This window comes from Pseudomonas sp. GW823-FHT02C02 (assembly GCF_058797635.1).
The window spans coordinates 401058-457522 of the sequence record NZ_JBXAJV010000002.1; the positions used below are offsets into that span (position 1 = coordinate 401058).

The window sequence follows — 56465 nt, forward strand, 5'->3', positions numbered from 1 at the left end:
CGCGGTTGGCTATGCCCACCATCAAGCGGGCGCGGCGATTGTTTCGACCGATAACGCCTACGCCCGAGTGGCCAAGGCATCGATCAATGCGCGGATTTCCGGGCAAGTGGTCGAGATCGCCGTCGAGGACAATCAGCGCGTACACAAAGGCCAGGTGCTGTTCCGCATCGATCCGAAACCGTTGCAGATTGCCGTCAACCGTGCAGAAGCACAGATCAGCGTGGCGCGCCTGCGGATCGATGGACTCAAGGCCAACTACCGGCAGCAGCAGGCTGAGCTGCAATCGGCGAAAGAGTCCGCCGATTTCGATCAACGTGAATTTGCCCGGAAAAAGGCGCTGGTCGCGACCGAGTTCGTCTCGCGCGCCATTTACGAGCGCGCCGACACGGACCTTAAAGTCGCCCGCCAACGGGTCACGTCAATCGAGCAACAGATCGCCAGCACCGTCGTGGCCTTGAACGGCAATCCAGACATCGACGTTAATGCCCACCCGACGGTTCGCGAAGCCAAGGCTCAGCTCGACGAAGCGCAGCTCTACCTGTCGTACGCGACGGTGTATGCGCCGGATGACGGCATCGTCGCCAAGGTCGACGATCTGCAGGTCGGCAACTTCGTCAACAACGGCGCGCCAGCCTTTGCCCTGCTGTCCGAACGCGATATCTGGGTGGAAGCCAACTTCCGCGAAACCGATGTCACTCACATGCGTCCTGGCCAGGAAGCGACGGTCAGTATCGACACCTACCCCGATCACGTATTCAAGGCCCACGTGACCAGCATGAGCCCGGGCGCCGGCTCAGACTTCGCCTTGCTGCCGCCGGAAAATGCCACCGGCAACTGGGTCAAGGTCGTGCAGCGTGTACCGGTGCGGCTCGAACTCGATCAGACCGACCCCACATTGCCGCTGTTCTCGGGCACCAGCGCCACGGTCAAGATCGATACCGGCTACCGCACGCCGTGGTGGCATCCGCTCAAGGCTTTGCTGACCGCAGGTAACTTCTGATGAACGCTCATCTTGCCGGACCTCAAGGTGCGGGAACGTTAAGGTTCGCTGCGTTGCTTGCAACGTATATGCAGTCGGCGAACCTGCCACTTCCCAATGCCGTGCTCAGGTTGATTCAGGGCAGCCTGTCGATGACCGACGATCAGGCGGGCTGGATCTTCACCTCGTACCTCGCCGCGAGCGCCATCACCCTGCCGATCGCGCAGTGGCTCGCCGGGCGATTTGGCCTGAAGCGGGTGTACCAAGCCGCGCTGGCGTTTTTCGTCCTCGGCTTGCTGCTTGCCACCCAGGCCACGACGCCCTTGGAGTTCGTCGGTGCCCGCATTATTCAGGGCCTGGCGAGTGGGGTGCTGGCACCGCTGTCAATGGCGATTTCGCTGGAGACATTGCCCCTTGAGAAGCGCGCGAAGTTTGGCGCGACCTGGACGGCCATCGTGCTGTTCGGCATCGTCAGTGGCCCGAGCATCGGTGGCTGGATCGGTGAACATTTCGGCTGGCGGCCGATGTTTTATCTCAGCCTCCCGTTGTCGGCGTTTATCGGCCTGGTGATGACGTTGTTGCTGGCTGAAAAGAAAGCCGAGAAACGGCCGACGTTCGATTTCTTTGGTTTTGGCAGCTTCACGCTGGGGTTGATCAGCCTGCAAATGCTCCTCGATCGCGGTGAACGCCTCGACTGGTTTGCCTCGACCGAGATCTGGCTGGAAGCAATCGGCTGTGCATTGGGGTTCTACCTGTTTGCGGTGCATGTGCTGACCACGAAGGTGCATTTCCTCAATAAGCGTTTGTTCAACGACCGCAACTTCGTGCTGTCGACGATCATCTTTTTCGCCGTCGGTTTCGTGCTGTTGTCGACCATGGCGCTGACCTCGCCAATGCTCGACGAGATTCTCGGCTACCCGCCGGACACCACCGGTTCCTTGACCATCCCCCGGGGTATCGGGCTGGTCGGTGCGTTCCTGCTGATGGGGCGTGTGCCTGAGCGTTTCGACCGTCGGCTGTTCGTGGCGGCAGGGGTTGGCGTGGTGATCTATGCCAACTGGCTGATGCTCGGTTATTCGCCGTTGATGGACTGGTCGCCCGTGGCGGTGGCCGGTGCGATCCAGGGGATTGGCATCGGCATCTTGATGCCGTCGCTGACCAACGTTGCGTTCAGCACGCTCGATCCGACGCTACGTCCTGAAGGCACCGGTCTGTTCAATCTGTCCCGTGTGTACGGCAGCACTTTGGGCGTGGCGATTGTGCAGTTGTATTTCTTCAACAACACACAAGCGATGCACCTGGCGCTGGCGAGCAACCTGACCCCGTACCGCGTCGGCCCGATGTCCCTGCAAGCCTTGGCTGGCCTCAACGAAATGATCACCGGCCAAGCGGCGTTTATCGCGGTGGTCGACCAATTCAAGATTTTGATGGTGGCGATGCTGGTGGTGAGCCCACTGGTTGTCTTTCTTCGCAAGCCCGTTCCGACCAACTAGTTTTCGTGGAGTTTGCCCAATGAAATCCTCTGCACGCTTCATCAACAGACAACTGCTCAAGACCACCTTCGGTGCGGCATCGGCGCTGGCATTCCTGACCGCTTGCACCGTCGGCCCTGACTATCAAATGCAGCCGCCGAGTCTGTCGCAGCATTACGATCAACAGGCCGAGCAGCGTCTCGGCAAGGGCGGCGATACGCCTGGCGAACAGCGCATCGACCTCGGCAAAAAGCTCAACGGTGACTGGTGGACGGCGTTCCGTTCGCCAAAGCTCGACAACGTGGTACGCCGCGCCATCGCCGGCAATCTTGAGCTGGTGGTCGCAGACGCAACCCTCCGGCAAGCGTCGTCTTCCGTGGCTGCGGCTCAAGGTGCGCTGTATCCGCAAGTCGATTTTGGCGCCCAGGCGGGCCGTCAGCGGGTGCACAACGCGAAGGAGCCTGCCACCTCCAATTTCTACGCGATCGGTCCCCGGGTCGGCTTTGACCTTGACGTGTTCGGCGGCAACAAACGCCTGGTTGAACAGCAGGAAGCGTTTGCCGATCTGCAGAAGCATCGCTACGAAGCCGCCTATTTGACCCTGACGGGCCATGTCGCGAGCCAGGCGTTGCTGGTCGCGTCGGCCAATGCGCAGATGGCTGCCGTCGAGAAGCTGCTGGCCAATGACGCCAAAAACCTCGACCTGGTGCGCAAGGCACACCTCAATGGCGCCACCACGCAGATCGACGTTTCACTGGCCGAGACCCGACTCGCCCAAGACCGCACGTTGTTGCCGCCGCTTGCTCAACAGCGGGATGCGGCACGTCACGCGCTGTCGATTCTCACGGGTAAAGGCCCGGGCGACTGGATTGCCCCGGACTTCGATTTTGCCGAGTTCGTGTTACCGACAAACGTCCCCGTCAACGTGCCCTCGGAAATGGCTCACGGCAGGCCGGACGTATTGCAAGCCGAGGCCGAGCTGCACATGGCCAGCGCGGCGGTAGGCGTCGCGACCGCCAATCTTTATCCCCACGTCACGCTGTCGGCGTCGCTGGTACAGGCCGCGTCAGGCAATGGCGGCGCGGCGCTCTGGGGCTTCGCGGCGGGAATTGCCGGCCCGATCTTCGATGGCGGAACGCTCAAGGCGGAACGCCAGGCGGCGGTCGACGGCTACAAGGCGACGCTCGCCGGCTACCAGCAGACCGTCATTCAGTCGTTTGGTCAGGTCGCGGACGCGCTGCAAGCCATCAACCATGACGCCGAGCAGAACCTGGCGCAGGAGGACGCGTTACGCGCCGCCGAAACCAGTTTTCGCTTGAACCAGCAAGCCTATGCGCAAGGCGAGAACAGCATCCTCCAGGTGCTGGAAGCCGAACGTGCGTATGAGCAGGCGTTGCTGGGGCAAATCAGGGTGAAGACCGCGCAATACCTCGACACGGTGCAGTTGTATATCGCGCTGGGCGGGAATTCCGTGGGTGCGTTTGAGCAACGCGTTGCCAGCCGCGAAGCACCGAAACCTTCGTATCAATAGCCCGGGACTTTGGAGAAAAGAGATGTACGAATCATTTTACGATGGACTTCGCGACACAAAATTCCTGCTCAATCACGGTTCCGGCAAGATGCCGGCGGTGGGGTTCGGCACCCTGTTTCGCGATCTCAGCGTCACCACTCAAGCGGTCAAGGACGCGCTGGAAGCCGGCTTTCGTCATTTCGATTGCGCCGAGCGTTATCGAAATGAAGAGCAGGTCGGCATTGCGTTCAAGCAAGTGCTGGACGCCGGAAAGATCCGCCGCGAAGACCTGTTCGTCACCACCAAACTGTGGAACACCAACCACCGTCCCGAGCGCGTCAAACCGGCATTCGAGGCCAGTTGCCGTCGGCTTCAGGTGGACTACATCGACTGCTACCTGATTCACACGCCTTTTGCCTTTCAACCCGGCGACAACCAGGACCCGAGGGATGCACAGGGGCAGGTCATCTACGACGATGGCGTTACGCTGATCGAGACCTGGCGCGCACTGGAAAGTCTTGTCGATGAAGGCCGCTGCAAGGCCATCGGCTTGTCGGATATCACGCTTGAAAAGCTCCAGGAAGTTGTCGCCGTGGCGCGGATCAAACCCGCTGTCGTGCAGGTTGAATCCCACCCCTATCTGCCGGAATGGGAGCTGTTGGCGTTTTGCAAGCAACACGGGATTATCGTCCTGGCGTTTGCGCCGCTGGGCCACGGCATGGAGCCCAATGTATTGGAAGAACCGGTGATTACCCAGATCGCCCAACGTGTGCAGAAAACCCCGGCGCAAGTGGCGCTGGCCTGGTCGGTGCAGCGGGGCGTGGCGTTCCTGACCACGTCGGCGACACCGAGTCACATTCGGGAAAACTTCGATATTTCGACCTTGCCGCAACGGGCCATGGTTGAAATTCAGGAGGACATCACGACCCGGATTCGATTCAACTCGGTGGTCGAAACCGGCGTCCCAGGATTTATTCCACGCAAGAAGTAACCCATGATGAAGAGGCGGTCTTGCAAGGCCGCCTCTTTTTTCCATCCCCCGAGGTGAAAACGATGGACGTGTTCCAGACCCTGCGGTTTTTCGTGGCGGTGGCCCAGAGCGGCAGCTTTACGGCGGCGGCGCAGGTATTGGACACCAACACCACCAACGTCTCCAAAGCGATCTCCAGTCTGGAAGCCAGGCTGCAAACCCGACTGATCAACCGCACGACCCGCCGTCTGGCGCTGACCGAAGCCGGCCTGCGTTACCTGGAACGCTGCGAGAGGATTCTTGACGAGGTGCGGGAGGCCGACGAGGAAGCAGTCACCGCGAACACCCAGCCTGTGGGGCGGCTGAAAATCCATGCGATGTCCGCCGTTGGCAATCATTACGTGATCGACGCCATTGCCAGATACAGAGAGCTGCACCCTACGGTCATGTTTGATTTGACCCTGACTAATCGACTGCCGGATTTGCTGGAGGAGGGCTACGACATGTCGATCGTGCTGGCCCGGGACTTGCCCGATTCAGGCTTCGTGGCGCAGCGGCTCGGCGTCACGTACAGCATTCTCTGCGCGTCGCCGGCGTACTTGAAAAAACGCGGACATCCGGATTCCCCGGCCGCGCTCGCTGCACATGACTGTCTGAAAATCGTGAACACTGTCATGCCGGTTGAAAACTGGGTATTGGACGGGCCTGAAGGCGTGGAAACCGTCAACGTGGCGTTATCACCGTTTCATATCAACACCGCCGATGGCATGACCGTCGCAATCACCAATGGGATGGGGATTGGTATCCAGCCCATTGCATCGGCGGTCAATGGCTTGCGGGCCGGCACGTTGGTGCGTGTATTGCCCGGCCATCACCTTGAAGCGCTGAATCTGTATGCGATCTATCCGTCACGAAAGTTCGTCGATGCAAAAATAAAGACCTGGGTAGCGTTTCTCAAACACTCCATTCCGGTCGTGTTGGCCGCGGATGAAAACATCGTCGGCTCAGCGAAAAAAAGTTGATTCACACAGGCTGCAGGCATGGAGTGTCGACCCTCCATCATCCTGGCAGCGTTCAACCATTTGAACATCCGGTGCCCATCACCTGGTACTGAAGGACATGGCGTTGACCGTTCGAATCTTCATAGGTCATTTGCGCCGGGACGGGGCCGCACTCGTTCGCAATGTCGGTCACGGCAATGACTTTCTTGATGTCCAGTTGGGTGCTGTAGGTGTAGCGTTCAACCGGCGTCTTACCGGCTTCGGCCGTTGACTGGCTGTCGTTTGCAAAGGACTGTGCGGCGATACCGCCCAGCGCCAGGAAAAGCGCCACTTTCAGGATTTTCATTTTATTCACCGTCTCGTCTGGGTTGCTCCGGTGTCGCCATTGGCTTACCGGGTACAGACGATGCTAGGGCGTTACCCCTCCCTCAAACAGCGGCCCGCTGGACAAACACTGTTGCTGGATTACGCATGAATGGCCGGCGTCGAAAAGCCTGCGACGCATGCTGGCACGTCGCGCTGGCGGTGTTGCCTGCCAGCGTACAGAGGCCTGAATCAACGACTTACAAAGTGAATGCGCCGGTCACCGGCAGGTCTTGAGTCGTCTCCTATACTGATCCGCGTTGATCGGTTCAACACAGATCCCGAATGCCGTTGGAACAGCGACTGGCGTTGCGACGGCCTCCCTACGAACTCACAGTCAGGAGAACGATATGACCATCCGCATTGGCGACGAAGCACCGGACTTTACCGTCGAAAGCACCGAGGGCACGCTGCATTTCCATGAGTGGATTGGCGACAAGTGGGCGATCCTGTTCTCGCATCCCAAGGACTTCACCCCGGTGTGCACCACTGAGCTCGGTTACATGGCAGGGCTCAAGCCAGAGTTCGATAAACGCAACACCAAGATCGTCGGGCTCAGCGTCGACCCCGTCAGCAATCATGCGAGCTGGGCCAAGGACATCGAAGAAACCCAGGGGCATGCGGTCAACTACCCCATGATCGGCGACGAAAACCTGGTGGTGGCCAAGCTCTACGACATGATCCATCCGAATGCCAGCGGCGGCGCACGCACCGCAGTGGACAACGCCACGGTGCGTTCCGTGTTCATCATCGGGCCGGACAAGAAGGTCAAGGCGATGCTCATCTACCCGATGAGCGCCGGGCGCAACTTTGATGAGGTATTGCGTCTGCTCGATGCACTGCAACTGAACGCCAAGCACACCGTTGCCACGCCGGTGAACTGGCGTCCGGGTGAGGATGTGATCATTCCGACTTCCGTCTCTGACGAGGACGCGAAGAAGAAATACCCGGATGGTTTCAAAACGGTGAAACCTTATTTGCGCACGGTGGCGCAACCCAAGTAACCCCTAGGGAGACCCCAGGCATGGCCGTCCAAGTCTTGCGCGTCGAGGCAACGCACATCGACAAAATCGCCCCCCTCTTCGACGCTTATCGAGGCTTCTACGGCCAGCCCTCGAACCTGCCGCAATCCCGGGACTTCATCGCCGAACGCATTGACCGGGATGAGTCCGTGATCTTTTTCGCATCGGACCTTTGCGGTGATGCGCTGGGGTTCGTCCAACTGTACCCGACGTTTTCCTCCATCGACGCCCACCGCACCTGGTTGCTCAGCGACCTGTTCACCAAACCCGAATCCAGGGGGCAGGGCGTGGGCAGGTTACTGATGAACGCTGCCCGAGCCTTTGCGCTGTCGACCGGCGCCAAGGGCATGGTGCTGGAAACGGCCACGGATAATGTGGGGGCGCAACGGTTGTATGAATCGTTGGGTTACGTGCGCGACACGGGGTATTACACCTACTGCCTTGATTTGAAGCAGGGCTGACCAAGGCAGCCGCTACAGGGCTCCGTGATTAGCCGGCCGGAACCTGTTATCCAGCACTCGATTCACCTCTTCCATCAACGCCGAGGCAATTTCCATCGCTCGCGCAATTGCTCATATTCCCCCTCAGGCATCTGCACCAACACCGGAGACTCACGGGGATTCAGCCACTCGAACAACCGCGAAATATCCCCCTGATCCATTGCCGTACACCCCAACGTAGGCGAGGCAGGTCCCCGCCAGATATGGAAAAAGATGCACGAACCTGCACCCGGTGACGCTGGCGTGTTGTGCTCGATAAAGATCCCTTTGCGATACCCAGCCTCTTCGCGCATCTGCTCGGAACTGTTCCAGTCCTTGGCTATCGCCGCGCCGTCGACCAATTCGTTGTAACGTTCGGATTTTCTGTCATCCACGCACTCTGTGGTCGAGGTCAGCGCAAGATAAGGCAGCTTTGTCTCGGCCGTCGCGTCATAACCAAACGCAGTCCCGAGTCTGAAGATCCCGGCAGGTGCTTTCCCGTCACCTTCACGTTTGACCGGTCCTTCACCAGGCTCAACGTTGCCCAACCCTTTACCCCACGCCATCCCGTTCTTGCCGACCACCACCGCAAAGCCGTCGCCGACTTTTCGAAAGCTGGCCCCGTCTCGTTCATAGCGCTGGGCGATGCCCTGAATGTCGTCCCAGTTTTTTGTGGTGACCACAATCAATTGGTGACTGCTGTCCAGTACCTCGCTGGTACTCAGCGGCGTGATGGGAAAATCCATCACGTTCTTCGGCGCTCCGTCTCCACCGAAAGTGAAGTGCCACCATTCTTTCGAGTAACCGGCGAAACCCTCTTTCTCCATGGCGCTGCTGAGCCGCTGACGGTTTTCCTTCGCCGTCGCATTGATCGTCGGGTTGGCGGTGTGCGCACGCTCATCGAAGCAATCGTACCCGGTGCCCATGTCGAGTGCGCCGTCGCGCCAGCGCTGGGCATAGGGCGCGGTGCAATCGACTTGTGCGGCCTTGGGTATCCAGGTGTCGGCGGGCAGAGCCTTGGGGCCGATGAGCGTCAGGTCCACGGTTGAGCCTCTGGAGTGATTCGACACCCGCGCCACATACCCCAGCCGCCAGAAGTCCTGCTTGTCGACGCGCGGATAGAACTCGGCTTTGCGCGGGTTCCCCGGCTCAGTCGCGAAGCGGCCCATATCGGCCACCGCACGGCTGGGTCGATAGCAGTCGAACACCTTCAAGCCGTAGCCTTGCTTTTGAAGTGCCTGTTGCACCCGGGCGAGGGCCTGGGCGGTGTCCAGCGACAGCAGGCACTCGGCGGCATCGTATCCGTCGAGCGAGTGTCCAGTGAAGTTGTGGGCGCTGGCGTAGCGGATATCTTGCTCGATGGTGGGGTCAATCGTGCGCAGATAAACCATGTTGTCGGGTCTGGGCCCGGCATTGGCGATGCCTGGCAGGATGGCGCTCAGCAACAGCAGTGACTGCAGCCACGTGCGGGCGGGCTGGCGGGGGCATTGAACCGGTAAGGGTAGCGAGGAGGGCATACGAACCTTCAGGTTTAAGCGCATGAAGTGGTTGTCGAGTCCGGAGGACGCTTCAAACGATCTTAAACCATGACCACCAGTGTCTGGCTGATTCATATCTGGGTGCAGGCATTACGATGGAAAACGCAAAGGCGCCCGCGATGCTGTCGCGGACGCCACGTTCAGGCGGGTCTTCAGGCCACCGGAATCATCGGGTCGGCCGCTGCCAGAGCGGTGGCACGATCAGCGGCTGGCGGGTAGATCCACTGAGTGTTGATCTGCGTCTTGAGCTCCTTGGCCTCGTCCTTGACCAGTTTGAGCTGGCGATCCCAGCCTTCGGTGAACACTGCGCCCCAGGCACCCAGGTCGAGGCAGGTCACGTACTTCGGTTGACGGTAAGGGGTCGGCGCAACACCCAGCAGATCCGCGGCGACGTTGTTCCCGGCATGACGGCCCAAGGCGATCGCGTGCTGGCACGACATGGCGGCGAAGTTGCCGAGGTCGTCGGTCGCGGCATAGGCGACGTCGCCGGCAGCATAGACATGCGTCTGGCCCAATACCTTCAGGTTCTCATCGACGTGCAAGCGCCCTTGTGGGTCGCGATCGCTGGTCAGGTGTTCGGTCAGCGGGCTGGCGCGGAACCCGACGGTCCAGATCACCGTCTGGGCTTCGATGTGGCGGCCATCGGCGAGGGTCACGCCGTTGGCGTCCACTGCCGCGACACTGGCGTTGACCACCCACTCGACGCCCAGGTGTTCAGACGCCTCGATGATGGAGGGACGAATGCCATCACCCATCGTCGCGCCGATCTGCGGCGCACGGTCGACAATGATCACGCGCACATCCTGATCGTCGCCGAGCACAGCCCGCAGGCGTGCCGGCATCTCGGTGCCGGTCTCGATGCCGGTGAAACCACCACCGGCGACCACCACCGTATTGCGGGCAACGCTGTACGGCTGGTCCTTGAGGGATTTGATGTGGTTTTCCAGGCGCACGGCGGCTTCGATCTGATCCACGTCGAAGGCGTGCTCGGCGAGACCCGGTACTTTCGGGCGCGCCAACTGGCTGCCGGAAGCCAGCACCAGGCGGTCGTAGCTCAACGCCCCCTCGCGACCCGCTTCATCGCGGTAGCCGACAGTCCTTGTCTGCTCGTCGATGCGCTCGGCCATGCCTTTGACGAAACGCACACCCACCGAGTCGAACAGCGCGTCGAGGGGCGCGAACATCTTGTGCACGTCGGTTTCGTAGAAGCGCGGCCGTATACGCAATTCCGCCTGAGGCGCCAGCAGGGTGATGTCCACATCGTTACGGTCGTGCATGTCCAGCAGACGGGCGGCGCTCAATGCACTCCAGACACCACCGAACCCCGCACCGATAACCAGAATTTGCTGTTTCATGATTTGTTCCTGAAAAGAAGTGGTCAATAGTCTTGAAGTTGTTCTTCAAGTTGGCGGGACGGCAGTCGTCCGCTGTGAGTGCATGGTATTGACGGATGCTGCTGAGCGCACTTCTACATCGGTTCAGCAAAGTCATACTTGAGTGGGCGAAAGATATACCAAAGTATTACCGGGAGACGGCGGGCAACTTCGCAGATTGCTTTCACTGGCGAGGGAGGAGTGCGGTTTCGATGCAGTTCAACAGTTTATCGGGGTCGCAGGGTTTAGGCAGGACGGCAACCAGCGTATTGGCGCCAAGGTGTGCCGCGGCTCCCGGATAACCGGTGATGAATATCGTGGGGATGTGGAAGCCCAACGCGATGAGACGCTCGTTCAGCTCTATTCCGCTCATTCCCGGCATTTGAATGTCGGAAACCAGGCAGTGTATTTCTGCGCTGGCCTTCGCATTGAGAAACTCCAGGGCGCTGCCATAGGTTCGAACTTTATAACCGCTGGAGCGCAGTAAAGTTTTCAGGGCAGACCGAAAGGCGTCGTCGTCATCGACAATTGCAATAATTGTCGAGTTACGCAGCTGAGCGTCTTGAATCATGTGCAATGCTCCGTAACAGAGCCTGTTGTCATTACAAGATACGCGGACCGCCAAGGTGGAATAGTTATACCAACGTATACCTCGCTAAGACCTAAGTGTTGAATTCGCGCCAACAAAAGTATGTCCTTTGACAGGGCATACCCACGTACAAGGGGACGCAACCAAGGGATGTATCGGCTGTACCCACGTACAAGTGACGTCTGGAGTGTGGCCCGCCTAAGCTGGAGCTGTCTCGTTGGACCCCGGCGACACGGGATGCCCAGCGAGCTGAAGTTCGATATCCACTTACCCGGGCGGCGAACATGAACATGATGAACAGAAATGACCTGCGACATGCCGACATCAATCTGCTGGTTGTCTTCGAAACCATGATGCGTGAACGCAACGTGACCCGGGCCGGAGAGCGGCTGTTCCTGGGCCAGACCACCATCAGTTGCGCCCTCGGGCGCTTGCGTTCGATGTTCAATGATCCGCTGTTCATCCGCGCGGGCCGGACCATGGAACCCACGGCGCGAGCCGAGGAGATCCATGCGCGGCTGGCACCGGCCCTGGACGGTATCGCCGTGGCCTTGAGCTGCACCCACGCGTTCGATCCGCTGACCAGCGAAGGGACCTTCCATGTCGGGCTTTCTGATGATGTCGAATACGCGCTGCTGCCACGCATGATGAAGCACCTGCGGGAAGAGGCACCGAACATCACCCTGGTGGTGCGCCGGGTTGACCAACGGCAATTGCCCCAATTGCTGGCCTCCGGTGAGATTTCCGTCGGTATCAGCCTGGCGCAGGAGTTGCCGGCCAGTGCCCATTGCAAGTGCCTGCGCCCGATGCAACCGATACTCCTGCGCGCCGATTCGGCCCCCGGCCCCCTGACACTGGATGACTTCTGCAGACGGCCGCACGTGGTGGTGTCTTCGATGGGAAATGTCATCGACGACGCCGACCATGCGCTGGGGCTGGTCGGTCGGCAGCGCAGAGTGGTGCTGGCGGTCCCGCAGTTCAGTGCCTTGCCGGCTTTGCTCGCCGGCAGCGACATGGTGGCGATCGTGCCCGACTACGTTGCCCAGGCTATGGTGCGGCTGGAAGGGATGCGCGCCGAGTGTGCGCCGGTGCAATTGCCGACGCCGGAGCTTTCGATGGCCTGGCGCGGCGCGATGCACAACGATCCGCGTGAAAGCTGGTTGCGCGCTTGCTTTTGTCGTTATCTGGGCCAGCAACAGGTGCATTCCGAGGTCATGGCCGAGGCCTGAGGAGGGGGCGTCTTATCAAGAAAAGGCCAGGGCGAATCGCCGATGACCTTCGGGCCGGAACCTCAATGAGGTGACTGTGAAGGGCTCCGAAGTGGAGCTAATCTGTAAGGTGGTTACACTGGACGACAGCCTGATGGCACGTGCGGCCTATAAAAAACCAACGTGTGTTCCCACTCAGATGAACAAAAGCATGCAGTTATCCTGGGACGACGGTGAGCGTATTTTCTGTCGGGAGCTACGCGCGAACGCCGGCAGCGACAGCCCTGTGCTCATCGCGCGGCCTGCGGCGGAACAACCTCTCCCGGCCTGCCTTGGCCGACTCGCGCATGAGTTTGGCCTGAAGGATGAACTGGAGGGCACGTGGGCGGTGCAGCCGCTTGAGATGGTGCGCGAAGGCGGGCAGATGCAGCTGGTGCTTGAGGACCCCGGCGGCGCGCCGCTGCTGCATCTGCTGGTGGCGCCCCTTGAAATCGCCACTTTTTTGCGTCTGGCGATCAGCATCGCGGTGGTGTTGGGCAAGTTGCACCAGCGCGGATTCGTGCATAAGGACATCAAGCCCAGCCATATTCTGGTGGACTGCGCCGACGGCCAGGCCCGGCTCACGGGGTTCGGCCTCGCCTCACGATTGCCGCGCGAGCGACAGGCACCGGAGACCATCGCCGGCACGCTCGCTTACATGGCGCCTGAACAGACCGGCAGGATGAATCGCTCAATCGATTCGCGCAGCGACCTCTATTCCTTCGGCGTCACGCTGTACGAGATGTTGACTGGCTCGCTGCCGTTCAAGGCCTCGGACCCAATCGAATGGGTGCATTGCCATATCGCCAAACAACCGCAGTCACCTGGCGAGCGGGTCGAAACCATCCCCGAAACACTCTCCGAAATCGTCATGAAATTGCTCGCCAAGACCGCCGAAGATCGTTACCAGACGGCCGCGGCGGTAGAACATGATTTGCGCCGGTGCCTGGCAGACTGGCAGGAACTGCGCCGCATCAACGCCTTCGCGCTCGGCGAGCACGGGACCTGCGACCGGCTGCTGATTCCCGAGAAACTCTACGGGCGCGAGCGTGAGGTCGACACCCTGGTCGCCGCGTTCGATCGGATCATCCGCAGCAGCACGCCGGAATTGGTGCTGGTCACCGGCTATTCCGGCATTGGCAAATCTTCCGTGGTCAATGAGCTGCACAAAGTGCTGGTGCCGCCGCGAGGCCTCTTCGCGTCCGGCAAGTTCGATCAATACCGGCGCGACATCCCCTATTCGACGCTGGTGCAGGCCTTTCAGAGCCTGGTGCGGACGTTGCTGGGCAAGTCCGACACGGAACTGGCGCACTGGCGTGACGCGTTGCAGGAAGCGCTGGACATCAATGGGCGGCTCATGACCGACCTGATTCCCGAACTGAAGCTGATCATCGGCGAGCCACCGCCGGTACCGCCCCTTGAACCGCAACAGGCGCAACACCGGTTCCTTCTGGTGTTCCGGCGCTTTATCGGTGTGTTTGCCAGGGAGGAGCATCCGCTGGCGCTGTTCCTCGACGATCTGCAATGGCTCGACGCGGCCACACTCGACTTGCTTGAAGACCTGCTGACCAGTTCGGATGTGCACCACCTGATGCTGGTCGGGGCCTATCGCAGCAACGAGGTGGATGACACACACCCGCTCACGGGAAAACTCCACGCCATTCGCAACGCCGGGGGCCGAATCGACGAGATCACCCTGGCGCCGCTCGCCAAGGCGCACATTGAGCAGTTGATCGCCGAGGCGCTGCATGACGAGCATGCGCGCATCGAGCCCCTGGCGCAGTTGGTACTGGACAAGACCGCGGGCAATCCTTTTTTCGTGATCCAGTTTCTGCATGCCCTCGCCGATGAGCAACTGCTGAGCTTCGATCATGACGAGCGGCAGTGGTCCTGGGAGCCGGACCGCATCCATGCCAAGGGTTACACCGACAACATCGTCGACCTGATGGTGGGCAAACTGGCGCGCCTGCCGATTGAAACGCAACAGGCGCTGCAGCAGCTTGCCTGTCTGGGGAACGTCGCCGGGGTCACGTCGCTTTCAACCGTTCTGGGCCTGCCGAAAGCGCAGATCCGCGCGGTCCTGTGGGACGCGATTCGCCTGGAATTGGTCGAGCGGCTGGAGGGCGCTTATCGGTTTGTTCACGACCGGATTCATGAAGCCGCTTACTCGCTGATACCCATGGCGTCTCGCGCCGAAGCCCATCTGCGAATCGGCCGGCTGCTCGCCGCGCAGACACCCCCGGACACGCTGGAAGAAGCGATATTTGAAATCGTCGGCCAGCTCAATCGCGGCGCCGCGTTGCTGACCGAGCGGGGCGAGCGCGAGCAACTGGCAGCGTTCAACCTGATGGCCGGCCAGCGTGCCAAGGCGTCGACGGCTTATGCCTCGGCGCTCAACTACCTCACCACCGGCGCCCAGCTGCTGGACGACAACTGCTGGGCGCGCCGGCATGAGCTGATCTTCGCGCTGGAGTTGAACTGCGCCGAATGCGAGCTTCTGACCGGCCAGTTATCGGTCGCGGACGAGCGCCTGGCAGCGCTGTCGAATCGCGCCACCACCACGATCGAACGCGCCAATGTCGTGTGCCTGCAAATGGATGTCTACCTGCTGCTGGATCGCAGCGACAGTGCAGTCGCTGTCTGCCTCGCCTACCTGCGGCACGTGGGCATCGAGTGGTCTGCCCATCCGAGCGACGATGAAGTGCGCCACGGGTACGACCAAGTCTGGTCTGCACTCGGGAATCGGGAAATCGAGGACCTCATCGATTTGCCACTGATGGAGGACGCGGCGTCCCTGATGACGGTCAGCGCGCTGAGCAAACTGTTCCCGCCGGCCTTGCAGACGGATGCGAACCTGTCGTGCCTGTCGATCTGCAAGGCGGTCAGCCTCAGCCTCGAACGGGGCAATTGCGATGCGTCCTGCGTGCACTACGCCAATACCTTCAGGGTCGCCGGACGGCGGTTCGGTGACTACCAGGCCGGATTCCGCTTCGGCCAGCTCGGCTGTGACCTCATTGACCGGCGTGGCCTGAATCGATTCGAAGCCAGCACCTTTCTGTGTTTCTCCAATTTTGCCGTGCGCTGGATGAAACCCGTGGGGCACTGCCGTGACCTGCTGCGCCGCTCTTTTGTCGCGGCCAACCGGATCGGCGACTTGCCCTATGGCGCTTATGCGGGCAACAGCCTCGTCTCAGATTCTCTGTTCGCTGGCGAGCCGTTGTCCGAGGTACAAGAGGAAGCGGAGCGTGGCCTGGTTTACGCCAGGAAAGTGCGCTTCGGGCTGGTCGGCGACTTCATCGGCACGCAACTCGCGTCAATCCGCATGCTCCGAGGCTTCACGCCGACCTTCGGTTGCTTTGACGACGGACAATTTATCGAACGTGACTTTGAAGCCCACCTGGCCGCCAACCCGGACCTGGCATTGGCCGAGTGTTGGTACTGGGTGCGCAAAATACAGGCTTGCTACCTGGCCGGCGACCCAGGGGCGGCCATGCAAGCCGCGGCCAGGGCACAGCAGCTGCTGTGGACGTCCTACCTGTTTTATGAGGAAGCGGAATATTGCTTTTATGACGCGCTGGCCCGGGCCGCGTGGTGTGATGGTGTCCCGGTGGACGAGCACGGGCAGCACGTGATCGCGATGACGGCGGACCACCGGCAGTTGCAGACCTGGGCGCAACAATGTCCGGAGAATTTCGCCAGCCGGGCCGCACTGGTCGGTGCCGAAATCGCCCGCGTCGAAGGTCGCGTGATCGACGCCGAGCTGCTTTACGAACAGGCCATTCATACAGCGCAGGAAAGCGGTTTTGTCCATATCGAAGCGCTGGCCAACGAACTCGCATCGCGTTTCTATGCGGCGCGCGGCCTCGCCAAGATTGCCCGCGTCTATTTGCAGGACGCCCGCTACGGCTACCTGCGCTGGGGCGCCGATGGCAAGGTGCGCCAGCTTGAAACGCAGTATCCGTCGCTGAGGACCGAAGCGCACTTGCTCGGCCCGACGACGATGGTCGCACCGGTTGAACACCTTGATCTGGCCACCGTGCTCAGGGTATCCCAGGCCCTTTCAGGCGAAATCGTCCTGGAAAAGCTGATTGACAGGGTGATGCGCACGGCGATCGAACAGGCCGGTGCCGAGCGTGGCCTGTTGATTCTGTCGGACGGCGGTGAGCAGCGGATTGCAGCGCAGGTGACCACCGGCCGCCACTCGATGCAGTTGCGTGATGTGCCAGTGAGTGCAGCGCTATTACCGGAGTCCGTTCTGTACCAGGTCCTGCGCACCCGCGAGAGCGTCGTTCTGGATGATGCCGTGGCCGAGGCTTCGTTTGGCGCCGACCCTTACATCCGCCAGCACCGAGCCCGCTCGATTCTCTGCTTGCCGTTGATGAACCAGGCCAAGCTCGTCGGCGCGCTCTACCTGGAAAACAATCTGACCGCCCGGGTGTTCAGCCCGGCGCGGATTGCCGTGTTGAGACTGGTGGCCTCACAGGCGGCGATCTCCCTGGAAAATGCGCGTTTGTACCGCGAGGTCGCAGAGCGAGAATCGAAGATCCGGCGCCTCGTCGACGCCAACATCATCGGCATTCTGTTCTGGAACGCCGACGGTGACATTCTTGAGGCCAACGATGCCTTTTTGCACATGGTCGGATACACCCGAGAAGACCTTGCCACCCGCCGCCTGCGCTGGCGGGACCTGACGCCGCCGGAGTTTCTGGCCCTCAGCGAGCGCTCTTTGGCGCAGGCGGTGCAGACCGGGTACGCCCGACCCTACGAGAAGGAATATTTCAAGAAGGATGGCAGCCGCCTGCCCATCATCGTCGGTCTGGCCATGTTCGAAGCCAGCAGCAAGGAAGGGGTCGCGTTCGTGGTGGACCTGACCGAGCGCAAGCAGGCAGAAGAAAAAATCCGCGAAAGCGAACGCCGCTATCGCGAGGTGCAAACGGAGTTGGCCCACGCGAACCGCGTCGCGACCATGGGCCAGTTGGTGGCTTCTATCGCCCATGAGGTCAACCAGCCGATTGCTGCAGCCATCCTCAACGCCAATGCCGCGCTGCGCTGGCTGAACGCCCAGCCGCCGGAGATCGACGAGGTCCGTCAGGTCCTCGGCTGCCTCATCACCGATGCCAATCGGGCGGCGGACGTGCTGGGCCGGATCCGCCAGCATATCCGCAAGGCGCCGCCGCAGAAGGGACCGGTGGACATCAACGCAGCGATCCGCGAAATGATCGGGTTCAGCCGAGGCCAGATCACCAAGAGCGGTGCTTCGATAGAGACGCAGCTTGCGGACGGACTGCCATTGATCGAAGGCGACCGCGTGGAACTGCAACAGGTGCTGCTCAACCTGATCATGAACGCGCTGGAGGCCATGAGCGCGGTGAGCGAAGGCGAGCGGCACTTGCGGATCAGCGCGGTGTTGGGTGAGGCGGACTGCGTGTTGGTGACAGTGAGCGATTCGGGGCCGGGGTTCGCCTCGGAAAGCACCGACCTGGTGTTCGCCTCTTTCTACACCACCAAGGCCACCGGGCTGGGCATGGGGTTATCGATCTGTCGCTCGATCATCCAGGCCCATGGCGGCCGTTTATGGGCCGACGCCAACTCGCCACGTGGTGCCTCGGTGCAATTCACGCTGCCCCGGCATCAGGATTAATACTTAGGTTTAGGGGAGGTATATTCATAGGTCGTTCAGACTAATCGTATGTACAAATGAAACTCCGCAACCCTGGCGATAGAGTGAATGCAAGGGTTACGGAGGATGTTGTCATGAGTGGTTTTACCGCCAGGGTCGTCGAAAGCTTTTCATCGCTTCGTTCAACCGTACTTGTTGGCTTGACTATCATGACAACGAATATTTCCAGTCAGTTGAGTGCCCTGTTGCCTGGAAATCACCCCTTCGCCGACACCCACCATACGTCCGGCGTTTCATTGAGCCTGATCAATGTCCAGATGGCCGTGGACAGTTTGCCTGTCGGCGCGCATCTGGTGGGGCCGCGCACGTTCTATATGCATCACGGCATATATTTGGGCGGCGGGAAGGTGGCTCACTATTCCGGGTTTAGCAGTTCATTCAAACCCGGTCCCGTCGAAGTGATTGATCTTGAAAGTTTCGCTCACGGCAAGCCGGTCTGGATGTATCAGGAACAGTGTGAATTTGCCAGCCATGAAATCGCCCATCGTGCGCGCTCCAGAATCGGTGAAAATCAATACAGGATCTTTTCCAATAACTGCGAGCACTTTTGCAGTTGGTGCATCAGCGGAAAAAGTTACAGCGCCCAAGTCAATGCCTACTGGCATTGCCCACGCTCTCTGTTCTCTTTTATATCGGCGCTGGAGCACAACTTTGTTGCCTAGTTCCAGTAGAGGAAATTGTCCAGATGCGACCTGCTACAAAATCGTCATCGCCGCGGAAATCGGCCTTGGGTGCTGCTACACTTTTTGCCTACCAATTCCCGTTGAGGAGCGCCCATGAGCGGCAATCCTTCTTCCAATGAGCCAGGCAATCAAGGCTCGATGGTGTACGTGGTGGATGACGATGCGTCCATTCGCGACGCCTTGGGTAATCTGTTGCGCTCTGCCGGGATCCAGGTCGAGACCTTCGCCTCCACGGCGGACTACCTTCGGCAACCGAAGACAGGGGGCGCCAGCTGTCTGGTCCTCGATGTACGACTGCAAGGGAGTAGCGGCCTGGACTTCCAGCGCCAGTTGGTTGAATCAAACGCGAATATCCCGATCATTTTCATCACTGGCCATGGCGACATTGAAATGTCGGTCAAGGCGATGAAAGCCGGTGCCGTGGATTTTCTGGCAAAACCATTCCGCGAACAGGATTTGTTGGACGCGGTGTCAGGCGCACTTCAGGCCGATGTCCGGCGTCGGGAAATCGAGCAGCAGCGTTCGGACCTGCACAGCAACTACCAATCGCTTACGGCGCGGGAAAAAGAGGTGATGGCCCTTGCCGCCACAGGCCTGATGAACAAGCAGATTGCCGGGCAGATGAACCTGAGCGAGATCACTGTGAAAATCCACCGCGCCCATGCCATGAAGAAAATGCATGCCAAGTCCTTTGCTGACCTGGTGCGCATGGCCGAGTCGTTGGGGATCGGGCACGATCGCTGATTCAAAAAGAGGCATTTTGCTGGCCCCGAAGCGTTCAGGTTATCGCCAAAATCCACTTCATTTTCAGGTGGTTAGGCGGAATGCAATTGCGAAGTGTATTTGTCACGATGATCTCGTTTGCCCTGGCCAGCGTTGCAGCCTCTGCCCAAGCCAAGGAACTGGCGTCCAATGACCGGTATATGTGCAGCTGGGGGGCGGGCACGGCGGCGAGGGCTCAGGAACTCAAGCTGGCCGGGGTCTCCCTGTATGCCGCCCGGCAGAAGCTACAGGCCTACAAATTCAGCAAGGCGTGGATGCGCATGATGGCGATGGGCATCACCGAACAGACTTACGACAGCAAGTCGCGGTTCAAGCCAGCGGATGTCCGGCAGAATTTTTATGAAGAGTGCGTGCGCTACAAACTGGCGCGCAAGTAAAACTGAGGTGTAGGACCCACCGCAATTCCCTGTGGGAGCGAGCCTGCTCGCGAAAGCGGTGTGTCAATCAACATTGATATCAGCTGATCCACCGCATTCGCGAGCAGGCTCGCTCCCACAGGGTTATGCGGTGTTGATCGGGTTTTCAGTTCAGTTCAGGCACTGCGCCCCGGCCTTGGCCACTTGTGCATCCTGCTCGGCCTTGACGCCGGACACGCCGACCGCGCCGATCACCTGGCCATCGACGATGATTGGTACGCCACCTTCCAGGGACGTCAGCAACGGCGCGGACAAAAACGCGTAGCGTCCACCGTTGACCATCTCTTCATAGCCTTTCGATTCCCGTCGGCCAAGGGCTGAGGTGCGGGCCTTTTCGGTCGCGATGTAGGCGCCGATCGGGGCGCAACCGTCGAGGCGCTCCAGGGCCAAAGGATGGCCTCCGTCGTCGACAATCACGATGGTCACGGCCCATTGATTATTCTGTGCTTCGTTACGTGCGGCGTTGAGAATCCGGCTGACTTCGGTCTGGCTGAGGACGGCTTTGCTTTTCATGGGGAGACTCCGGGGTTCGATGAGGGCAGCGCGGCTTCGACCAGTTCGATCCAGTGGCGCACAGGGGTTCGGCCCGCGCCGTCAAGGTGGGACTGACAGCCGATATTGGCCGTGACAATGACTTCGGGATGACCGCTTTCCAGCGCATTGAGCTTGTTGTCGCGCAGTTGCCGGGACAGCTCCGGTTGGGTCAGCGAATAGGTGCCCGCCGAGCCGCAACACAGGTGACCGTCGGGAACGAACGTGAGGTTGAAACCCAGGCGCGTCAGCAGCGCCTCAACCGCACCGCCGAGTTTCTGTGCGTGCTGCAAGGTGCAGGGGCAATGGAAGGCCAGGCGCTGGTCGCTGTGGATGCCGAGCTGGTCCAGCGGCTCCTCGCGCAACACTTCAACCAGATCCTTGGCCAGTGCGCTGACCTTTCTGGCCTTCTCGGCATACGCCGCATCGGTGCTGAGCAGGTGGCCGTAGTCTTTGATGAAGGCACCGCAACCGCTGGCGGTTTGCACGATGGCCTCGGCGCCTTGTTCAATGCTCGGCCACCACGCGTCGATATTGCGGCGCGCGCGATCAAGGCCGGCCGCCTGGGCGTCCAGGTGATAATCGACCGCGCCGCAGCAACCGGCCTCGCGCGCCGGTGTCACGCTGATCCCCAGTCGATCCAGGACACGCGCGGTGGCTGCGTTGGTGTTCGGCGACAGACTCGGCTGCACGCACCCTTCCAGCATCAGCACCTGTCGGGTGTGGCGGGCGGTCGGACGTTGTTTGGCCGGATACACACGGCGCGGCAGCTTGGCTCGCAGCGTGTTGGGCAGCAGCGCACGGAACACCTGACCGCTGCTGAGCAGTGCTTTGAACAACCCCGGGTTGGGTACGACGCTGCGCAAGCCTTCGCGCAACAAGCGTTGGTCGAGCGAACGCGGCACAGCCGCATCGACCACCGCGCGGCCGATGTCGAGCAAGTTGTGATAGTCGACGCCCGAGGGGCAGGTGGTTTCGCAGTTACGGCAAGACAGGCAGCGATCCAGATGCTGTTGGGTCTTCTGGGTGACCTCGTTGCCTTCCAGCACCTGTTTGATCAGGTAGATGCGCCCACGCGGCCCGTCCAGTTCATCGCCGAGCAGTTGATAGGTCGGGCAGGTGGCGTTGCAGAAACCGCAGTGCACACACGTGCGCAGGATGCTTTCGGCTTCTTCGGCGCGGGGCAGTTGGCGGGCCTGTTCGCTCAAGGTGGTCTGCATGGGTCAAAGCTCCGCGTACAGGCGACCGGGGTTGAAGATGCCCCGTGGATCGAGTTGGTCCTTCAAGTTGCGGTGATAGCGCATCAGCGCGTCCGGCAACGGTTGGAAGGGGCTGTCGATCAGGCCGTGGCTGTAGCAGGTCACGTGCCCGCCGACTTCAGCGACGACCTTGCGGATGAACGCCGCTTCGGCATCGGATTTGAGCCAGCGCTGGGCGCCGCCCCAGTCGATCATTTGCAGGCCGGGCAGGGACAGTCGAGGCGTGTTGTGCGGGACCGACAGGCGCCACAGCGGCTGGTCTTCATCAAAGAAGCTCAGTCGATGTTCGTTGAGATCCGCCCAATACGAAGCGTCCAGCACTTCGCCACCCAAGCGGTCATGCGCCGCTGCCACCGAACCTTCGCCACCTTCAAGCCGCAAGTGCAGGCGCTGACCGTCGTGGCACGCGGCGCTGATCGGCAGCGGTTGCTGGCCCCATTCGGCGAGGCGCAGCAAGGCACGATCGCTGTCCATTTCCAGGCTGATGCTTAACGCTTGCCGAGGTTTCGGCAGCACTTTCAGCGAGACTTCAGTGATCACACCCAGTGCCCCATAACTGCCGGCCATCAAGCGCGACAAATCGTAGCCGGCGACGTTTTTCATGACTTCGCCGCCGAAGCGCAAATGCTTGCCGTGGCCGGTGATGACCCGTGTCCCGAGCACAAAGTCCCTGACCGAGCCTGACCACGGGCGCCGCGGCCCGGACAGTCCACTGGCAATCATCCCGCCCACGGTGGCGCCGTCTCCGAAGGAGGGTGGTTCGCACGGCAGCATCTGCTGCGCCGCATCCAGCACATCGGCCAGTTCTGCCAACGGCGTGCCGCAGCGTGCGGTGATCACCAATTCGGTCGGGTCGTAGCTGACGATGCCTCGGTGGCTGCGGGTGTCGAGCACTTCGCCCGCCGCGATACGGCCCAGAAACGCTTTGCTGTTGGCGCCCTGGATCCGCAGGGGCGTGGCGTTTTGCAGGGCCTGATTAACCTGGTCCAGTAGCGCGCCGCTGTCATCGATGTCGTGTTTGCTGCGCATCAGAATCGCTCCAGATCAGGGAAGGGCATCTGACCCAGGTGAACGTGCATCGCGCCGAATTCGGCGCAGCGATGCAGCGTCGGGATGTTCTTGCCAGGGTTGAGCAGGCCGCCCGGATCGAACGCGGCTTTGACGGCATGAAACAGGGTCAGCTCATCGCTGTTGAACTGCGCGCACATCTGATTGATTTTCTCGCGGCCGACCCCGTGTTCACCGGTGATGCTGCCGCCGACTTTCACGCACAATTCGAGGATCTTGCCGCCCAGGGCTTCGGCGCGGTCGAGTTCGCCGGGTTGGTTGGCGTCGAACAGAATCAGCGGGTGCATGTTGCCGTCACCGGCATGGAAAACGTTGGCCACCCGCAGGTCGTATTCAGCCGACAGCGCGGCAATCGCCTGCAGCACGCCGGGCAGCTCGCGGCGCGGGATCGTCCCGTCCATGCAGTAATAATCCGGCGAGAGGCGGCCCACTGCCGGGAACGCATTCTTGCGCCCGGCCCAGAAGCGCACGCGTTCCGCCTCATCCCTGGCCTGGCGGACTTCGGTGGCGCCGGCCTGTTCCAGCACCTGGCGCACACGGTCGCAGTCATCGTGGACGTCGGCTTCGACGCCATCGAGCTCGCACAGCAGAATGGCTTCGGCGTCGACCGGATAACCGGCGTGAATAAAATCTTCTGCAGCGCGAATGGCCAGGTTGTCCATCATTTCCAGACCGCCCGGAATGATGCCGGCGGCAATAATGTCGCCGACTGCACGACCCGCCTTTTCGACGGAATCGAACGCTGCCAGCAGCACCTTGGCGGTTTGCGGTTTGGGCAGCAGTTTGACCGTGACTTCGGTGATCACCCCCAGCATGCCTTCGGAACCGGTAAACAATGCCAGCAGGTCAAACCCGGGCGAGTCGAGGGCTTCGGAACCCAGGCTCAGGTGTTCGCCATCGACGGTGAGGATGTCGACTTTGAGCAGGTTGTGCACGGTCAGGCCGTATTTCAGGCAATGCACGCCACCGGCGTTTTCGGCCACGTTGCCGCCGATTGAACAGGCGATCTGCGAGGAGGGGTCCGGCGCGTAATACAGGCCGAACGGTGCGGCGGCCTGGGAAATCGCCAGGTTGCGCACACCCGGTTGAACCCGCGCCGTGCGTGCGGCGGGGTCGATGTGCAGGATGTTGTTGAAACGCGCCATCACCAGCAGTACGCCTTTTTCGAGCGGTAGAGCACCGCCGGACAAACCGGTGCCGGCGCCGCGAGCAACCACCGGGACGTGAAACTCATGGCAGAGCTTAAGCACACCCTGGACTTCGTCGATATGGCGCGGCAGCACCACCAGCATCGGCGTAGTGCGGTAAGCGGATAGTCCGTCGCATTCATACGGCTTGAGTTCTTCGCGCTGATGCAGGACTTCCAGGTCCGGCAGGCGAGCGCTCAGTGCCTGGAGCAGGGCGGCTCTGTCGACATCAGGCAGAACGCCGTCGACGCGTTCATCGTAGAGGATGTTCATAGGCGGTTCGCGACCCTCCGTTTGTTTTTATTAGAGGTCTGTTTGCGGTGAAAGCTCACTTGCATCATTGGCCTGACGCGACCTACTGTCCATGTGTTGTTTGAGTGGTCGAACCAGTTCTTCAGGGGTTGCTTCCCCGTTTTTGAGAAAAATAACTGCCTATACATAAACTTAGGGTTGTATTCGAACGTGACGGGTTTTGCCGGTGAGGCTGGTCATACCAGTGGGAGGTTCGATGGAGAGTGCGAAAGTGACCCGTAATCCTCAAGTCGCAGACGTGGTCTGTGAGCGCATAGAACGCCTGATCGTCGACGGGGTCCTCAAGACCGGGCAATTGTTGCCTTCGGAACGGCGCCTGACCGAAAAACTCGGCGTCTCGCGCACGGCGCTGCGCGAGGGCCTGAAGTTGTTGCGCGCCCGGGGGATTATCAAGACGGAGCAGGGCAAGGGCTCCTTTGTCGCTGATCTGTCGGGCCACGGCGCCGCATCGCCGCTGATGCATTTGTTCAGCTCACAACCGCGCACACTTTACGATTTGTTCGAGGTGCGCAGCCTGCTTGAGGGGGAGTCCGCTCGCCTGGCCGCCTTGCGCGGGACCGAGGCGGATTTTGTCCTCATCACCCGCAGCTATGAAGCGCTGCTCGATGCCCGCACGCGGTCGATGGAAGCGAGCGAACACGCCCGGCTCGATCATGCCTTTCACCTGGCGATCTGCGAGGCCTCGCACAACCCGGTGCTGGTGCAAACCTTGCGCTCGCTGACGGACTTGCTGCTCAACACCGTGTTTGCCTCGGTCAACAACCTCTACCACCGCGCACCGCAAAAACGCCAGATCGACCGTCAGCACGCCCGGCTCTACAACGCCGTGACCGGCCGCATGCCGGAGCAGGCGCGCAAGGCGGCCATCGCGCACATCCAGAGCATCTGCGAGAACCTCAGGGAAATCGAAAGCGAGGAGCAGCGTCTGGTCCGGGCCACGCTGCGCCTGGAAGGGTGGGCGTGAGGCCTGCCGTTTTTGAGTGATGGCCTTTTACTATTGCTGGCAACGCTCTAGAATTCGCGGCCGCCCTCTGGTGTGGAGGCGCAATGCCATCATTTAAAGGAGTTGTCATGCAATTTGGGAAAATTCTAGGGTTGGCCTTGGTGCTCGGGCTAAGTGGTTGCGCCAGCTTTACCAAAGACGAAGTCGCTCCGGTCAATTTGCCGTCGATGGCCAGTTATTCGAACAAACCGAATGTCTACGTAGACTTCGATTTCTATCAAGGCGAGCCGAAAAGCGCTTCAGCCGTTGAAATGCCACAAGCACGCGACATGCTAAAGCCGGAGCTGCAAAAAGTGCTGACCGATTCCGGTCTGTTCGGTCGCGTCACACTGGACGAGTTCCAGAAGCAGCCGGGTGATTACAACCTGCGCTTGAAGGTTTACAACCATCCACCGGGCGGTGGTCAGATGGTCATGGCCTTTATCAGTGGCCTGACGTTTACCGTCATCCCGACACTGGCGACCGACCAATACACCATGAGCCTGGAGACGCTGGATTCCCAAGGGCAGACGCTGACCAACGCGAGCAACCATGACGGAATCAATACCTGGATGGGCATCTGGTTTGTGCCGTTGATGGCCAACACCCCGAAAGAGGCAATCAGCGATACCTTCAGCCGCCAGGTCAATGCTCTGCTCAAGCAAGTCGTCGAGAGCAAAAGCCTGAAATACTCGGCACTCGATGCACAGGTGCCGCGGGCCTGAAAAAAAAAGAGCCGCACAAGCGGCTCTTTTTTTGCCCTTACTTGAGGGCTTGAATGAACTGCGGGTCGCTGTACAACGTCTTCAGCAAATCACGAACCATCGGGTTGTAGGCATTGGCCGCATTGGGGATCGCAATGGCGCCGAAAAAGCTGCTGTCCCACTGGCGGCTGACATCCTTGGTCGCGTCGTAAACCACCTCGTTGCCCTTGAGCAATGTAAAGCGCGCAGCAAGCTGGCCCGTGCCAGTGCCCATGCCTGCGGTCAGTTCATTCTTGACGACCAGCACATCCAGATGTCGCTGAGCTTGCGGGTTCAGCAGGCCCGCCCGACCCAGTTCTTCGGTAATCGCATCCTGTATATGTTGCGTGATACTGCCGCTCGGCGAGCTGATCGGGTTGGCCCGGACTGTCAGTGAGCCCTGACCGGCATCCGCCTTGACCTGAGCATTGCTGATCGATTGCAGGGGTGGGGTTTGCTTGAGCTGTTGGACGTTTTCAAAGCTCGGTTCATAACGGGTCATGGTCACGCCACAACCTTGCAGCAGCAGGGCGAACAGAGGGACCAACAATAGAAGTTTTTTCACGGCGTTTCCTTACGTGAGTGTTACCGGGGGCAGGATTATCGACTGATGGCAGATGGCTAGCAACTCGCTTTTAAACGTCGCTCAGAGAAGCGTTGTGCATTTGCCCGGCAGGGCAAAAAAAGGGCGCCTTCTTCAAAGCGCCCGTTTTATGCGGTATGTGATTTGATTTCGCGAACCCTCAAGCTTCGTTCCTGGACAAATCCTCGGTTCTGTTCATGACGATGATGGCGTCGCCTCCACCCAAAGAGCTTGCCTTGCGCGGCCAGCGCGCTTTGAGAAATCGATCTTTGCCTACCCAAGTCAGGCACACCTTGTCCGTTTGATTGCCGCCCAGAATCCGGTACGCGTTGCTATCCTCGCCGGTATAGAACCCGACATGACCCTTGCCACTGTTTTTTGATTCACGCCAGAAGACCATCACCGCGCCGAGTCGTGGCACGGTGGATTCGCCAAATTTTTCCCATTGCCGCGCACCCAGGGGATTCGAAGGAAGCACTTCTTCGGGCATCGTAGAACCCACGCAATGCGCAACAAACAGACCGCACCAAGGCACCTCGTCGCCGGGGTAGTGAAGGTCGAGATCGTCGGCCCAATCCAGAATGGTGGGATTGTTCTTGTCGCCAAGGACTTCCCTGGTACCGATCAAGTTTTCCGCTTCCGCCAGCCACGGTAGAAGCGGGCCCGCAGGGACATGGTCAACATCAGAAAACAAGGCGGCGGAGGTCTTGGGACCGACGATGCCATCGGCCTCCAGTCCAACGCTGTCCTGAAAGGCTTTCACTGCGGCGATGGTTCTTCTCCCCCAGATCCCGTCGACTTCGCCGGGAAAAAAGCCGTCGGCAATCAATGCCTGTTGAATACTTCTTACCGTTTCACTGCTCATATCAATCTCCAGACGATGGCGACTCAGGGAACGACTTTGCCGAGCAAATCCTTCGGCCCGACGATCGCCGGCTTCTGGTCATAACCCAGCTCGGCCAGGAGCTTGCCAGTGGCTCGAACCAGGGCATTGAACGTCGGTCTCTGCTTGGATTTGCGCAGCGTTTGGGCTAGCGCGTAGGTGAACGCACCGTATGAAATAACGCCGTGGCGGTATTCGTAAGACAGCTGGGATTCGCCGCAGGCGTACATGAGGATCGGCAGAAAGGGCCCTTCGTGTTTATAAGCGGCGCGTCGTTTGTCGTAGAGCTTATCGTCGTAACCGCGCACCGCGATGGCCTGGCCGACCCTCCGGATGCCGTCGCGATTGCTCACGGTATTGGCCGATTCGGCCTTCTGCGCACTTTTGCGGGCCCGTTTCACCCAGTCACGTTCCACCCACATTTGCAGCCCGGGCTCCCAGCGCAACGCGCGATGGCGGATGTCATCCGGCGGCGTAAGTCCGCGAGCACGCCGAGCGCCGTCGCGCGTCATGCCGCCCGAATGGCAGCAATCGAAGATCGTTATGAACTGCGTGTCATACGGAAGCTGGATGTAGAGGTCGCGAAAGTCGTTGTCGACGATGGCGTGTGCCGGCGTCCAGTCGAAGTCCCACGGGCACAGGCATTCGTCGATGCGGTCGGCTTCACCCGTGGCATTGGCGTTGGGAATCTGCGCACCGTGCCCAGAATAAAAGAGCACCCGGCGGTCACCGGCCTGGGCGTCGTCGAGCAGCCAATGCAGGCGATCGCGAATGCCAGCAGCGGTAGCGCGGTCATCGAGTACGACGCGGATATCGTCCGGCGAAAACTTCGACTCTTGCAGCAAAGAACTCATCAGGAAAACGTCATTGACGCAACCTTCGAGTCGATCGGACGGATTGGGGTAATTGTTGATGCCGATCAGCAACGCCTTGTCCCGCGAGCGCCGCACCGTGCGCGCCTTGGGGACAGCAATGCCCAGTGACTTGTCGACGGCGGCGAGCCGTTTGTCGAAGCCTTTCGCTTTGCCGGCCTGCAACAGGGGGCCCCAGACATTGGTCACGGTCTCGGCATGGCCGAGGTAGTAAGTCGCGTCATGATTGAGGACGTCGTCGGGCTTATCGAACGGTGTCATGACCTGGGTGAAGTTGGTATCGCGCAGATACAGCGGCGCGGTAAAAACCTGATCGTGTTCGTTGTAGAGGTGGTACCACTTGCGCGCATCGTCGATGCCTTCGATGCGCCCACCAAATGTCTCGCGCACTGCCGGGTTGGCAATCTGTGAGCCGAACGTGATCAGCGCCCGGTTGTTCATCAGGGAGGGATCCCGACGGAACGTGTCGTAGGCGACCAGCGTACCCAGACTGTGCGCACAGACGATGTCCGGTTGCGAATCGCTGATAACGCTGGCGAGGTCCTTACGCAGAGTGGTCCGTAACGCTTCGTCCGCAGACCATTGGGCGACCATGCCGGCCGTCCAGCGCAGGCGATCGGAAAACTGCCCGATGCCGCGATTGCGCCTGAACACGTCACCCACTGAATGGATGACCGCGCTGGTCAGAAGGCGCAGCGTGGCCTCGGCGATGTCGGCTGCCCCCAGTCCACTGGAGGAAAAGCGCTCGTCGTATTGAAGATAATCCAGCTCGACGTCGGTATTTGGCGCCACGCGCGCCACTGCCGTGGTAATCGCCCGGTGCCAGGACTCCTGAAAACTCTCATCTGCCTCTTCGTGGCCTATGCCATGTATACATAGAATTTTGATTTTCATGTTCATTCCCTTGCGCTGACAGCAAACTTGCCGGCGACGTAGAAAAAGGATGTTTCTGCGTAGTGGACTGTTAACACTCCAATGGTGGAAATAAGTATTCATTCCTGGTGTTGCGGGAAGCGTTGTTTAAATGTGCTTCTCAGAGGTTTCGAGTTGAGCATATTAGAGGAGTTAAAATCGTTCGAATTTTTTTTATGATCAAATGGAATGAAGAAGCTTGTTTTCAGTTAAGTCAGTGATTGAGGGTGGCTCCTGTTATGTAATTTGTTGATTTTAAATAAATAATTAATATACGAAGGAGTGTTTGTATTGTCCGTTTAAGTAGCTATTTGAGTTCGAATATACAATTGTTTTTAGGGGGCTATTACGTTCTGAAGTTTCTGGTTTTCTACTGTCTTACTTGCGTTACAGTCAAGTGTGCCAACGTTGAAACAATAGACTCATTTCTGAAACAGATAATGCCGGATTCAGGTGTTGAAAAAATAAGCAGTGGATAAAAAGGCGCGGATTTCTTTTTGGCCATCGGCTACCCAGTCTTCATGTTTTGAAAAATGTCAGATTGTTTATTGCTGCTGTGGCCAACTTCGAACGAACGACCAGACCCTGCGCTCACGACAAGATCTCCGGACCTGGAAACGGCACGACTGTCGTAAAAACGACCTGTTTACGCTGAACGCGAACCCTGTTCACTTTTCTGTTGAACGAGTGTTCAGCTTCGACTATGTTCGTTCCACCTCCCCGGCTGGTTGCGCGGGCTTGCGTTTCTTCTTTTCGAACGAGGCACTGGCATGCGGTTTTCACCCTTTGTTGAGCGGATTTCTGGCGACGGTGTAGCGGCCTGGGATATTCACAATGCGGCATTTGAAGCCCAGCGCCGTGGTGAGGATGTGATTATTCTCAGTGTCGGCGACCCGGATTTCCCCACCCCCGACTTCATCACCGATGCCGCGATTCATGCGCTGCGTGAGGGTGACACCCATTACACCGAGATCGCCGGTCGCCAGGCTTTGCGGGAAGCCATCGCCGCTCGGTACAGCGTGCTGTTTGACCGTGAGGTGACGGCGCCAAACGTCATCATTTCGGCGGGGGCACAGAACGCGCTGTTCATCACCTCGATGTGCCTGCTCAATACCGGCGACGAAGTGATTGCCCTGGACCCGATGTACGTGACCTATGAGGCAACGCTCAAGGCGTCCGGCGCCACGTTGGTGCGCGTGCCGTGCTCGGCGGATTCAGGTTTCCGGTTCGATGCCGCCGTACTGGCCAAGGCCATCACCCCGCGCACCCGGGCGCTGTTCTTCTCCAATCCGAATAATCCGACCGGTGTGGTGCTCAACCGCGAAGAGCTGCAAGCCATCGCTGATCTCGCCATCGAGTACGACCTGTGGGTCGTGGTGGACGAGGTCTATGAAAGCCTGACCTTCGAACGCGAGCACCTCAGCCTGGCCGCGTTGCCGGGCATGGCCGAGCGTTGCGTGGTGATCGGCAGCCTGTCCAAATCCCACGCGATGACCGGCTGGCGTACCGGTTGGATCGTTGCCGATGAAGCCCTCGTGGCTCACGCCGAAACCCTGGTGTTGAGCATGCTTTACGGTTTACCGGGCTTTGTCATGGAGGCTGCGCTCAAGGCAGTTCAAGCCCATGAAGAGGTGACCCACGACATGCGCGACATCTATCGCCGTCGTCGCGATCTGGTGGTGACCAGCCTGTCGGATTGCCCGGGAATTTCCGTGCTTACTCCCGATGCCGGCATGTTCGTGCTGGTGGACGTGCGTGACACCGGCCTGACCTCTCTGGAGTTCGCCTGGCGGCTGTTGCGCGAGGCGCGTGTCTCGGTGCTGGATGCGGCGGCGTTCGGCGAGCCGGCCCAAGGCTTTGTGCGGCTCTCGTTCACTCTGGGTGAAGAACGACTGGCCCAGGCTTGCCAGCGCATTCGCGACTTTGTGCGGGTGTTGAAAGGCGAAGCGCCGCGGCCGGTGATCAGCCGTGTGATCTGCGAAGCGGCGGTTGAGCCGGTCAAGCCCAAAACCATGATCGAAGTCGATGGCCTGCACAAACGCTTTGGCAATATCGAGGTCCTCAAAGGCGTTTCCCTTACTGCTCGCGAAGGTGATGTGATCTCACTGATCGGTGCCAGCGGCTCGGGCAAAAGCACCTTGCTGCGCTGCATCAATATGCTCGAAGTGCCGGACCAGGGGCGCATTCTGGTGGACGGCGAAAGCATTCACCTGAACTTCGATCGTCCCGGCACGCCGCTGGTGAAAGACGCCAGGCAACTGGTGCGTATCCGTTCGAGCCTGGGCATGGTGTTCCAGAACTTCAACCTCTGGCCCCATCGCACGGTGCTGGAAAACCTCATCGAGGCGCCGACCCAGGTCCTGCGTGAAAGCCGTGCGGAGGCCACTGAACGGGCCGAAGCCTTGCTCGAACGCGTGGGGCTGGCGGCCAAGCGCAACGAGTACCCGGCGTTTCTCTCCGGGGGACAGCAGCAGCGGGTGGCCATCGCCCGGGCCCTGGCCATGCGGCCCAAGGTCATGCTGTTCGATGAACCCACCTCGGCACTCGACCCGGAACTGGTCGGCGAAGTGCTGCGGGTGATCCGCTCCCTCGCGGAAGAAGGCCGGACCATGATCCTGGTGACCCATGAAATGGCTTTCGCCCGCGATGTCTCTTCCCAAGTCGCCTACCTGCACCAAGGGCTGATCGAGGAAACCGGTTCGCCGGACGACGTGTTTGTACACCCACGCAGCGAGCGTTGCCGACAATTCGTCAACGCTCATCAGACTCGCTGAAAACATCATAAAAAGACGGGGAAAAATCATGGGAAATCGACGTTTGGCAAACTGGATGACGGGCGTGGCCTGCGTATTGCTGGCCGGGATGAGCGCGGCACAAGCACAACCTATACGGTTCGCAGTCGCAGCCGAACCCTATCCGCCGTACACCGAGAAGCAGGCCAACGGTGAATGGAAAGGCTTTGAAGTCGACCTGATCCACAAGCTGTGCAGCGAAATGAAAGCCGAGTGCGAGATCAAGGAAGTGGCGTGGGATGGGATCATTCCATCGTTGCTGGCGAAGAAGATCGACGTGATTTTCTCGTCGATGTCGGTGACTGAGGAGCGCGAAAAACAGATCGCCTTCAGCAAGGCGTATTACGACTCCGTGATTGCGATTGTCGGGCCGAAGGGCTCGTCGGTGAAAACGTATCCGGATGACCTCAAGGGCAAGATCATCGGTGTGCAGAACTCGACGGTGAGCGCCAGTTACCTCAAGCAGTACTACGAAAAAATCGCTGACGTGAAGTATTACGACACCCAGGACTCGGCCAACGCCGACCTGATTGCCGGTCGCATCGACCTGATGATGGCGGACGGTACGGCGATGGCAGCCTTCGTGCAGACCCCGGATGCCCGCAACAGCAACCTGGAATACCTGGGCGCCGTGCCGTATGACCCGATTTTCGGCAAAGGCGTGGGCGCCGGCCTGCGCAAGGATGACGCCGAACTCAAGGCCCGACTCGACAAAGCCATCACCTCTTTGCTGGCCAGCAAAGACTACGACGACCTGTCCCAGCATTACTTCGGCACCAGCGTGAAACCCGCGTTCTGACGGCCACACGCTAAACAACTCCATGGAATGAAATTTTCCTGAGGAAACACCCATCCCCGTAGGAGCGAGGCTTGCCCGCGAAGGGGCCCTTGAAGCGGCCAAAAGCTTCGCGGGCAAGCCTCGCTCCTACAAGAGGGCGGTGGTGCGTCCAGGCCACCGATTGGAGACTGAAATGCCAGCCATGTTCGAATTGATCAACTTCAGCGAAACAGGATGGGGCAGTGCGCTGTTGAAGGGTCTTTGGATGACCCTGCAAATCTCGGCCGGGGCTTTTGTGGTCGGGCTGTTCATCGGTCTGGTGGTGGCCTGCCTGAAGCTCGGCGCGCCAAAGCCGATTGCGGCGCTGATGCGTGGTTACACGACCTTGTTCCGGGCGATTCCGGAGTTGCTGTTGATCCTGCTGCTGTACTACGTCGGCTCAATGCTCCTCAATTCGCTGATGACGCAGATGGGCTACGGCGTCGTCAATGTCAGCGGTCCGTTGGCCGCCATCGTGGTGCTGGGGCTGGTGCAGGGCGCCTACGCCTCGGAGATTTTCCGCGCGGCGATCCAGGCGATCCCCTTCGGCCAGATTGAAGCGGCGAAGGCCTTCGGGCTGAGCGGTTTCGGTCTGTTCCGACGCGTCACGCTGCCGATCATGGCGCCGTATGCGATGGCCGGCATGGCTAACCTGTGGATCAACCTGATCAAGGACAGCGCCTTGATCAGTGTGGTCGGCACCAACGAGTTGTTGTACACCGCCAAGCAAGGGGCGGGTTCGACGCGTCATTACTTGTTGTTCTACCTCACGGCCGCGGCGTTGTATTACGCGGTGACGTTGGTGTCCAACTACCTGTCTGGACGGCTCGAGCGGCGTATTCGTCGCTGGATGCCTTTGGCTGAGTGAATGAAATGATTCCAGCGTGGATAGTTGAATACGCGGCGCTGTTGGGCCGGGGACTGCAAACGACCATCACCATCCTGTTAATTTCCAGTGTGCTCGGTTTTGCGCTGGCGGTGCTGGTGGCGCTGGCGCGAATCTCGAAAAACAAGGGGATCGCCAAGGCCAGCCAGTTCTACACCAGCGTGTTGCGCGGTACGCCGTTGCTGATCCAGATCTACATCTTCTACTACGGGCTCGGCAGCGTGTTTGCGCAGTTCCCGCTGATACGCGGCAGTTTTCTCTGGCCGTATTTGCGCGACGGTTACTGGTACATCGTGTTCGCCCTGGTGTTGTCGGTGGGTGCGTATGTCGGCGAAGTGATTCGCGGCGGGCTGCTGGCGGTGCCAAAAGGCGAGATGGAAGCGGCCTCGGCGTTTGGCATGACGCCGCGCCAATCGCTGCTGCGGGTGCGATTGCCTCGGGCGCTGCGGTTGCTGTTGCCGACACTGGCCGGGGAAACCGTGATGTTGCTGAAATCCACGGCGCTGGCCTCGACGATTGCGATTGTCGATCTGCTGGGTGCCGCGAACGTGGTGCGGGCGCAGACCTTGCAGGTTTATGAACCGTTGTTGCTGGTGGCCGGGGTCTACGTCTGCCTGACGTTCCTGATCGAGGCGCTGTTTGCCTTTGCCGAACGGCGCGGGACGCCTGTGCGCAGGTCGGTGTAATGAGCACCTCGCAGGTCGTCGACCGTTCGCTGCAGGGCATCGGCCTGTGCACCTTGGGGTACATGTTTCTGACGTTGCAGGACGCGGTCATCAAGTGGCTGGTGACCGATTATTCGGTGGTCACCATCCTGTTCTGGCGCAGCCTGGTGGTGGTCGTCGCGTGCCTGTTGGCCGGGCGCCTGCGCCTGGTCCAGCGGGCCTGGCGTTCGCCGAGCCGGCGCTTGCTGGTGGTGCGCGGTTTGTTGTCGATCGTGGCCTGGCTGCTGTATTACACGGCCGCCCGGGACCTGTCGCTGGCGGAAATGACCACCCTGTATTTTTCCGCGCCGATCATGGTCACGGTGCTGGCGGCGGTGATTCTCAAGGAGCGGGCCAGCGGCTGGCAGTGGTTTTCCCTGATCCTGGGGGTTGTCGGGGTGATCATCGCTTGTCGTCCAAGCAACATCGCCGATCCGTGGCCCATCGTGCTGACGCTGCTGGCGGCGATGTGCTGGGCGTTCACTTACATCCAGTTGCGTCAGGTGGATGACCAGACGTCAGTGCTGGAGCAGATGCTGATCACCAACGTGGTGTTCGTGCTGTGCATGACCGTCGCGCTGCCCTGGACGTTCACCCCGGCACCGACGCCAGCGTGGCTGGGCATGCTGGTTGCCGGTCTGGTGGGTGGTATCGGTCAGTTCCTGCTGTTTGCCAGTTTTCAACGGGCCACTGCCACCTTGCTCGCGCCGTTCGAGTACACCGGGTTGATCTGGGCGTTCCTGCTGTCGAGTCTGATCTGGGGCACATTGATGGATGTGTCGCTGATGATCGGTGCCGGCCTGATCGCGGTCAGCGGCACCCTGGCGATGATCTTCGGGCGCCACCCCTCACAGGATGTCGTCGGTGCTGAATGCTCCGTGACGCAGCCCCTTTATCCAGCAGCGACAGATGTGGAGGCCGTTGGCGGGGCTGAAGGTTTCGGGGTTGAGGCACCACTCGATCCAGAGTCCGTCGAGCATCGCCGATAAACCGATGGCGGCCAGGCGTGTGTCGTGGATCACGAAACCTTCGCTGGCGGCCATGTCATCGAGCAACTGGCGCAGCAGATCGAGGTAGGCGCGGTAGCTTTTTTCGTGGGACTGGCTGACGTGTTCGGAGTGCCGAATCAGGCTCCAGAACACCACCCAGACGCCAAGCAATTGCGGGTCCATGACCCTTGGCGAAAAAGAGCCGACGAGAAACGCGTCCATTTTTTGCGCCGGGGTGGCGGCCTGCTGGATTTCCTGGCGCAGGGCGGTGGTCAGTTCGCTGGCGATCTTCTGGTACGTGTCGGCAATCAACGCATCGATGCTGCCGAAATGGTGATTGAGCAGGCCGACGGACACCCCGGCTTCGGTGGCTATACGGCGCACGGAAATGCCCGCATGGCCGTCGCGGACCAGGCAACGCAACGTGGCGGCCACCAGCATCTCGCGACGCTCATCGGGCTCCGCGCGACGGTTTTTTGGGGAGGGGGTTGTCACACGGGAATCCTTGGGTGCAGTGCCAGGTTGGCGAGCTTAGTTGAACATGCGTTCAATCTCCAGTGTCGGCCGCAGTGATGCACCGGTTTTTAACGTTCATGACGGGGGAGGACAAGCAGATGGCGCAGGATATTTCGTTCAGTGTTCGCAACAACAATGGCGATCCGGTGCAGGTCGGCGCGTGGCGTTTCGGGGGCGACGGCAGCGGGCCGATGGTGCATTTGCAGGCGGGAGTGCACGCCGATGAAATCGCCGGGATGCTGGTGTTGCATCTGTTGATGCAACGGCTTCTAGTCGTCGAGGCCGAGGGCCGGCTCAAGGGCAGTGTGACGGTGGTGCCGCAGGCCAATCCCCTGGGTATCGGGCAGTTTCGCCAAGGGCGGATTCTCGGTCGCTTTCACGATGCGACCGGGCATAACTTCAACCGCGCGTTCGACCAGTCAGCCGCGATGGAGCAACCTTCGACCAACGTCCAGGAGTGGCAGAAAAGCCTGGTGCAACTGGCGTCCACGGCGCAGGTGATGCTCGACCTGCACACCGATGACGAAGCCTTGCCCTACCTCTACGTGCACCGCAGTTTCTGGCCCCGTGCCCGCGAATTGGCGGCGGCGATGAAGATGGACGTGGCGATCATCTGGGATGACGGCGGCGACGGCTCCTTCGAAGAAACCATCATCGCACCGTGGCTGCGTGATGGCGTCACCGCGCAACGCATGGCCGCGACCCTGGAGCTGCGTGGGCAGGGCGATGTCAGCGATCGGTTGGCCGAGCAGGACGCCGCGGGACTGTACGCCTGGCTGTGCAGTTGCGGGGTCATCGACGAGGCGTTGTCACCCGGTGACTGGCCCGTCGAAGTGATGGAAATGGGCCAGATGGAAACCATCCTCGCGCCGCAACCCGGGGTGTTGATCTTTGAAAAGGAACTCGGTGACTTCGTCGAGGAAGGGCAGCGCTTTGCGCGGATTCTGCGACGGCCCGGTGATCCGTCTTCCGAAGTGGTGCTGGTGGCTGAGCAGGCGGGGCGGATGGTCACACGCTATCGGGACCGGCTCGTGTCGCAGGGCATGGTGGTGGCGAAATTCACCGGGAGCCGGATTTCGCGCAACTGGAGTGGCGGGTTGCTGGACCCGAACTAGGCGCAGAGCATTCGTTCAGCCTGTTGGCCACCTCCGCTGAAGATAAGCGGGGTGGCCTTCACGCTAGTTCCCATCCGCCACTTTGCGTTCTATCTCATCTATCTTTCGTTGGAGCGCCTCGGCTTCATCCTCTTCGGGATGCGTTTCTGAATCGAGCTCTTCGGCGTCCTTGTCTTTCCGATCCCGTTCGATGTCACTGTCATCGCTGTTCATCGCGTGTACCTCCGTTGATCTACACATTGGATGCAGGGGCGCAGAGGGAGTTCGAGATTTTTTTGCCGGGGTTCAAGCGCACATGCAATCCCGGCTTCGGCCTGTAAACTGTCCGCGCTCAAGGCATCGACCGCCTCGTTATTCCTTCAAGAAAGAGATCCTCCATGGCAAACCAAGACATCACGTTCACCCCTGATCCCGACGCGGATTCCATCTCCTCCGACGTCGCCGGTTTCGGCGGCATGCTGGTCTCCACCCAAATCCCCACCCGCGCTGATGGCAGCCTGGAACTGGGCGATATCACCCTGCAGAGCGAGTGCACGCTGCAGGCGCTGAAGGTCGCGCTGGAGCGTGCCGGCAGTTCCATGGACCGGGTGCTGCACCTGACCATTTACCTCACCGACATGGCCGACCGCGCCGCGTTCAACGAGGTTTATAAACGCTTCTTCGCCAAACCGTGGCCGGTTCGTGCCGCCGTTGGTGTGGCCGCCTTGGCGGTCGAAGGCATGCGCGTGGAAGTCACCGCGATGGCCGCCAAAGCCTGACGGTGCGGGTCAGGTGTGATGAAGATCCGCCTGACCCGGTTTCAAAAACAACGACCTTGCATGCCTCCTCGCGATACCCCTTATCCCTCTACGAATTTAGTTTCGCCTCCCACAGAAAAGCAGATCATCACTCCGTTGGAACTCCCCATCACCCCCCTTCGTCATCTGCAGTGAGGGAGGCTGCAATCACTGCGAACTCCCGGAACGCTTGATTACAGACAGAAGGCGAGGGATGACATGAATACTTCAGACAGCACCACCGGGAGTCAGCCAGACAAACCCGATTCCCCAGGGCCGGAGCCAGGCTTTGAGCACTTGAAGGAGGACGTGACGGAGGCACTTGAGGGTGCACGACAACAGGCGGACGCTCAGTTCGGGCAATACCGCGACACCGCCGCCGATCAGATCGAGGCTTTGGCCAAGGGCGCGAAATCGGTTGTCTCCGAACTCGAAAGCAAGGACACCCTCGGCATGTCCGACTACCTCGCCGACATGGCGGAATCCATGAGTGGCCTGGCCGGAAACTTGCGCGGCAAAAGTGCTGAACAGCTGCTGCATGACGGGGCCGAGCTGGCCCGCAGCAATCCAGGGCTGTTCATTGCCGGCAGCATCGCGCTGGGCTTCGGCCTGTCGCGATTTCTGAAGGCCGGCAGTTCCCCGGCTGCCACCTTCACCGATGCCAACAACCCGGCAGCCGGCCACTCGATGCCTCCGCCAGGCGGTTTTGGTGCGCAACGCCCCTATGAAACCTCAGTCGCGTCACGCACTGACAACACGCCGGCCTCCCCGAGCGAGCAAGACCACCCTTCGAACTTCGCGACGACCTCCACACCGGGTTCGACAAACGTCAATGGAGCACTGTGATGAACAGAGAAGATCCAGATTTTCCAGGCTCAAGACCGGTGCACGCGCCGGACCATGACGCTTCGGTCGTCGGTCTGTTACGTCAGTTATCCCGTGAAGTGCCCGCGCTGTTCACCAAGGAACTGGCGCTGGCCAAAGCCGAACTTCAAGCCAGTCTCACAACACTCAAAGCCGGCATCGCCGGGGTCGCGGGAGGGGCGATTGTCCTGTTGGCGGGGTTCATCATTCTGTTGATGTCCGCAGTCTATGGCCTCAGCACCGTGATGGCGCCGTGGCTGGCGGCGCTGATTGTCGGCGTGGTGGTGATGATCGTCGGGTTCGCCATGCTGCAGTCCGGGAAAAAACAATTCGAGCCGTCCCACTTCAAGCCTGATCGCACGCTGGATGCCTTGAACAAAGACCAGGAAGCGCTGCGGAGGAAAGTCTCATGAACAGTGAATTCGACATCGAAGCGGCAAAAAGCCCTGAAGCCATCGAGCGTGAAATCGATGCTCAGCGGGCGAGTATCGGCAACATCGTCGATGCGCTGGAAAGCAAGTTCACCCCTGGGCAGATGTTCGATCAGGCGCTGACGATGATGCAAAGCAACGGCACGACATTCCTGACTAACCTGGGCACCAGCGTTCGCAACAATCCGGTTCCCGCCGTCCTGACATCCGTCGGTTTGCTGTGGTTGATGATGAGTCAGAATCGCCCGCCGTCACCCCGTCCAGGCTATCGCGTGGGCCCGGATCAGAACAAAGTCGGCGAGTGGGCCGACGGTCTGGCTGATGGCATCGACAGTGCCCGTGACCATTTGCACCAGACGGCTGACACGCTCAAGGACGGTTATCAGACCATCAAGGGCAAGGCCGCTCACATGGGCGACAACCTGGGTGCTGCTACCGACACCATTAGTCATGCCGTGCATGATGCCAGTGACCGGTTGGTCCGCAGTTCGCAGGTGCTGGGGACTCAATTCAGTCAGTTGTTGAAGGAGCAACCCCTGATGGTCGCCGCCGCGGGCATCGCGTTAGGTGCCATGCTGGGTGCGGCATTGCCTTCGACAGCGACCGAGCAACGCTACATGGGCAAAACCAGCGCCGGCCTGGCCGATAAGGTAAAGCAACAGGCGAGGGAGGGGTTCGAGGCTGTGCGCGACACCGTGACCAAAACCACCGATCACTCGGACGTAGAAACGAAACCGCAAGGGGAATACCACGCGGCCTCCGATACACCAGCCGATCTGTCACGAGGTTTGGGCACCTCGTAATCCGGCGCTTCATAAAGGGCTGCAAAAAACAGCGGGAGGCCTGACACAGACCTCCCGTTTTTTTCCGCTTCTCAAGCACCGTCGAACGATGAAAAACAGGTGTGACAGCGGTGGAGATCTGGCGACCGATAAAAGTTTGAATCGATTGATTGATCGCCGACGACTGGTGACAAAAGCATGCCAAAACCCACCGCCAATGCCGCCTGTCGCGAGTGGCCAATCTTTTTAAAATTTTCTCAGGCGCGGCACCTTCAGATAACTGTGGGCGGCGCATTTGGTCATTTTCCGGATGGGTATCGACGCCCCTTCAGGCCTGAGGAGATTCGTCATGTTTCTACATAACAAACGACTTCAATACACCGTGCGTGTCGCCCAACCCAACCCGGGGTTGGCGAACCTTTTGCTCGAACAATTCGGCGGCGCCCAAGGCGAACTGGCGGCGGCGTCCCGCTACTTCACCCAGGCTTTGGCCGAGGATGATCCGGGAAGAAAGGATCTGCTAATGGACATTGCCACCGAAGAGCTCAGTCACCTGGAGATCGTCGGATCGATCATCGTGATGCTCAACAAGGGCACCAAGGGTCAACTGGCAGAAGGGGTGGACGAAGAAGGCGAGCTGTACCGCGCGATCAATGGAGCGGGCAATGACTCGCACATTACCAGCCTGTTGTACGGCGCCGGGGCACCGCTGACCAATTCGGCCGGAGTGCCGTGGTCGGCCGCGTATGTCGACACCATCGGTGAGCCGACCGCTGACTTCCGCTCCAACATCGCCGCCGAGGCTCGCGCCAAAATCGTCTACGAGCGCTTGATGAACATCACGGATGATCCCGGGGTGAAAGAGGCGCTGGGGTTTCTGATGACGCGCGAGATCGCCCATCAACTCTCCTTTGAAAAAGCCCTGCACGCGATCCAGCCGAACTTTCCGCAGGGCAAGCTTCCCGGCATGCCGGAATTCAGCAACGTCTATTTCAACCTGTCCCAAGGCGAAGGCAGCACTCGCGGGCCATGGAACCAGGGCGAGGACTGGAATTACGTGGACGATCCACAGCCGGCAGTCGATGGCGGGGACGGCACGGCAAGCGTCCAGCTCAGCGCCGAAGACGAGGAGCTGTTGCTGGCCATGAAAGTCCGCACGATGTCTGACCCTGAAAGCGATCCGATCACGGGTGCTGACTTGGGGGCGGGCCTCTACGGAAAACCCGATGCGTGACGAGGGTCACCGCACGCCACCCGGCGTGCGGTTTTTTGTGGTGCTGGAGAGTTGAGGTGAACCCCATGAATTCCAATCCAGACGCTTTTTCCGCAGAGGCTACACAGGACTTTTATCGGCTGTTCAATACCACTGCAATGGCGTTCGAACGAGACGCTTTGCGGATATCAAAACAGATCCGGATGGCTGCGCCTGAAGCGACCCGTAAGCGCTCCAACGGAAAACAGGTGTCCTGATGTCGGACCATTCTTCGCCTGCAAGAGGCCCCTGGCGCGCCTGGTTTGCCCCAGGAAAAAGCGGCAGTTGGCTGAGCATTCTGTTCTGGTCAACTCTGGTGGGTGTCACCGCTCTGCTGCTGGTCAGCGGCTACAGCGCCTTGACCGGGGCGGATCGAGTCAACTTGCGGTATGCATTCCTGGGCGGCGTCTCGGGTTTCGGCGCGACCGCACTGGGCGCCGTTTTAGCCGTGGTCTTGCGTGACATTGCCGCACGGACTCAGGACATCATGCTGGGTTTCGCCGCGGGCATGATGCTCGCGGCCAGCTCGTTCTCTCTCATTCTTCCTGGTATCGCGGCGGCGCAGGCCATTTGCGGCAATAAGCTGCTGGCGGCGTGTGTCGTGGTCCTTGGGTTGGGTTTGGGCGTGGCTCTGATGATCGGGCTGGATCGCTTTGTCCCCCATGAGCATCAGAAGATTGGTCGCAAGGGCCCGCACGCACAGCGCATCAATCGAGTCTGGCTGTTCGTGTTGGCTATCACGCTACATAACTTGCCGGAAGGCATGGCCATCGGCGTCAGTTTTGCCAACGGGGACATGAAGGTGGGTCTGCCATTGACCACCGCGATTGCCATCCAGGACATCCCCGAAGGACTGGCCATTGCACTGGCGCTACGAGTGACGGGTGTGTCGACGTTGCGGGCGGCGCTGATCGCGGTCGGCTCAGGGCTGATGGAGCCATTGGGCGCTGTCGTGGGACTCGGCATTTCCACCGGCTTCGCGCTGGGTTACCCGGTTGCCCTGGGCCTGGCGGCGGGCGCGATGATTTTCGTCGTCTCCCACGAGGTGATTCCCGAGACACACCGCAATGGACACGAAACCCCGGCGACGCTGGGCCTGATGCTAGGGTTCGGGCTCATGATGTTTCTCGATACGGCGTTAGGCTAGGCTTGATTCAAGGGCAAGGTGAGGGGTGAGGCGATGGACAGGCACCTGAAGTTTGGCATTGAAGAGGAATACTTCATTACGGACCTGGCCACCCGGCGCATGGCCGAGAATCCTCCCGACGTATCGATTGAAGCGTGTCAGGGGGTGCTCGGCGATTGTTTCGCCCATGAAATGTTCAAGGGGCAGATCGAGGTCGCGTCCCCCATCTTCACCAGCGTCGCGCAAGCAGCGCAGTACCTGTTTTCTGCGCGCTCAAGGTTGCGGGGGACGCTCGAACGTCACGGTCTGGGACTGCTCAGTGCCGGCAGCCACCCATTGAGCGATTGGCGTTTGCAGCACGCCACCGACCATCCTCATTTTGTTCAACTGTTTGAAGACTACCAGCACGTGGCAAGGCGCAGCGTGCTGTCCGGCCTGCACGTGCATGTTGAAGTGCCAGGGCACGTGGACCGTATTCAAGTGATGAACGAAGTCCTGCCGTGGTTGCCGCTGTTGTTGGCACTGAGCACATCGTCACCTTTTTGGGACGGCGCCGACAGCGGCTTCATGAGCTACCGTCAAACGGCGTGTGATGAATGGCCGCGGATGGGCATTCCTGAATTCTTCGAAGATCAAAGCGCCTATGAAGCCTACGTCGCCATGCTGATCCGCACGGGCACGATCAAGCAGGCGGGCGATTGCTGGTGGGGCTTACGACCTGCCGCGAAATACCCAACGCTGGAGATGCGCATGACGGATGCCTGTCCGCGCCTGGATGACGTCTTGTGCATCGCCTCTTTGTTTCGCTTGCTGGTGGCCCATGCCATTGACCAACCTCGCCCGGGATTGAGCTATTCGCAAGTGTCGCAATGGATCCTCAAGGAAAATCGCTGGCGGGCGAAACGGTCCGGCATCCACGCAGCCTTCATCGTTGAAGGCTACGATCGACCGTTCTCTGCGGCGCAATGGCTGTTCAGGGCGCAACAGATTCTTGGAGACACGGCGCAGAAGATGGGCGTGGAGGATGTGTTCGCCCAGGCCCGCCGGATTCTCCGGGACGGCACCAGTGCAGACCGGCAGCGGAGAGTGTATGCGCGAGCCTTGCGTGGGGGAGGGGATGTTGACGCCGCGTTGTCGCAAGTCGTGGATCAGCTGCTGATGGAAACGTCGCAGGCGCCGTGCATCAGTGAAACGGCGCTCACCTAAGACCGAAGATAATCTCCAGCCGAACAAGCCCCCTGTGGCGAGTAATGCTGTTCACTTAAACGCAACGTCGTATCTGTGGCGAGGGAGCTTGCTCCCGTTGGACTGCGCAGCAGGCCCTTTTTGGGGGCGCTTCGCGACCCAGCGGGAGCAAGCTCCCTCGCCACAGGGTTCTTGTTCGACTGGAGATTGTCTTGGATCAGTGAAGGTTTGAGTTTTGGAGTCCGGGTGAATTGATGACAAGGCGGGATTGGAGCCTGCACTGGCCCAATCCCGCGCGCTGCTATTTCAGCCCTGCAACGGCGGTGTCCGAGGCGGGATCATTCGTTTGCTGCCGGCCGACTCAAACGCTGAAGCGAAGCGCAGCAGCGCTGAGTCGTCATAGGCACGACCGGCAAAGGTCAGCCCGACCGGCATGCCGATGTCCGGCATGATGCCCATCGGCACCGTGACCGTCGGCACACCGAGGTGGCGGATGGCGAGGTTGCCGTTGGCGACCCACACACCGTTACTCCACGCGATGTCCGCCGACTGCGGATCGACATCGGCATTTGCCGGCCCGACGTCGGCCACTGTCGGGAACAGCACCGCATCTAGCTTCAGCCGGTCCATCCAGTCTTCAAGGTCGATTCGACGTGTTTCTTCAAGCCCGCGCAGGCCGTCCGGCAGCGTGGTGATCTGATCCCACGGCGTGATGCCACGCTCGGCCATCTTCACGTATTCGTCCATGCCGGCGGCAAGGTCGTCTTCGCGATTGGGCAGGGTGCCTGGGTCATGCGGGAAGATCAGCGGCCCGTCGACATCGGCCAGGCGATTCAGTTTCGGATCACCGTTGGCCCGCAGAAAATCATCGAACGCCCAGGCCGACAGGTCCCACAACTCATGGTGCAGGAACTCCTTGGACACCAGGCCGCGAGTGAACACGGTCGGCGCACCCGGACGATCGCCTTCGCAATTCGATACCAGCGGGAAGTCGACTTCGACCACCTCGGTACCAGCGGCTTCGAGTGCCCGCCGGGCGTCTTCCCAGAGACCGATCACGCTAGGGCGGGTATTGATTTTCTGCCCCGTCGGGCCACCGATGCCCGGCGCCTCGCTGGTGCCCGCGTCAGGGTCCGCGTTGATGTACATGCGCGGCACGCCGAAGCGTTTTCCAGCGAGCGCATCGGTGGTCGCGGCCAGCCCGGCGTAGGACGCGGGACGCACCGAAGCGACGCTCGGTATCGGCACCCAGGGTTGCAGCCGCCACAGATCGCCGCGTGTATCCGGGTCTTGTGCCACCACCACGTCGAGCACCTCAAGCAGGTCGGCCATGGTTCGCGCGTAGGGCACAACCACGTCCATCGTCGGCGTCAGCGGCCAGTTGCCGCGCACCGAAATCACCCCGCGCGAAGGGGTATAGGCGCACAAGCCATTGTTCGAGGCCGGACCGCGTCCGCTCGACCAGGTTTCTTCGGCAAGGCCGAAGGCCGCGAAACTGGCGGCGGTGGCCGTCCCGGCGCCGTTCGATGAGCCCGATGCAAAAGGCGCCGTCAGGTAGTCAGCGTTGTACGGGCTCTCGGCACGGCCATAGACCCCGCGCTGCATGCCGCCATTGGCCATCGGCGGCATGTTGGTCTTGCCCAGGCAGATGGCCCCGGCGGCGCGCAGCCGTTCGATGGTGAAGGCATCGCGATAGGCAATCAGGTTTTTGAAGGCCGGACTGCCAGAGGCCGCGGTGAGGCCTTTCACCAGATAACTGTCCTTGGCCGTGTAGGGAATGCCATCCAGCGGGCCGAGCGTTTCGCCCTTGGCCCGACGGGCATCGGACGCTTGCGCTTCGTTGAGCGCCTCGGGGTTGCGAACCACCACCGCGTTGAGCGCGGTTGGCGTGTCGGGGCCGTCGTAGGCGTCGATCCTGGCAAGGTAGGCCTGGACCAGTTCAACTGCCGTGGTCTGGCCAGACTCCAGCGCCGCTCGCAATCGGGCAATGGACACTTCGGTGACTTCGATCATGCTGTTACCACTGACGGCTGATGGGGAAGGAGGTGGCGCTTGGCCTCTTGCCAGGTCTTGGGCTCAGGGGTATCACTTGTCTGAAAATGGGTGTTCATATCGATTTCTCGTTTCACGGCAATACACGACAGGGTCTGGACTTGAAACCTGGGCTGCCTATTTAGCACCAAGGAAGGCACGGAGGGAAACGGTGCAGCGGATTGTGCCGGTTACGACACCTTCTGTTCCATCCCGTCGTGTTTGATTCAGAGGAGATGCAACATGGACCGATTCACCGGTGGCTGCGTGTGCGGCAATGTTCGAATCAAGGCATCAGGACGGCCCTACCGGGTCGGCCTTTGCCACTGTCTCGATTGCCGCAAGCATCATGGGGCCCTTTTCAATGCCAGCGCGATCTTCCCTCAAGAGGCGGTGACGATCGAGGGCGAAACACGCGACTACGCCGGGCGGCATTTTTGTCCGCGCTGTGGATCGTCCGTTTTCGCGCGCACCGCCGATGAAATCGAAGTGAACCTGGGGTCTCTCGATGCCCCTGATCAACTGACGCCAACCTACGAAAGCTGGATCGTGCGTCGCGAGTCCTGGTTGCCGGCGTTTGCGCTCATCAGGCACTACGAACACGACCGTGAGGGTACGGGGCGTTTGGAGGAGTAGGGCGTTCTGCGAAAGCAGTCAAGCCTTGACCCAGCGTTGACGGCTCCAACTGCTCAATGAATCGACGGCGATCACCAGTAGCAACATGGCCAGGATTACCGTGCTGGCTTGAGCTTCCTGGAACAGGCTGAGGCTGACATACAGCATTTGCCCCAAACCACCGGCGCCGACGAATCCGAGCACACTGGCCATGCGAATGTTGTTTTCCCAGCGGTACAGGATGTAAGCCAGCAGCTGCGGCAACAGGTTGGGCAGTGTGCCGTAACAGAACGCCGAGATGGCATTGCCGCCCTGCAGGCGGATGGCGTCGGCCGGTTCGGGCGGGGTGTTTTCCAGTGCTTCGGCAAACAGCCGGCCGAGGACGCCGGTGGTGTGCAGGGCCAAGGCGAGGGTGCCTGCATTGGGGCCGAGTCCGGCGGCCAGCACCATCAGCGCCGCCCATACCAGTTCCGGGACCGCGCGCAAGGCATTGAGGACCAGGCGCGATGCACTCTGCAACGGCCAGCCGAAACGCCCGGCCGCGGGCAATGCCAACAGCAGCCCGAAGACCGCCGCGAGCAGGGTGCCCAAGGCGGACATGGCAATGGTTTCCAGCGCGCCGTGACCGATGGCTTGCAGATGACCCGCGCTCAGGTCCGGGCTCAGGAAACGCTGCACATAGGCAGCCATCTGCTTCAGGTTGCCGGCGCTGCCGAGTTCGCCGAGGTCGATGCTCAGGTAGATGAACGAGGCGACTGCCGCAGCGCCAATGCCCAGGAGCAGCACCAGATTGATCAGGCGATTCATGTCAGCCTCCAGCGCAGCAGGCGGCTGAGTTGATCGGCGAGCAGCACCAGGACGAGGAACGTCAGTAACAAACTGGCCACTTCACCCCCGGCGAACATGCGTAGCGACAGATCCATTTGCTGACCCAGACCGCCGGCACCGACAAAGCCCATCACCACCGAGGCGCGGATCGCGCACTCCCAGCGGTACACCGTGTACGACAGCAGCTCCGCCGCGACATTGGGCAAAATCCCGTAGCAAAACGCCGCCAGTCGACCGCTGCCTGAACGCAGTAATGCATGGGCCGGTCGCTGATCGACCGACTCGAAAATTTCTGCGTAGACCTTGCCCAACATGCCGCTGTAGGTAATCGCAATAGCCAATACCCCGGCGGTCGGGCCGAGGCCGACGGCGCGCACGAACAGCAGGGCCCAGACGATTTCCGGCACGCTGCGCAGGAAGATCAACAAACCGCGTACCGGCCAACGCAGCAGTTGGCCGCCGAAGCTTGGGTGACCGGCACGGGATGCGGCCGACAGCGACAGGGCGCGACTGGCCAGCAGACTGGCAGGGACGGCCAACAGCAACGCCAGGGCCATGCCGGCCGTGGCGATGGCCAGGGTCTGCAGAGTGGCTTGCAACAGCAGTTCGATGAACTCGGCGTCATGGGCCGGGGGCCAGAAGGCGGAGACAAACCGGCCCATCTCGCTCTGACTGTCACTCGCCACTAAAACGCCGAGGTCCAATTCGCTGAAGTGGATGCCCGGCCACAACAGGGCGATCGCCAGCAGGGTGAGGAGCAAACGGGGCAGGGCGGCGGGATCGCGCGAGGCAGACGTCAGCATCGGGGAATCTGCACACTCAAGGACACTGGAGGCACCGGTGAGGTGTGCAACTGCTCATTGGCGTAGAGCGTGTCGAGCAGCTCGCGGTCGACGTCGCCGGCCGCAAGGTCGAACAGGATCTTCCCGTCACGCAGGCCGATGATCCGCGAAAAGTGCGCCAGGGCCAGCTCCACCGCATGCAGGCTGGCGATCAGGGTGACGTTGTGCTCCCGGGCGTGGCGGCAGAGCACCGAAAGCGTGTGTTCGGCCAGCACCGGGTCCATGGCAGAAACCGGCTCATCGGCCAGCAGCACCTCGGGCGCTTGATACAACACGCGGGCAATGCCCACGCGCTGTAGCTGGCCGCCGGACAGTTGCTGGCAGTGTGCGAACAGTTTATCGCCCAGGTCCAGCCTGGCCAGCGCCGCGCGGGCGCCCGGAATATCCAGAGGATGCATCAGGTTCAGCAGGCTCTTGCCCAGGCCCCACTGACCCAACTTTCCGGCCAGCACCGCGGTGACCACACGCTGGCGCGGTGGCAGGGGCGGCGATTGATGGATCAGACCGATGCGTGCGCGCAAACGCTGGCGCTGCCGGGCAGACAGCTGCCACGCTCGCTCGCCGAGCACCTGCAACTCGCCGTTGTCCGGTCGCAACGCGGTGGCCAGCAAGTTGAGCAAGCTCGACTTGCCAGCGCCGGACGGGCCGATGACGGCAACCTGCTCGCCTGCACCGATGTGCAGGTTCACCTCTCGCAATGCCTTGACGCCGTTGGCATGGGTCAGGCTGGCCTGGGTCAGACGCAAGGTCATTTCAGCAGGTCGGCAGCGCGTGCGGCTTCCTCGATGCCTTTGTAATTGTCAGGGCTGGTCTCGATGAACCGGCTGGCCGCCTGCAAATCGAGAATTTCCTTGTCCTTCGGGTTAGCCGGATCGAGTGCGAGGAAGGCCGCCTTGATCTTCGCCGCCAGCGCCGGGTCGAGGGTCCCGCGCACTGTCCAGTTGTAGTCGAAGTAGGCCGGGGTGGTCGCAAACACTTTGACCTTGTTGGTGTCGACCTTGCCGGCAGCGACCAGTTTTTCCCACACGCTGGCGTTCAGCACCCCGGCGTCCACCTTGCCGGCCTGGACCCAGGCGACGGTGGCGTCATGGGCGCCCGAGTAGCCGACGCGGCTGAAGTAGGTTTCTGGCTTGATGCCATCCTTGAGCATGAAATAGCGCGGCATGAGACTGCCCGACGTGGAGGACACCGAGCCGAACGCGAAGGTTTTGCCTTTCAGGTCGGCGAGGGATTTGACGTTCGGGTCGGCGGTGATGAATTTGCTGGTGAACTGGGCATCCTGTTCGCGCTGCACCAGCGGAATGGCATTACCGGTTTTCAGGCGTGCCTGCACAAACGTGAAGCCGCCCAGCCAGGCCAGGTCGATCCGGTCGGTGGCCAGCGCTTCGACCACGGCCGGATAGTCGCTCACCGGCACGAACTCGACCTTCATGCCCAGCTTTTGCTCGAGATAAACGCCCAGCGGCTTGAACTTGCGCAGCAGTTCAGTAGGGGCTTCATCGGGAATCGCGCTGACTTTCAAGGTGTCGGCGGCCTGCGCCAACAGGCTGCCAAATGTCAGGGTAAGGCCGACGGCCAATGCCAGGGTACGCTTGAGCATGGAAGCTCTCCGGTGAATAAACTGAAAAATGATCGATGCGCCTGACGCAAGCTGAACTTGCTTGGCGCTTTGTGAGGGTAGACGAAGCGCGGGCATATTAACCGGTTTTGACCTAGTCAATATGTGTCGTGATGGACTGCACAACCATTGCTCGAACTGAACCTTGACCACGCCGTTGGCATTTAACCGGCATTTTAATCGCTCTCATTGTTTTCTGACGCAAACAGGCCTGCGTGTACGCTTTTGGGCGAGCGCTACGCGTCCCTGTTTTTTGAGTGCTTTAAACATGTTTGGGCGCGCGCGTTTAAAGACACTCGGCGTTACGTCCTAACGGCTACAACGCCTTGCGTCGTTGCCTACGCGTGCGCCAGAATCCGCCGGCTTGTGCGGCTTTTGGGGGGGCTATATCGTTTCCCTGTCACTGAAAAACAGTGATCGGGTTTGGTAGCCCGCTTGTGACAGTCGCATGGCGACACCTTAGGCAGTCCCTTCTTTCGGACTCTGCTTTTATGGTGGGCATGCGTGGGGCTCCTTTGTGAGCGCCGGGTTTCCTGTCGCAACCGGTCTACCAACCCACGTATGGCCGCCACCCTCGTTTGGTAGCGAGAGTGATGGCTCCTTATATTTGTGACGGGAGCTTCATCTATGATCAAACCAACACCCAACCCACCGGACACCAATCCGGCATCCCCCTACGAATCCCTCGATTCCAGAAAACTCCACGAAGCCGCCGAACGCGCCCTCGACCACTACCTCAATCCGGGCGCCCACATCATGGCCAGCAACCACGAACCCGAACCCATGTTCCTCGCCAACCCGGCATACGACACCGAGTCCCTGCTGGCCAACGCCAGTGAATCACTGGGCTCGGCCACTACTATGCTCAGCAATTTTGCGGCGTTATTGGATAACTCACATCGCAAGACGCTGTTGGGGATTACCCAAGTGGTGATGTTGGGGGAGTTGGCGGTGAATCAGGCGTTGGATAAGGTTGAGGTGAAGGAGTAAGAGTGCACCCTCTGTGACGGTGGGTTAACCCGTCGTCACAGAGGGGAGGTGACTGCATCAGAATCAAAGGTCCGAACCGGAGGGCATTCGGTTATGAAAGATTTGCACGAAGTTGCCCAGCCTATTGCCCAGGTGTGTTCGACCCTCTTCCTTCCCGTTTGAAGAACCGTTGCACTGGCGGGATGAGCGGGGTCGCATCGCCCCCTGACGCGAGGCCCCTGCAAAAAGTAACGACGAATTTGCCTCGACACATCCTGCGCTTTGGGTCGACTGCGGTTTTTCGTGACTGACTGCAGTCGGCCAAAAGTGAACGGTGGACACGGTGATGGCAAATGGATAGCTTCGTTCGAGGGCTGCAGTCCTTGCGGCCAACCATGCTGCGTTTCTCCCTCAGCAATGTCGCATTTGCCGTGACCACTTCTAAACCACCTTACCGTTACGGAGCATATAAGACATGTCAAACATCGTCGCATGGACCCTGTTCTCCTTGGGTGTGCTCCATATTCCATTCGGTATTTTCAAGTTCAAAGCAGCATTCGCCGCCGCTGTAAATGCTGGCTTCGTTGACCAGTTCAGGGTGCACGAAGATCGGCGTGCAGCCTTCTGGTTTACCATGCTGGGGCCGCTTTTTATGCTCGCAGGGCAGACAGCGATCCACGCCGTAGCCGTTGGCGATCTTGCGCTACTTAAGATTGTTGGCATCTATGTGCTGATGATCTCGATCATTTGCGTCATTGCTGTTCCAAAATCTGGGTTCTGGGCAACGCTCCTGGTTTCTCCGCTGATCATCGCGGCAGGGTATGGCTTGTATGCCTGACAAACGGTTCATCCTTCACGACAGGCAACAATCGGCCAAAAGCAGTCGGTCGGTCTAGTCTACGAAATCTTGGTTATTCAGAGCGTTCAAGGTTGTTCTAGTGAAGTCACATCGCAATTGTCATCCGGTTGGCCGAGTATTACCGCATAAACTCGGCGGTTACCCTTACCGGACACGACATATCTGACGTTGTCGAAGAAGTGGGGCCGGGTGTGATGGCCTTGGCACCAGGAGACGAAGTCTGGTACACCCCGGCCAGGAAGTTATGCCGAGTGCCACGCTGCTGCAGAAAGCATCATCGGGAAGAAGTCTCCCTCGCCGAGCCATCTTTAGGCGGTAAGCCTGAGCCTAGTCGGCGGAACGGCGGGGGGGAGGCGTCCTCTCTAGCGATATAGCTTAGTTTCTCTTTTTGATTAGTTTGTTCAAATAGTACTTGAGGCTTAAACGATCTTTGGGCCTTGGCTTGTAATGTGTTTTATTTCTTTGTGCGGGATCGGCCGCCATGGTTTGTGCGGTGTAATAATAAAGCGCTATAGACCTGCGCGTGATGTGCTCCGGAGTCGTTAAAGGCTCGGGGTGCCCATGATTACTGTCTTTGTCTGTGTTGAAAATGACACAGCGGTTATAAATTGGCAGCACTTTTTTAAGACAAGTCTTCATGTCGATATCCCAAAGTTCCAGGTTGCCGCCGTACTCCTCTTGCCAGTCTTCATTCAGATAAATTATGGCATTCAACCTGCGTTCAATATTAAGCTTTTTGTTGAGTCTGAAGTCCGAATGAACACCTAGGAAGCCACCACTTTTCGTTTCATGCAGCCCGCCACCGGTAAAGTAGGGGTCGGGTATCAAACCTTCAATGCCCGTGAGCTTTTCAAGAAACTGCAACATGGGGGCCGAGTTAAAGGCGTTGAAAACAGTCTTCAAATAGGGGGCGCATTCGTTGGGACTGATTTGTCGTTTGCGCTGACCTTTATAGCCACGCTCGTAGAGCATTTCGTTGTTAGTTGGCTCGACTGGGAAGTGCGAACAGATACTCGCAATCAGGTCTTCCTGTAAAAAGTTATCGATGACTATATGCGGAAATGGCGTAGCCTGGATATAGCTACTGGCTAGCGAGTCACCCAAAGCGCTGGCGGCGCTCTGGTCGAAATCAAGCTCCGGGGAGAGGGTGATAGGTAGTGTTTGAGTGATGGGGGCCATTACCGCTCCAATAACTTAATATAAAAACCCAAGGATAATTTCAAGCCGTGTCGCACACACTACTCGCTGCGTGCCTTCAACGCTTAGCTTTGGCTGTTGTCTTTGTTAAGACGCTTGAGAATGTTGTTGTACATTTTGGTTCGTCTATGAGTCTTTTCATAGCCACCAGCCGCTGCGACAGTGCCGGACTGAATGTGATCTAGATAGCTGAAAATTTTACGCGGCGATAACATTTCAATGACATAGCCAAGCTCGGTCATGCGGTCTTGGAGGGTGTAGCCGGGCACACGATCATCCATCGAGAAACGCAAGCCGTGCTGTTTGATAAGTTTGCAGTTCCACAATGTACAGAAACTCTTCAAGTAGACTTCTCTGTACGGTTTTGGTTCTCTGGAACGTAATCCCAAGGAGATTTTCAGGCGTCTGAAATGGTGCTTTAACAATCGTGAGCTAAACCGCCAAAGGGTTCTCGTGGTCCCACGATTTAGTTGCTCTACACAACCGACGGCTACAATGTTGGGGTTTTTCATGCATTTATTTAGCATCATTGGAAAAACATTTTTATCGAAAATAAATGTATCGGTGTGCATCAGGAGTAAATAATCAGACTCAATCCGCTCCAACACCATGTCAAGTGCTTTGCCATGGGCGATATGGCCCTGCTCTGGTTCAGAAACAGTACGCTCGATTAAGTTGATCCAGTCAAGAGTCCGCAAGTACTCAGTACTTTCATCGGCGGAATAGTTGTCAACTACCCATATTGGAACGATACCACCCACATGCTGATGCAATAGATCCAAACATATCTTGGTGATTTCTGGTGTCTTGTAATTCACTATCACTATACTGAAGCTCTTAGCGCTTTCACCCAGAAAGCTAGTGTTATTCATCGCTCAGGCACCCAACGGTATTGTATGTGAATATAGAAATAACTGACCTATGGACAGTTGCCGCTTATTTGTCTGCGAAAAATTTTGCGTGACTATAAAACACAATTTGTTAATCCGTTTTGTCATACACCGAATAACCATAGCTTACTCAGACGTGATGGGCAGGAATAAATGCGGACTCCATCGTATAAGGACCTACTCCATCGGTAAATATCCGTGAATTAATTCGTCACATAAGGAGGCTGGTCAGGCGAGCTTCTCGGGGAAGGGTGAGCTGAGCTTACGTGTGGCGTTCACATTCGGTGTGTTAGCACCTACAGAGTCTTCCCAAGCAGGGTCGTCATGCGTGTGCCGCGTTTGAGCGTGCATAGGGTGCACGCGATCCATTTTTAGGGTACGCCCACATCAGTGAATGTAACTTGGGGTTAAGGCACAAGCAGCGTCTGCTCTTGGCCGATTTTTGCCCGTTGCCACCGTCTGCAATGGGGTAATCCGAGTCATACAGCCGCCAATCATCCACCCCGTGAAAGGCTTCGTTGGAACCCTTTTCTGATAGCGCTGAAGGGTACACGTGTCAGTAAGACGCGTGCACGGGCGTTCCCTTGTGGTTCTAACATGACGTCCGGGCGGCTAGCGTCAAATTTGTCGAAGATTAGCGCCATGGGCCGTCAGTGCCCGGGGCAGGATGCCTTCCTGGAACTCACAAGTCCGGCATGTGCTGCGGGCACGATGAGGGCTTAGTTAACCATCACCTCGTCCAGTGCCTGCTCGAGGGTACTGACCGTGCGCTCGATATTGTGCAGCTTTTCGAGTCCGAACAGACCGATGCGGAAGGTCTGGAAGTCGGCCGGCTCGTCGCATTGCAACGGCACTCCGGCGGCGATCTGCAGGCCGTGGTTGGCAAATTTCTTGCCGCTCTTGATGTCGGCATCATCGGTGTAGCTCACCACTACGCCAGGCGCCTGAAAGCCCGCTGCGGCCACGCTTTTGATGCCTTTGCCGGTCAACATTGCGCGCACCCGATCGCCCAGGGCCTGTTGTTCGTCACGGACCTTGTCGAAACCGTAGGCTTGCGTCTCTTTCATCACTTCGTTAAATCGCGCGAGGGAATCGCTGGGCATGGTCGCATGATAGGCATATCCGCCCTGTTCGTAGGCCTGCATGATCTGAAGCCACTTTTTCAGGTCGCAGGCGAAGCTGCTGCTTCGCGTCTGCTCGATGCGCTCGAGGGCCAACGAACTGAGCATCACCAGTGCGCAGCAAGGGGAGGCGCTCCAGCCTTTCTGTGGTGCACTGATCAGCAAGTCTACCGCGCATTGCTGCATATCAACCCAAAGCGTGCCTGAGGCGATGCAGTCCAGCACGAACAGGCCACCCACCGCGTGCACGGCGTCGCCGACGGCCCGCAGGTACTCGTCGGGCAGGATAATCCCTGATGAGGTTTCAACGTGGGGGGCGAAGACAATCTGCGGCTTCTGCGTCTGAATGGCTGCCAGCACTTCGTCCAGAGGGGGCGGGGCGTAGGCCGCCTGGCGACCAGTCTCGACCGGTCGGGCTTTCAGCACCGTGGTGGCCGCCGGGATGTTGCCCATCTCAAGGATCTGGCTCCAGCGATAACTGAACCAGCCGTTGCGTATCACCAGGCATTGCTGGTCGGTGGCAAACTGGCGCGCCACCGCTTCCATGCCAAATGTGCCGCTGCCCGGAACCACCGCAACAGCCTGGGCGTTGTAGACCTGTTTCAAGGTCCTGGAAATGTTCTTCATCACGTCTTGAAATGACTGCGACATGTGGTTGAGCGAGCGGTCGGTGTAGACCACTGAGTACTCGACCAACCCCTCGGGATCGATACTGGGATATACCTTTGACATGGGGTGACTCCTTTGGCAGAGATGTCAGTGGTATCGACCCTGCCCTAAGCCTTGGCAAATGACAAGATTGCTCGGGATCGAATTGCGACTTCTGTCGAGCGGTTGGTATCACCTGTGGGCGGCAACGGGTTCTAACTGCGTAGATTGCGCACATGAAATACAACGATAAAAAGCAGGCAATTACCGATAACGAGTAAAACGGTGCAACTGCCCCCAGTCCGGTTGGTCGACAACGATGGTGCAACGCGGCAATCAGGTTACAACTAGTCTGTCCACTGACTGTTTATGACCGATTACAGCCTGTCGCGAAGGGCAGCAACCGGCCCATTGCAGACATTCATGTCTGCCTCTACAGAGGAATTTAGGGCTCAAAATGCGATTCATGGATTGAGTCATCATTTTTCGATAGCGGAACTTCAGAAACGCCACGTCATGTTGCCGGTCAGGGCTTGAATCCAGGCATCGTCGAACTGACCGGAGACTCGGTTGCCCGAGATCGACTTGGTCTGGTCCACCGGCATGTCGCCGAGCCAGACCATGGCCCAACTGACGTTGATGTCGGTGTCTTGGTTCAGAGCATAGGTGGCGCCTGTGGCGATGCGCCAGGACTCGCCCATAGGTACGATCACGCTGCGTTTGCTATCGGAGACAGCGCTGCTGTCGTAGGCCACGCCGACATTCCACAGCCATTGCTCGGTGGCCTGGTACTGCGCGCCAAGGGACAGGTGCCAGGTGTCCTTGAAACCGGCATCGACCGATTTCGACTGCGCGCCAAACGCCGTGGTGTCGACCTGTACGCCGATCTCACCGAATTCCGACCAGTCCTGCCAGTTGGCCGAGGCCAGCAAGGCCCATTGCCGGTCCAGTTGCTGGAACAGGCTGAGGGTCACGGTCTGCGGCACGGTGGTGTCGAGTTTGGTGTTGGTGTCGTTGATGCGTTCCAGCAAACGGCCGTCGCCTTTCACATCCAGCCGGTCTTCGAAGTCCAGGTCGACTTTGCTGGTATAGGCCAGGCCAATGCGGGTGCCGGATTGCGGGGCATAGATCACCCCGACGTTGGCGCCATAACCCCAGGCACCATCCTTGTACTT

General features: G+C 59.6%; 52 protein-coding genes and 2 pseudogenes (2 of these 54 cut by a window edge). 32 read left to right on the forward strand and 22 right to left on the reverse strand.

The genetic code is table 11. The annotated features are described in order from the left end of the window. From AC1ROI_RS04530 to AC1ROI_RS04550, 5 genes are all read left to right on the forward strand, one after another. Positions 1-1000 carry the 3' portion of an HlyD family secretion protein gene (locus AC1ROI_RS04530; RefSeq protein WP_083377133.1) on the forward strand. The gene continues 137 nt to the left of window position 1, outside the view, so only the last 1000 of its 1137 coding nucleotides appear in the window; its start codon lies off the left edge, out of view; its stop codon occupies positions 998-1000. Continuing rightward, the gene (locus tag AC1ROI_RS04535) at positions 1000-2472 is read left to right on the forward strand and encodes a DHA2 family efflux MFS transporter permease subunit (protein WP_102599594.1); all 1473 of its coding nucleotides are present in this window, start codon (positions 1000-1002) and stop codon (positions 2470-2472) included. The genes AC1ROI_RS04530 and AC1ROI_RS04535 overlap by 1 nt, the downstream gene beginning before the upstream one ends. Before the next feature lie 19 nt (positions 2473-2491). Then, entirely contained in the window at positions 2492-3982 is a 1491-nt protein-coding gene (locus tag AC1ROI_RS04540) for an efflux transporter outer membrane subunit (protein ID WP_102593337.1), read from the forward strand. 22 nt (positions 3983-4004) lie between these two features. Continuing rightward, positions 4005-4952, forward strand: a complete 948-nt coding sequence (locus tag AC1ROI_RS04545) for an aldo/keto reductase (protein WP_102593338.1) — start codon at positions 4005-4007, stop codon at positions 4950-4952. Between the two features lie 62 nt (positions 4953-5014). Next, the gene (locus AC1ROI_RS04550; RefSeq protein ID WP_010459023.1) at positions 5015-5953 is read left to right on the forward strand and encodes a LysR family transcriptional regulator; all 939 of its coding nucleotides are present in this window, start codon (positions 5015-5017) and stop codon (positions 5951-5953) included. 52 nt (positions 5954-6005) lie between these two features. On the opposite strand, the gene AC1ROI_RS04555 is transcribed toward AC1ROI_RS04550, so the two are convergent. Then, a complete protein-coding gene (locus AC1ROI_RS04555; RefSeq protein WP_083377129.1) occupies positions 6006-6278 on the reverse strand; it encodes a DUF2790 domain-containing protein in 273 nt (90 codons plus the stop codon). A 367-nt stretch (positions 6279-6645) separates the two neighbouring features. On the opposite strand from AC1ROI_RS04555, the gene AC1ROI_RS04560 reads away from it, so the two are divergent. Both AC1ROI_RS04560 and AC1ROI_RS04565 read left to right on the forward strand, forming a co-directional pair. Continuing rightward, positions 6646-7299: a peroxiredoxin gene (locus AC1ROI_RS04560; protein WP_010459028.1), complete on the forward strand. Its 654-nt coding sequence runs from the start codon at positions 6646-6648 to the stop codon at positions 7297-7299. Positions 7300-7319: 20 nt separating this feature from the next. Then, positions 7320-7778 (forward strand): GNAT family N-acetyltransferase, encoded by a 459-nt coding sequence (locus tag AC1ROI_RS04565; RefSeq protein WP_102593339.1) that lies wholly within the window; start codon positions 7320-7322, stop codon positions 7776-7778. A gap of 74 nt (positions 7779-7852) precedes the next feature. Here AC1ROI_RS04565 and AC1ROI_RS04570 read toward each other — a convergent pair whose 3' ends face one another. The 3 genes from AC1ROI_RS04570 to AC1ROI_RS04580 form a co-directional block, all read right to left on the reverse strand. After that, positions 7853-9313: a M15 family metallopeptidase gene (locus AC1ROI_RS04570; RefSeq protein WP_102593340.1), complete on the reverse strand. Its 1461-nt coding sequence runs from the start codon at positions 9311-9313 to the stop codon at positions 7853-7855. A gap of 173 nt (positions 9314-9486) precedes the next feature. Then, positions 9487-10689, reverse strand: coding sequence for an NAD(P)/FAD-dependent oxidoreductase (locus tag AC1ROI_RS04575; RefSeq protein WP_102593341.1), 1203 nt, complete (start codon positions 10687-10689; stop codon positions 9487-9489). Between the two features lie 202 nt (positions 10690-10891). Beyond that, positions 10892-11278 carry a response regulator transcription factor gene (locus tag AC1ROI_RS04580; RefSeq protein WP_102593342.1) on the reverse strand — a complete coding sequence of 129 codons (387 nt, stop codon included), beginning with the start codon at positions 11276-11278 and terminating at the stop codon, positions 10892-10894. A 311-nt stretch (positions 11279-11589) separates the two neighbouring features. Between AC1ROI_RS04580 and AC1ROI_RS04585 the strand changes: the two genes are divergently transcribed. The 5 genes from AC1ROI_RS04585 (at position 11590) to AC1ROI_RS04605 (ending at position 20066) form a co-directional block, all read left to right on the forward strand. Continuing rightward, the gene (locus AC1ROI_RS04585) at positions 11590-12525 is read left to right on the forward strand and encodes a LysR family transcriptional regulator (protein WP_102593413.1); all 936 of its coding nucleotides are present in this window, start codon (positions 11590-11592) and stop codon (positions 12523-12525) included. Positions 12526-12715: 190 nt separating this feature from the next. Further along, on the forward strand, positions 12716-18184 hold the full coding sequence (locus AC1ROI_RS04590; protein ID WP_102593414.1) for a trifunctional serine/threonine-protein kinase/ATP-binding protein/sensor histidine kinase: 5469 nt from the start codon (positions 12716-12718) through the stop codon (positions 18182-18184). A gap of 113 nt (positions 18185-18297) precedes the next feature. Continuing rightward, positions 18298-18885 (forward strand): lecithin retinol acyltransferase family protein, encoded by a 588-nt coding sequence (locus AC1ROI_RS04595; RefSeq protein ID WP_102593343.1) that lies wholly within the window; start codon positions 18298-18300, stop codon positions 18883-18885. Between the two features lie 114 nt (positions 18886-18999). Next, positions 19000-19650 (forward strand): response regulator transcription factor, encoded by a 651-nt coding sequence (locus tag AC1ROI_RS04600; RefSeq protein ID WP_102593344.1) that lies wholly within the window; start codon positions 19000-19002, stop codon positions 19648-19650. An 80-nt stretch (positions 19651-19730) separates the two neighbouring features. Beyond that, positions 19731-20066, forward strand: a complete 336-nt coding sequence (locus tag AC1ROI_RS04605; protein ID WP_010459046.1) for a hypothetical protein — start codon at positions 19731-19733, stop codon at positions 20064-20066. Between the two features lie 150 nt (positions 20067-20216). Here the strand turns inward: AC1ROI_RS04605 and AC1ROI_RS04610 are convergent, their stop codons facing one another. From AC1ROI_RS04610 to glcD, 4 genes are read right to left on the reverse strand one after another with little or no spacing between them, the layout of a single operon-like run. After that, positions 20217-20618, reverse strand: a complete 402-nt coding sequence (locus AC1ROI_RS04610; protein ID WP_102593345.1) for a heme-binding protein — start codon at positions 20616-20618, stop codon at positions 20217-20219. Beyond that, entirely contained in the window at positions 20615-21856 is a 1242-nt protein-coding gene (gene glcF / locus AC1ROI_RS04615) for a glycolate oxidase subunit GlcF (RefSeq protein ID WP_102593346.1), read from the reverse strand. Before glcF ends, AC1ROI_RS04610 begins: the two co-directional genes overlap by 4 nt. Positions 21857-21859: 3 nt before the next feature. Further along, positions 21860-22924, reverse strand: a complete 1065-nt coding sequence (gene glcE, locus AC1ROI_RS04620; RefSeq protein ID WP_083377126.1) for a glycolate oxidase subunit GlcE — start codon at positions 22922-22924, stop codon at positions 21860-21862. Beyond that, positions 22924-24423 (reverse strand): glycolate oxidase subunit GlcD, encoded by a 1500-nt coding sequence (gene glcD / locus AC1ROI_RS04625; protein WP_010459055.1) that lies wholly within the window; start codon positions 24421-24423, stop codon positions 22924-22926. The genes glcE and glcD overlap by 1 nt, the downstream gene beginning before the upstream one ends. Positions 24424-24658: 235 nt before the next feature. Here glcD and glcC point away from each other — a divergent pair, with 235 nt between their 5' ends. Together glcC and AC1ROI_RS04635 are read left to right on the forward strand one after the other, a co-directional pair. Continuing rightward, on the forward strand, positions 24659-25426 hold the full coding sequence (gene glcC, locus AC1ROI_RS04630) for a transcriptional regulator GlcC (protein WP_077748786.1): 768 nt from the start codon (positions 24659-24661) through the stop codon (positions 25424-25426). Positions 25427-25533: 107 nt separating this feature from the next. Continuing rightward, positions 25534-26169: a hypothetical protein gene (locus tag AC1ROI_RS04635; RefSeq protein WP_010459059.1), complete on the forward strand. Its 636-nt coding sequence runs from the start codon at positions 25534-25536 to the stop codon at positions 26167-26169. A gap of 37 nt (positions 26170-26206) precedes the next feature. On the opposite strand, the gene AC1ROI_RS04640 is transcribed toward AC1ROI_RS04635, so the two are convergent. The 3 genes from AC1ROI_RS04640 to AC1ROI_RS04650 form a co-directional block, all read right to left on the reverse strand. Next, a complete protein-coding gene (locus AC1ROI_RS04640) occupies positions 26207-26752 on the reverse strand; it encodes a hypothetical protein (protein ID WP_102593347.1) in 546 nt (181 codons plus the stop codon). 178 nt (positions 26753-26930) lie between these two features. Continuing rightward, on the reverse strand, positions 26931-27635 hold the full coding sequence (locus tag AC1ROI_RS04645; RefSeq protein WP_010459062.1) for an NlpC/P60 family protein: 705 nt from the start codon (positions 27633-27635) through the stop codon (positions 26931-26933). 23 nt (positions 27636-27658) lie between these two features. Further along, positions 27659-29419: a caspase family protein gene (locus AC1ROI_RS04650; protein ID WP_158243821.1), complete on the reverse strand. Its 1761-nt coding sequence runs from the start codon at positions 29417-29419 to the stop codon at positions 27659-27661. A gap of 788 nt (positions 29420-30207) precedes the next feature. Here AC1ROI_RS04650 and AC1ROI_RS04655 point away from each other — a divergent pair. The 5 genes from AC1ROI_RS04655 (at position 30208) to AC1ROI_RS04675 (ending at position 35625) form a co-directional block, all read left to right on the forward strand. After that, positions 30208-32211 (forward strand): aminotransferase class I/II-fold pyridoxal phosphate-dependent enzyme, encoded by a 2004-nt coding sequence (locus tag AC1ROI_RS04655; protein WP_102593349.1) that lies wholly within the window; start codon positions 30208-30210, stop codon positions 32209-32211. Positions 32212-32239: 28 nt separating this feature from the next. Then, positions 32240-33028: a transporter substrate-binding domain-containing protein gene (locus tag AC1ROI_RS04660; RefSeq protein ID WP_010459068.1), complete on the forward strand. Its 789-nt coding sequence runs from the start codon at positions 32240-32242 to the stop codon at positions 33026-33028. Positions 33029-33200: 172 nt separating this feature from the next. After that, positions 33201-33914 carry an ABC transporter permease gene (locus tag AC1ROI_RS04665; protein ID WP_077748790.1) on the forward strand — a complete coding sequence of 238 codons (714 nt, stop codon included), beginning with the start codon at positions 33201-33203 and terminating at the stop codon, positions 33912-33914. 5 nt (positions 33915-33919) lie between these two features. Further along, positions 33920-34618, forward strand: a complete 699-nt coding sequence (locus tag AC1ROI_RS04670) for an ABC transporter permease (RefSeq protein WP_010459072.1) — start codon at positions 33920-33922, stop codon at positions 34616-34618. Next, complete coding sequence (locus AC1ROI_RS04675) at positions 34618-35625, forward strand: DMT family transporter (RefSeq protein ID WP_102593350.1); 1008 nt, start codon at positions 34618-34620, stop codon at positions 35623-35625. Before AC1ROI_RS04670 ends, AC1ROI_RS04675 begins: the two co-directional genes overlap by 1 nt. Here AC1ROI_RS04675 and AC1ROI_RS04680 read toward each other — a convergent pair. Further along, positions 35581-36066, reverse strand: a pseudogene (locus AC1ROI_RS04680) (TetR family transcriptional regulator C-terminal domain-containing protein); the annotation flags it as partial. The gene AC1ROI_RS04675 and the pseudogene AC1ROI_RS04680 sit on opposite strands and share 45 nt — an antisense overlap. A 173-nt stretch (positions 36067-36239) precedes the next feature. Here AC1ROI_RS04680 and AC1ROI_RS04685 point away from each other — a divergent pair. Then, the gene (locus AC1ROI_RS04685) at positions 36240-37256 is read left to right on the forward strand and encodes a M14 family metallopeptidase (RefSeq protein WP_010459077.1); all 1017 of its coding nucleotides are present in this window, start codon (positions 36240-36242) and stop codon (positions 37254-37256) included. Between the two features lie 63 nt (positions 37257-37319). Here the strand turns inward: AC1ROI_RS04685 and AC1ROI_RS04690 are convergent, their stop codons facing one another. Next, positions 37320-37469 (reverse strand): hypothetical protein, encoded by a 150-nt coding sequence (locus tag AC1ROI_RS04690; protein WP_162179681.1) that lies wholly within the window; start codon positions 37467-37469, stop codon positions 37320-37322. A gap of 164 nt (positions 37470-37633) precedes the next feature. On the opposite strand from AC1ROI_RS04690, the gene AC1ROI_RS04695 reads away from it, so the two are divergent. The 8 genes from AC1ROI_RS04695 to AC1ROI_RS04730 all read left to right on the forward strand — a co-directional run bounded on the left by AC1ROI_RS04695 (position 37634) and on the right by AC1ROI_RS04730 (position 43693). Then, positions 37634-38014, forward strand: coding sequence for a RidA family protein (locus AC1ROI_RS04695; RefSeq protein ID WP_010459079.1), 381 nt, complete (start codon positions 37634-37636; stop codon positions 38012-38014). A 237-nt stretch (positions 38015-38251) separates the two neighbouring features. Beyond that, entirely contained in the window at positions 38252-38878 is a 627-nt protein-coding gene (locus AC1ROI_RS04700) for a hypothetical protein (protein WP_077748794.1), read from the forward strand. Continuing rightward, entirely contained in the window at positions 38878-39309 is a 432-nt protein-coding gene (locus AC1ROI_RS04705; RefSeq protein ID WP_083377121.1) for a phage holin family protein, read from the forward strand. Before AC1ROI_RS04700 ends, AC1ROI_RS04705 begins: the two co-directional genes overlap by 1 nt. Beyond that, positions 39306-40130, forward strand: a complete 825-nt coding sequence (locus AC1ROI_RS04710) for a DUF3618 domain-containing protein (protein ID WP_102593351.1) — start codon at positions 39306-39308, stop codon at positions 40128-40130. The genes AC1ROI_RS04705 and AC1ROI_RS04710 overlap by 4 nt, the downstream gene beginning before the upstream one ends. 328 nt (positions 40131-40458) lie before the next feature. Continuing rightward, entirely contained in the window at positions 40459-41343 is an 885-nt protein-coding gene (locus AC1ROI_RS04715; protein ID WP_102593352.1) for a manganese catalase family protein, read from the forward strand. A 65-nt stretch (positions 41344-41408) separates the two neighbouring features. Then, on the forward strand, positions 41409-41579 hold the full coding sequence (locus tag AC1ROI_RS04720; RefSeq protein WP_154504182.1) for a hypothetical protein: 171 nt from the start codon (positions 41409-41411) through the stop codon (positions 41577-41579). Further along, positions 41579-42508, forward strand: coding sequence for a ZIP family metal transporter (locus tag AC1ROI_RS04725; protein WP_102593353.1), 930 nt, complete (start codon positions 41579-41581; stop codon positions 42506-42508). The genes AC1ROI_RS04720 and AC1ROI_RS04725 overlap by 1 nt, the downstream gene beginning before the upstream one ends. A 33-nt stretch (positions 42509-42541) precedes the next feature. Continuing rightward, positions 42542-43693 (forward strand): carboxylate-amine ligase, encoded by a 1152-nt coding sequence (locus tag AC1ROI_RS04730; protein ID WP_083377117.1) that lies wholly within the window; start codon positions 42542-42544, stop codon positions 43691-43693. A 285-nt stretch (positions 43694-43978) separates the two neighbouring features. On the opposite strand, the gene AC1ROI_RS04735 is transcribed toward AC1ROI_RS04730, so the two are convergent. Further along, the gene (locus tag AC1ROI_RS04735) at positions 43979-45685 is read right to left on the reverse strand and encodes an amidase (protein WP_102593354.1); all 1707 of its coding nucleotides are present in this window, start codon (positions 45683-45685) and stop codon (positions 43979-43981) included. Positions 45686-45946: 261 nt separating this feature from the next. Between AC1ROI_RS04735 and AC1ROI_RS04740 the strand changes: the two genes are divergently transcribed. Then, the gene (locus AC1ROI_RS04740; protein ID WP_102593355.1) at positions 45947-46339 is read left to right on the forward strand and encodes a GFA family protein; all 393 of its coding nucleotides are present in this window, start codon (positions 45947-45949) and stop codon (positions 46337-46339) included. 18 nt (positions 46340-46357) lie between these two features. On the opposite strand, the gene phnE is transcribed toward AC1ROI_RS04740, so the two are convergent. From phnE to AC1ROI_RS04760, 4 genes are read right to left on the reverse strand one after another with little or no spacing between them, the layout of a single operon-like run. Further along, positions 46358-47125 carry a phosphonate ABC transporter, permease protein PhnE gene (gene phnE, locus AC1ROI_RS04745; protein WP_010459087.1) on the reverse strand — a complete coding sequence of 256 codons (768 nt, stop codon included), beginning with the start codon at positions 47123-47125 and terminating at the stop codon, positions 46358-46360. Further along, entirely contained in the window at positions 47122-47949 is an 828-nt protein-coding gene (locus AC1ROI_RS04750) for a PhnE/PtxC family ABC transporter permease (protein ID WP_077748803.1), read from the reverse strand. The genes phnE and AC1ROI_RS04750 overlap by 4 nt, the downstream gene beginning before the upstream one ends. Next, the gene (locus AC1ROI_RS04755; protein ID WP_010459089.1) at positions 47943-48740 is read right to left on the reverse strand and encodes a phosphonate ABC transporter ATP-binding protein; all 798 of its coding nucleotides are present in this window, start codon (positions 48738-48740) and stop codon (positions 47943-47945) included. Before AC1ROI_RS04755 ends, AC1ROI_RS04750 begins: the two co-directional genes overlap by 7 nt. Continuing rightward, the gene (locus tag AC1ROI_RS04760) at positions 48737-49588 is read right to left on the reverse strand and encodes a putative selenate ABC transporter substrate-binding protein (protein ID WP_102593356.1); all 852 of its coding nucleotides are present in this window, start codon (positions 49586-49588) and stop codon (positions 48737-48739) included. Before AC1ROI_RS04760 ends, AC1ROI_RS04755 begins: the two co-directional genes overlap by 4 nt. A 645-nt stretch (positions 49589-50233) precedes the next feature. Between AC1ROI_RS04760 and AC1ROI_RS04765 the strand changes: the two genes are divergently transcribed. From AC1ROI_RS04765 to AC1ROI_RS04775, 3 genes and pseudogenes are all read left to right on the forward strand, one after another. Then, positions 50234-50596 carry a DUF6124 family protein gene (locus AC1ROI_RS04765; protein WP_010459091.1) on the forward strand — a complete coding sequence of 121 codons (363 nt, stop codon included), beginning with the start codon at positions 50234-50236 and terminating at the stop codon, positions 50594-50596. Positions 50597-51050: 454 nt separating this feature from the next. Beyond that, entirely contained in the window at positions 51051-51413 is a 363-nt protein-coding gene (locus AC1ROI_RS04770; protein ID WP_102593357.1) for a DUF6463 family protein, read from the forward strand. A gap of 164 nt (positions 51414-51577) precedes the next feature. Beyond that, positions 51578-51743: pseudogene (locus tag AC1ROI_RS04775) on the forward strand (alcohol dehydrogenase catalytic domain-containing protein); the annotation flags it as partial. A 66-nt stretch (positions 51744-51809) separates the two neighbouring features. On the opposite strand, the gene AC1ROI_RS04780 reads toward AC1ROI_RS04775, so the two are convergent. The 4 genes from AC1ROI_RS04780 to AC1ROI_RS04795 all read right to left on the reverse strand — a co-directional run. Continuing rightward, positions 51810-52613, reverse strand: a complete 804-nt coding sequence (locus AC1ROI_RS04780; RefSeq protein WP_077748806.1) for a 2OG-Fe(II) oxygenase — start codon at positions 52611-52613, stop codon at positions 51810-51812. An 83-nt stretch (positions 52614-52696) separates the two neighbouring features. Further along, entirely contained in the window at positions 52697-53503 is an 807-nt protein-coding gene (locus AC1ROI_RS04785) for a glycosyltransferase family 2 protein (protein WP_083377112.1), read from the reverse strand. Between the two features lie 737 nt (positions 53504-54240). Beyond that, positions 54241-55374: an aminotransferase class V-fold PLP-dependent enzyme gene (locus AC1ROI_RS04790; protein WP_102593358.1), complete on the reverse strand. Its 1134-nt coding sequence runs from the start codon at positions 55372-55374 to the stop codon at positions 54241-54243. A gap of 416 nt (positions 55375-55790) precedes the next feature. Then, positions 55791-56465, reverse strand: the 3' portion of a protein-coding gene (locus tag AC1ROI_RS04795; RefSeq protein ID WP_102593359.1) for an OmpP1/FadL family transporter. It continues 594 nt past the right edge of the window; the window shows 675 of its 1269 coding nt (coding positions 595-1269); its start codon lies beyond the right edge, outside the window; the stop codon is at positions 55791-55793.

Excerpts from the sequence above, each read along its gene's own strand:
- AC1ROI_RS04535 (WP_102599594.1), top strand. The coding sequence starts at position 1,000 with ATGAACGCTCATCTTGCCGGACCTCAAGGTGCGGGAACGTTAAGGTTC.
- AC1ROI_RS04540 (WP_102593337.1), top strand. The coding sequence starts at position 2,492 with ATGAAATCCTCTGCACGCTTCATCAACAGACAACTGCTCAAGACCACC.
- AC1ROI_RS04545 (WP_102593338.1), top strand. The coding sequence starts at position 4,005 with ATGTACGAATCATTTTACGATGGACTTCGCGACACAAAATTCCTGCTC.
- AC1ROI_RS04550 (WP_010459023.1), top strand. The coding sequence starts at position 5,015 with ATGGACGTGTTCCAGACCCTGCGGTTTTTCGTGGCGGTGGCCCAGAGC.
- AC1ROI_RS04555 (WP_083377129.1), bottom strand. The coding sequence starts at position 6,278 with ATGAAAATCCTGAAAGTGGCGCTTTTCCTGGCGCTGGGCGGTATCGCC.
- AC1ROI_RS04560 (WP_010459028.1), top strand. The coding sequence starts at position 6,646 with ATGACCATCCGCATTGGCGACGAAGCACCGGACTTTACCGTCGAAAGC.
- AC1ROI_RS04565 (WP_102593339.1), top strand. The coding sequence starts at position 7,320 with ATGGCCGTCCAAGTCTTGCGCGTCGAGGCAACGCACATCGACAAAATC.
- AC1ROI_RS04570 (WP_102593340.1), bottom strand. The coding sequence starts at position 9,313 with ATGCCCTCCTCGCTACCCTTACCGGTTCAATGCCCCCGCCAGCCCGCC.
- AC1ROI_RS04575 (WP_102593341.1), bottom strand. The coding sequence starts at position 10,689 with ATGAAACAGCAAATTCTGGTTATCGGTGCGGGGTTCGGTGGTGTCTGG.
- AC1ROI_RS04580 (WP_102593342.1), bottom strand. The coding sequence starts at position 11,278 with ATGATTCAAGACGCTCAGCTGCGTAACTCGACAATTATTGCAATTGTC.
- AC1ROI_RS04585 (WP_102593413.1), top strand. The coding sequence starts at position 11,590 with ATGAACAGAAATGACCTGCGACATGCCGACATCAATCTGCTGGTTGTC.
- AC1ROI_RS04590 (WP_102593414.1), top strand. The coding sequence starts at position 12,716 with ATGCAGTTATCCTGGGACGACGGTGAGCGTATTTTCTGTCGGGAGCTA.
- AC1ROI_RS04595 (WP_102593343.1), top strand. The coding sequence starts at position 18,298 with ATGAGTGGTTTTACCGCCAGGGTCGTCGAAAGCTTTTCATCGCTTCGT.
- AC1ROI_RS04600 (WP_102593344.1), top strand. The coding sequence starts at position 19,000 with ATGAGCGGCAATCCTTCTTCCAATGAGCCAGGCAATCAAGGCTCGATG.
- AC1ROI_RS04605 (WP_010459046.1), top strand. The coding sequence starts at position 19,731 with ATGCAATTGCGAAGTGTATTTGTCACGATGATCTCGTTTGCCCTGGCC.
- AC1ROI_RS04610 (WP_102593345.1), bottom strand. The coding sequence starts at position 20,618 with ATGAAAAGCAAAGCCGTCCTCAGCCAGACCGAAGTCAGCCGGATTCTC.
- glcF (WP_102593346.1), bottom strand. The coding sequence starts at position 21,856 with ATGCAGACCACCTTGAGCGAACAGGCCCGCCAACTGCCCCGCGCCGAA.
- glcE (WP_083377126.1), bottom strand. The coding sequence starts at position 22,924 with ATGCGCAGCAAACACGACATCGATGACAGCGGCGCGCTACTGGACCAG.
- glcD (WP_010459055.1), bottom strand. The coding sequence starts at position 24,423 with ATGAACATCCTCTACGATGAACGCGTCGACGGCGTTCTGCCTGATGTC.
- glcC (WP_077748786.1), top strand. The coding sequence starts at position 24,659 with ATGGAGAGTGCGAAAGTGACCCGTAATCCTCAAGTCGCAGACGTGGTC.
- AC1ROI_RS04635 (WP_010459059.1), top strand. The coding sequence starts at position 25,534 with ATGCAATTTGGGAAAATTCTAGGGTTGGCCTTGGTGCTCGGGCTAAGT.
- AC1ROI_RS04645 (WP_010459062.1), bottom strand. The coding sequence starts at position 27,635 with ATGAGCAGTGAAACGGTAAGAAGTATTCAACAGGCATTGATTGCCGAC.
- AC1ROI_RS04650 (WP_158243821.1), bottom strand. The coding sequence starts at position 29,419 with ATGAAAATCAAAATTCTATGTATACATGGCATAGGCCACGAAGAGGCA.
- AC1ROI_RS04655 (WP_102593349.1), top strand. The coding sequence starts at position 30,208 with ATGCGGTTTTCACCCTTTGTTGAGCGGATTTCTGGCGACGGTGTAGCG.
- AC1ROI_RS04660 (WP_010459068.1), top strand. The coding sequence starts at position 32,240 with ATGGGAAATCGACGTTTGGCAAACTGGATGACGGGCGTGGCCTGCGTA.
- AC1ROI_RS04665 (WP_077748790.1), top strand. The coding sequence starts at position 33,201 with ATGCCAGCCATGTTCGAATTGATCAACTTCAGCGAAACAGGATGGGGC.
- AC1ROI_RS04670 (WP_010459072.1), top strand. The coding sequence starts at position 33,920 with ATGATTCCAGCGTGGATAGTTGAATACGCGGCGCTGTTGGGCCGGGGA.
- AC1ROI_RS04675 (WP_102593350.1), top strand. The coding sequence starts at position 34,618 with ATGAGCACCTCGCAGGTCGTCGACCGTTCGCTGCAGGGCATCGGCCTG.
- AC1ROI_RS04685 (WP_010459077.1), top strand. The coding sequence starts at position 36,240 with ATGGCGCAGGATATTTCGTTCAGTGTTCGCAACAACAATGGCGATCCG.
- AC1ROI_RS04690 (WP_162179681.1), bottom strand. The coding sequence starts at position 37,469 with ATGAACAGCGATGACAGTGACATCGAACGGGATCGGAAAGACAAGGAC.
- AC1ROI_RS04695 (WP_010459079.1), top strand. The coding sequence starts at position 37,634 with ATGGCAAACCAAGACATCACGTTCACCCCTGATCCCGACGCGGATTCC.
- AC1ROI_RS04700 (WP_077748794.1), top strand. The coding sequence starts at position 38,252 with ATGAATACTTCAGACAGCACCACCGGGAGTCAGCCAGACAAACCCGAT.
- AC1ROI_RS04705 (WP_083377121.1), top strand. The coding sequence starts at position 38,878 with ATGAACAGAGAAGATCCAGATTTTCCAGGCTCAAGACCGGTGCACGCG.
- AC1ROI_RS04710 (WP_102593351.1), top strand. The coding sequence starts at position 39,306 with ATGAACAGTGAATTCGACATCGAAGCGGCAAAAAGCCCTGAAGCCATC.
- AC1ROI_RS04715 (WP_102593352.1), top strand. The coding sequence starts at position 40,459 with ATGTTTCTACATAACAAACGACTTCAATACACCGTGCGTGTCGCCCAA.
- AC1ROI_RS04720 (WP_154504182.1), top strand. The coding sequence starts at position 41,409 with ATGAATTCCAATCCAGACGCTTTTTCCGCAGAGGCTACACAGGACTTT.
- AC1ROI_RS04725 (WP_102593353.1), top strand. The coding sequence starts at position 41,579 with ATGTCGGACCATTCTTCGCCTGCAAGAGGCCCCTGGCGCGCCTGGTTT.
- AC1ROI_RS04730 (WP_083377117.1), top strand. The coding sequence starts at position 42,542 with ATGGACAGGCACCTGAAGTTTGGCATTGAAGAGGAATACTTCATTACG.
- AC1ROI_RS04735 (WP_102593354.1), bottom strand. The coding sequence starts at position 45,685 with ATGATCGAAGTCACCGAAGTGTCCATTGCCCGATTGCGAGCGGCGCTG.
- AC1ROI_RS04740 (WP_102593355.1), top strand. The coding sequence starts at position 45,947 with ATGGACCGATTCACCGGTGGCTGCGTGTGCGGCAATGTTCGAATCAAG.
- phnE (WP_010459087.1), bottom strand. The coding sequence starts at position 47,125 with ATGAATCGCCTGATCAATCTGGTGCTGCTCCTGGGCATTGGCGCTGCG.
- AC1ROI_RS04750 (WP_077748803.1), bottom strand. The coding sequence starts at position 47,949 with ATGCTGACGTCTGCCTCGCGCGATCCCGCCGCCCTGCCCCGTTTGCTC.
- AC1ROI_RS04755 (WP_010459089.1), bottom strand. The coding sequence starts at position 48,740 with ATGACCTTGCGTCTGACCCAGGCCAGCCTGACCCATGCCAACGGCGTC.
- AC1ROI_RS04760 (WP_102593356.1), bottom strand. The coding sequence starts at position 49,588 with ATGCTCAAGCGTACCCTGGCATTGGCCGTCGGCCTTACCCTGACATTT.
- AC1ROI_RS04765 (WP_010459091.1), top strand. The coding sequence starts at position 50,234 with ATGATCAAACCAACACCCAACCCACCGGACACCAATCCGGCATCCCCC.
- AC1ROI_RS04770 (WP_102593357.1), top strand. The coding sequence starts at position 51,051 with ATGTCAAACATCGTCGCATGGACCCTGTTCTCCTTGGGTGTGCTCCAT.
- AC1ROI_RS04780 (WP_077748806.1), bottom strand. The coding sequence starts at position 52,613 with ATGGCCCCCATCACTCAAACACTACCTATCACCCTCTCCCCGGAGCTT.
- AC1ROI_RS04785 (WP_083377112.1), bottom strand. The coding sequence starts at position 53,503 with ATGAATAACACTAGCTTTCTGGGTGAAAGCGCTAAGAGCTTCAGTATA.
- AC1ROI_RS04790 (WP_102593358.1), bottom strand. The coding sequence starts at position 55,374 with ATGTCAAAGGTATATCCCAGTATCGATCCCGAGGGGTTGGTCGAGTAC.